At 74.5% G+C, this 57,671-nt stretch carries 47 protein-coding genes (2 of these 47 only partly in view); 26 read left to right on the plus strand and 21 right to left on the minus strand.

Translation table 11 applies throughout. The features are described from left to right. A protein-coding gene (locus ACIRQ9_RS16905; RefSeq protein ID WP_404173036.1) for a SpoIIE family protein phosphatase crosses the window boundary here: on the minus strand, positions 1-26 show its 5' end (the start). The gene continues 2,056 nt to the left of window position 1, outside the view; 26 of the gene's 2,082 nt are visible here — the first part of the coding sequence; the start codon lies at positions 24-26; its stop codon lies beyond the left edge, outside the window. 268 nt (positions 27-294) lie between these two features. Between ACIRQ9_RS16905 and ACIRQ9_RS16910 the strand changes: the two genes are divergently transcribed. From ACIRQ9_RS16910 to ACIRQ9_RS16925, 4 genes are all read left to right on the plus strand, one after another. Then, complete coding sequence (locus ACIRQ9_RS16910; protein WP_404173039.1) at positions 295-1,164, plus strand: hypothetical protein; 870 nt, start codon at positions 295-297, stop codon at positions 1,162-1,164. A gap of 157 nt (positions 1,165-1,321) precedes the next feature. Next, entirely contained in the window at positions 1,322-1,702 is a 381-nt protein-coding gene (locus ACIRQ9_RS16915) for a hypothetical protein (protein WP_404173042.1), read from the plus strand. Positions 1,703-1,795: 93 nt separating this feature from the next. Beyond that, positions 1,796-3,811: an FAD-dependent oxidoreductase gene (locus ACIRQ9_RS16920; protein WP_404173045.1), complete on the plus strand. Its 2,016-nt coding sequence runs from the start codon at positions 1,796-1,798 to the stop codon at positions 3,809-3,811. Positions 3,812-3,832: 21 nt separating this feature from the next. Further along, positions 3,833-4,375 (plus strand): PadR family transcriptional regulator, encoded by a 543-nt coding sequence (locus ACIRQ9_RS16925; protein ID WP_404173048.1) that lies wholly within the window; start codon positions 3,833-3,835, stop codon positions 4,373-4,375. A 7-nt stretch (positions 4,376-4,382) separates the two neighbouring features. Here the strand turns inward: ACIRQ9_RS16925 and ACIRQ9_RS16930 are convergent, their stop codons facing one another. Together ACIRQ9_RS16930 and ACIRQ9_RS16935 are read right to left on the minus strand one after the other, a co-directional pair. Next, a complete protein-coding gene (locus ACIRQ9_RS16930) occupies positions 4,383-4,937 on the minus strand; it encodes a hypothetical protein (protein WP_404173051.1) in 555 nt (184 codons plus the stop codon). Between the two features lie 169 nt (positions 4,938-5,106). Further along, a complete protein-coding gene (locus tag ACIRQ9_RS16935) occupies positions 5,107-6,069 on the minus strand; it encodes a fibronectin type III domain-containing protein (protein ID WP_404173054.1) in 963 nt (320 codons plus the stop codon). A gap of 382 nt (positions 6,070-6,451) precedes the next feature. Between ACIRQ9_RS16935 and ACIRQ9_RS16940 the strand changes: the two genes are divergently transcribed. Then, positions 6,452-7,138: a glycoside hydrolase family 75 protein gene (locus ACIRQ9_RS16940; RefSeq protein WP_404173057.1), complete on the plus strand. Its 687-nt coding sequence runs from the start codon at positions 6,452-6,454 to the stop codon at positions 7,136-7,138. Between the two features lie 445 nt (positions 7,139-7,583). Here the strand turns inward: ACIRQ9_RS16940 and ACIRQ9_RS16945 are convergent, their stop codons facing one another. From ACIRQ9_RS16945 to ACIRQ9_RS16965, 5 genes are all read right to left on the minus strand, one after another. Further along, entirely contained in the window at positions 7,584-7,994 is a 411-nt protein-coding gene (locus ACIRQ9_RS16945; RefSeq protein ID WP_404173060.1) for a PTS-dependent dihydroxyacetone kinase phosphotransferase subunit DhaM, read from the minus strand. Further along, positions 7,987-8,586, minus strand: a complete 600-nt coding sequence (dhaL, locus tag ACIRQ9_RS16950; protein WP_404173063.1) for a dihydroxyacetone kinase subunit DhaL — start codon at positions 8,584-8,586, stop codon at positions 7,987-7,989. Before dhaL ends, ACIRQ9_RS16945 begins: the two co-directional genes overlap by 8 nt. Before the next feature lie 49 nt (positions 8,587-8,635). Then, positions 8,636-9,628, minus strand: coding sequence for a dihydroxyacetone kinase subunit DhaK (dhaK, locus tag ACIRQ9_RS16955; RefSeq protein ID WP_404173066.1), 993 nt, complete (start codon positions 9,626-9,628; stop codon positions 8,636-8,638). Between the two features lie 408 nt (positions 9,629-10,036). Beyond that, entirely contained in the window at positions 10,037-10,210 is a 174-nt protein-coding gene (locus ACIRQ9_RS16960) for a hypothetical protein (RefSeq protein WP_404173069.1), read from the minus strand. A 56-nt stretch (positions 10,211-10,266) separates the two neighbouring features. Further along, entirely contained in the window at positions 10,267-10,521 is a 255-nt protein-coding gene (locus ACIRQ9_RS16965) for a response regulator transcription factor (RefSeq protein WP_404173072.1), read from the minus strand. 376 nt (positions 10,522-10,897) lie between these two features. Between ACIRQ9_RS16965 and ACIRQ9_RS16970 the strand changes: the two genes are divergently transcribed. After that, positions 10,898-11,695 (plus strand): alpha/beta fold hydrolase, encoded by a 798-nt coding sequence (locus tag ACIRQ9_RS16970; RefSeq protein WP_404173075.1) that lies wholly within the window; start codon positions 10,898-10,900, stop codon positions 11,693-11,695. A gap of 15 nt (positions 11,696-11,710) precedes the next feature. On the opposite strand, the gene ACIRQ9_RS16975 is transcribed toward ACIRQ9_RS16970, so the two are convergent. From ACIRQ9_RS16975 to ACIRQ9_RS16985, 3 genes are read right to left on the minus strand one after another with little or no spacing between them, the layout of a single operon-like run. After that, positions 11,711-12,124 carry a phosphopantetheine-binding protein gene (locus ACIRQ9_RS16975; protein ID WP_404173077.1) on the minus strand — a complete coding sequence of 138 codons (414 nt, stop codon included), beginning with the start codon at positions 12,122-12,124 and terminating at the stop codon, positions 11,711-11,713. Between the two features lie 46 nt (positions 12,125-12,170). Beyond that, complete coding sequence (locus ACIRQ9_RS16980; RefSeq protein ID WP_404173080.1) at positions 12,171-13,160, minus strand: phosphotransferase; 990 nt, start codon at positions 13,158-13,160, stop codon at positions 12,171-12,173. After that, positions 13,157-14,560, minus strand: coding sequence for an MFS transporter (locus ACIRQ9_RS16985; protein WP_404173083.1), 1,404 nt, complete (start codon positions 14,558-14,560; stop codon positions 13,157-13,159). The genes ACIRQ9_RS16980 and ACIRQ9_RS16985 overlap by 4 nt, the downstream gene beginning before the upstream one ends. A 393-nt stretch (positions 14,561-14,953) precedes the next feature. Here ACIRQ9_RS16985 and vioD point away from each other — a divergent pair, with 393 nt between their 5' ends. Genes vioD through ACIRQ9_RS17020 form a run of 7 tightly spaced genes read left to right on the plus strand, consistent with a single transcriptional unit; the run spans position 14,954 to position 22,701 of the window. After that, positions 14,954-16,066, plus strand: coding sequence for a capreomycidine synthase (vioD, locus tag ACIRQ9_RS16990; RefSeq protein ID WP_404173086.1), 1,113 nt, complete (start codon positions 14,954-14,956; stop codon positions 16,064-16,066). Beyond that, positions 16,066-18,180: an amino acid adenylation domain-containing protein gene (locus ACIRQ9_RS16995; RefSeq protein WP_404173089.1), complete on the plus strand. Its 2,115-nt coding sequence runs from the start codon at positions 16,066-16,068 to the stop codon at positions 18,178-18,180. Before vioD ends, ACIRQ9_RS16995 begins: the two co-directional genes overlap by 1 nt. A 6-nt stretch (positions 18,181-18,186) precedes the next feature. Further along, positions 18,187-19,215, plus strand: a complete 1,029-nt coding sequence (vioC, locus tag ACIRQ9_RS17000; RefSeq protein ID WP_404173092.1) for an arginine beta-hydroxylase, Fe(II)/alpha-ketoglutarate-dependent — start codon at positions 18,187-18,189, stop codon at positions 19,213-19,215. Between the two features lie 7 nt (positions 19,216-19,222). Further along, complete coding sequence (locus ACIRQ9_RS17005; RefSeq protein ID WP_404173095.1) at positions 19,223-19,969, plus strand: GNAT family N-acetyltransferase; 747 nt, start codon at positions 19,223-19,225, stop codon at positions 19,967-19,969. Between the two features lie 40 nt (positions 19,970-20,009). Continuing rightward, a complete protein-coding gene (locus ACIRQ9_RS17010; protein WP_404173098.1) occupies positions 20,010-21,068 on the plus strand; it encodes a Gfo/Idh/MocA family protein in 1,059 nt (352 codons plus the stop codon). Beyond that, positions 21,065-22,039: an NAD-dependent epimerase/dehydratase family protein gene (locus ACIRQ9_RS17015; protein ID WP_404173101.1), complete on the plus strand. Its 975-nt coding sequence runs from the start codon at positions 21,065-21,067 to the stop codon at positions 22,037-22,039. Before ACIRQ9_RS17010 ends, ACIRQ9_RS17015 begins: the two co-directional genes overlap by 4 nt. Beyond that, positions 22,036-22,701, plus strand: a complete 666-nt coding sequence (locus tag ACIRQ9_RS17020) for a PIG-L deacetylase family protein (protein ID WP_404173104.1) — start codon at positions 22,036-22,038, stop codon at positions 22,699-22,701. Before ACIRQ9_RS17015 ends, ACIRQ9_RS17020 begins: the two co-directional genes overlap by 4 nt. A 55-nt stretch (positions 22,702-22,756) precedes the next feature. Here ACIRQ9_RS17020 and ACIRQ9_RS17025 read toward each other — a convergent pair whose 3' ends face one another. Further along, positions 22,757-24,133: a condensation domain-containing protein gene (locus ACIRQ9_RS17025; protein WP_404173107.1), complete on the minus strand. Its 1,377-nt coding sequence runs from the start codon at positions 24,131-24,133 to the stop codon at positions 22,757-22,759. A gap of 172 nt (positions 24,134-24,305) precedes the next feature. Between ACIRQ9_RS17025 and ACIRQ9_RS17030 the strand changes: the two genes are divergently transcribed. From ACIRQ9_RS17030 to ACIRQ9_RS17045, 4 genes are read left to right on the plus strand one after another with little or no spacing between them, the layout of a single operon-like run. Beyond that, complete coding sequence (locus ACIRQ9_RS17030) at positions 24,306-24,983, plus strand: class I SAM-dependent DNA methyltransferase (protein ID WP_404173110.1); 678 nt, start codon at positions 24,306-24,308, stop codon at positions 24,981-24,983. Next, positions 24,980-26,230 carry an ATP-grasp domain-containing protein gene (locus ACIRQ9_RS17035; protein ID WP_404173113.1) on the plus strand — a complete coding sequence of 417 codons (1,251 nt, stop codon included), beginning with the start codon at positions 24,980-24,982 and terminating at the stop codon, positions 26,228-26,230. Before ACIRQ9_RS17030 ends, ACIRQ9_RS17035 begins: the two co-directional genes overlap by 4 nt. A 31-nt stretch (positions 26,231-26,261) precedes the next feature. Then, positions 26,262-27,026, plus strand: coding sequence for a class I SAM-dependent DNA methyltransferase (locus ACIRQ9_RS17040; RefSeq protein WP_404173116.1), 765 nt, complete (start codon positions 26,262-26,264; stop codon positions 27,024-27,026). Then, positions 27,023-28,093 carry a glycosyltransferase gene (locus ACIRQ9_RS17045; protein ID WP_404173119.1) on the plus strand — a complete coding sequence of 357 codons (1,071 nt, stop codon included), beginning with the start codon at positions 27,023-27,025 and terminating at the stop codon, positions 28,091-28,093. The genes ACIRQ9_RS17040 and ACIRQ9_RS17045 overlap by 4 nt, the downstream gene beginning before the upstream one ends. On the opposite strand, the gene ACIRQ9_RS17050 is transcribed toward ACIRQ9_RS17045, so the two are convergent. Together ACIRQ9_RS17050 and ACIRQ9_RS17055 are read right to left on the minus strand one after the other, a co-directional pair. Then, positions 28,078-29,784 carry a CocE/NonD family hydrolase gene (locus ACIRQ9_RS17050; RefSeq protein WP_404173122.1) on the minus strand — a complete coding sequence of 569 codons (1,707 nt, stop codon included), beginning with the start codon at positions 29,782-29,784 and terminating at the stop codon, positions 28,078-28,080. The genes ACIRQ9_RS17045 and ACIRQ9_RS17050 overlap by 16 nt on opposite strands. A 12-nt stretch (positions 29,785-29,796) precedes the next feature. Next, positions 29,797-30,672: a GNAT family N-acetyltransferase gene (locus ACIRQ9_RS17055; RefSeq protein WP_404173125.1), complete on the minus strand. Its 876-nt coding sequence runs from the start codon at positions 30,670-30,672 to the stop codon at positions 29,797-29,799. 267 nt (positions 30,673-30,939) lie between these two features. Between ACIRQ9_RS17055 and ACIRQ9_RS17060 the strand changes: the two genes are divergently transcribed. The 5 genes from ACIRQ9_RS17060 (at position 30,940) to ACIRQ9_RS17080 (ending at position 43,652) form a co-directional block, all read left to right on the plus strand. Further along, positions 30,940-32,649 carry a carbamoyltransferase gene (locus ACIRQ9_RS17060; RefSeq protein ID WP_404173128.1) on the plus strand — a complete coding sequence of 570 codons (1,710 nt, stop codon included), beginning with the start codon at positions 30,940-30,942 and terminating at the stop codon, positions 32,647-32,649. Between the two features lie 82 nt (positions 32,650-32,731). Beyond that, positions 32,732-33,997: an MFS transporter gene (locus tag ACIRQ9_RS17065; protein WP_404173131.1), complete on the plus strand. Its 1,266-nt coding sequence runs from the start codon at positions 32,732-32,734 to the stop codon at positions 33,995-33,997. A gap of 13 nt (positions 33,998-34,010) precedes the next feature. Further along, positions 34,011-37,250: an AMP-binding protein gene (locus tag ACIRQ9_RS17070; protein ID WP_404173134.1), complete on the plus strand. Its 3,240-nt coding sequence runs from the start codon at positions 34,011-34,013 to the stop codon at positions 37,248-37,250. Next, positions 37,247-40,486: an amino acid adenylation domain-containing protein gene (locus ACIRQ9_RS17075; protein WP_404173137.1), complete on the plus strand. Its 3,240-nt coding sequence runs from the start codon at positions 37,247-37,249 to the stop codon at positions 40,484-40,486. The genes ACIRQ9_RS17070 and ACIRQ9_RS17075 overlap by 4 nt, the downstream gene beginning before the upstream one ends. Before the next feature lie 127 nt (positions 40,487-40,613). Then, on the plus strand, positions 40,614-43,652 hold the full coding sequence (locus tag ACIRQ9_RS17080; protein WP_404173140.1) for a lantibiotic dehydratase: 3,039 nt from the start codon (positions 40,614-40,616) through the stop codon (positions 43,650-43,652). Here the strand turns inward: ACIRQ9_RS17080 and ACIRQ9_RS17085 are convergent. The 3 genes from ACIRQ9_RS17085 to ACIRQ9_RS17095 form a co-directional block, all read right to left on the minus strand. Next, positions 43,574-44,095 carry a hypothetical protein gene (locus ACIRQ9_RS17085; protein ID WP_404173143.1) on the minus strand — a complete coding sequence of 174 codons (522 nt, stop codon included), beginning with the start codon at positions 44,093-44,095 and terminating at the stop codon, positions 43,574-43,576. The genes ACIRQ9_RS17080 and ACIRQ9_RS17085 overlap by 79 nt on opposite strands. Before the next feature lie 376 nt (positions 44,096-44,471). Continuing rightward, the gene (locus tag ACIRQ9_RS17090) at positions 44,472-45,503 is read right to left on the minus strand and encodes a LuxR C-terminal-related transcriptional regulator (RefSeq protein WP_404173146.1); all 1,032 of its coding nucleotides are present in this window, start codon (positions 45,501-45,503) and stop codon (positions 44,472-44,474) included. Between the two features lie 1,289 nt (positions 45,504-46,792). Further along, complete coding sequence (locus ACIRQ9_RS17095; RefSeq protein ID WP_404173150.1) at positions 46,793-47,239, minus strand: nuclear transport factor 2 family protein; 447 nt, start codon at positions 47,237-47,239, stop codon at positions 46,793-46,795. A gap of 355 nt (positions 47,240-47,594) precedes the next feature. Here ACIRQ9_RS17095 and ACIRQ9_RS17100 point away from each other — a divergent pair, with 355 nt between their 5' ends. The 4 genes from ACIRQ9_RS17100 (at position 47,595) to ACIRQ9_RS17115 (ending at position 54,673) form a co-directional block, all read left to right on the plus strand. Further along, entirely contained in the window at positions 47,595-50,663 is a 3,069-nt protein-coding gene (locus ACIRQ9_RS17100) for a BTAD domain-containing putative transcriptional regulator (RefSeq protein WP_404173153.1), read from the plus strand. A gap of 62 nt (positions 50,664-50,725) precedes the next feature. After that, positions 50,726-52,846, plus strand: a complete 2,121-nt coding sequence (locus ACIRQ9_RS17105) for an AAA family ATPase (RefSeq protein ID WP_404173156.1) — start codon at positions 50,726-50,728, stop codon at positions 52,844-52,846. 135 nt (positions 52,847-52,981) lie between these two features. Next, a complete protein-coding gene (locus ACIRQ9_RS17110; RefSeq protein WP_404173159.1) occupies positions 52,982-53,158 on the plus strand; it encodes a hypothetical protein in 177 nt (58 codons plus the stop codon). 207 nt (positions 53,159-53,365) lie between these two features. After that, positions 53,366-54,673: a helix-turn-helix domain-containing protein gene (locus ACIRQ9_RS17115; protein WP_404173162.1), complete on the plus strand. Its 1,308-nt coding sequence runs from the start codon at positions 53,366-53,368 to the stop codon at positions 54,671-54,673. A 73-nt stretch (positions 54,674-54,746) separates the two neighbouring features. On the opposite strand, the gene ACIRQ9_RS17120 is transcribed toward ACIRQ9_RS17115, so the two are convergent. The 4 genes from ACIRQ9_RS17120 to argH all read right to left on the minus strand — a co-directional run. Further along, positions 54,747-55,496 (minus strand): class I SAM-dependent methyltransferase, encoded by a 750-nt coding sequence (locus ACIRQ9_RS17120; protein WP_404173165.1) that lies wholly within the window; start codon positions 55,494-55,496, stop codon positions 54,747-54,749. Positions 55,497-55,593: 97 nt separating this feature from the next. Next, positions 55,594-55,791, minus strand: coding sequence for an MbtH family protein (locus tag ACIRQ9_RS17125; protein ID WP_404173168.1), 198 nt, complete (start codon positions 55,789-55,791; stop codon positions 55,594-55,596). Positions 55,792-55,945: 154 nt separating this feature from the next. Continuing rightward, on the minus strand, positions 55,946-57,028 hold the full coding sequence (locus ACIRQ9_RS17130) for a GntG family PLP-dependent aldolase (protein ID WP_404173171.1): 1,083 nt from the start codon (positions 57,026-57,028) through the stop codon (positions 55,946-55,948). After that, positions 57,015-57,671: the final stretch of an argininosuccinate lyase gene (argH, locus tag ACIRQ9_RS17135; protein WP_404173174.1), read on the minus strand. It continues 867 nt past the right edge of the window; only the last 657 of its 1,524 coding nucleotides appear in the window; its start codon lies beyond the right edge, outside the window; it ends in the stop codon at positions 57,015-57,017. Before argH ends, ACIRQ9_RS17130 begins: the two co-directional genes overlap by 14 nt.

Raw genomic sequence — 57,671 nt, forward strand, 5'->3', positions numbered from 1 at the left:
GCCTCCGACGTCTCGGGTGGACTCATCCCACGCACCGCCTCCGAACCCGCGCACGGTACGCCGGCCCCTGTGCCGACTCCCCTTGCTCTTTCGCGCTCACACCCGACTCTCCGACGCCGCCGACCTCTCCACCATCTCGCACCGCGGCGGTATCCGTACGGCGAGGGGTCCGCCGGAGCGGAGGGGCGTGAGTTCACCTTCGCGTTCCGTCGCCGGTCTGTACAGGCCTGTCAGGTGCACGCCAGACTGGCCGCCGCAGCAGCCACCCACCCCCCCGACCGAGGAGTAGGCCCCATGCCCGCGTCCCCCCGGCAACGTTGTCACGCAGGCCTGACCGTCCTGACCGCCCTCGCCGCGGCCCTCGCCCTCTCGGCAGGCCCGGCGGCCGCCGCCGACACCTGGACCGAGACCGGCTCCGACCGCGCCGACCCGCTCACCGAGAGCCAGGGCCTGACCTCCGTCGAGGTGCCCGCGGGCAGCGCCAACCGCTACACCGGCATCGGCACCATCCCCCTGGGCGTCTCCAGCCGTGGCTGGAACCACGTCGGCGACCCCGACGAGTCTTACGACGGCTACTACGTCGAGCCGTACCAGGCCGACTCCGGCACCACCAAGATGTACCGCGTGCAGGCCCCCGGCGGTGCCTGGTCCGAGTACGTGCACACGCTCGCCGCGGGCGAGGCCCTCAACAACTCCTGGGACGCGATCTCGCCCGACGGCCAGTACATGCTCTCGGGCGAGTACGGCACGATGACCCGGTTCCTGGTTCTCCCCACGCCGGGCGTCAACAAGTCCACCTCGCCGTCCGCGAACCTCCCGCTGGCCTCCGTCGTCACCCTCGATCACGCCGTGCGCGACGTCCAGGGCTGCGACTTCTCCGGCCCGACCACGCTCCTGTGCTCCTCGGACGACCCGGACGGCAGCCTCTTCGGCCTCACCAAGCCGCTCCTGCAGGTCGACCTGTCCGCGCGGCCCGGCACGGCCGACGTCAGCGGTCACGTCACCGCGCTGCGCCAGCTGCCGCTGCGCAGCTCCTGCTCGGGCACCTTCGAGGCCGAGGGCATCGACTACGACCGGCGCACCGGCACCCTGCGCGTCATCGTGATGTCGCCCGGCTTCTGCGTCCTCACGGACAGCAAGACGTACAAGTTCACGCGCGGCTGACGCCCGGGACCACGCGCGGCCGACGCTCCGGCCACCCGGCGCACCGGCGGTGCGCCGGGTGATGCACCACCCGGAAATCGGTGCTTTTCTGTTGGCATGGCGCGGTTCGCGGGGGAACCCGGGTGATCGCGCCGTCACCATGAGAGGAGCGATCGCCATGGGCCCTGAGCGACTGCACGAGGAACCCGTCTCGCTCGAGATCAGCGGATGCAGCAAGGAAGACGCCCGGATCGTGTTCGACGCGCTGTCCCAGTGCTTCGAGTCCGACCGCGAGGCCGAGGACGTGCCCCAGCAGCTCCACGAGAGCCGCCCCATGGTGTGGCTGGGCACGTTCGAGGTCACCGACGCCCGCGAGTGCACGCCGCCGCCGCGGCTCACGGCCTCCGTCGAGGCCGACGCGCAGGGCGGCTACTGGGCCATCGACCGGCTCCGTACGACCCTCGACTCCCTGTTCGCGGTGCGCAACCTCTCCTCCGCCTCCGGCGACCAGGAGAAGGAACTGCACGTCCTGCTCGAAAGCCGGGGACCGGTGATCTGAGACACGTTCCCCCGGAGCCTTTGTGCAACTAGTTGCACAATCCGTGCGCGGTCCTCTAGAACTGCTCTGAAGACACCGCGCACGGAGGTTCCGATGAGCCGTTACCCGCATCTGCTGAAACCCCTCGACCTGGGCTTCACCACCCTTCCCAACCGCGTGCTCATGGGCTCCATGCACGTGGGCCTGGAGGAGGTCGAGCGCGGCTTCGAGCGGATGGCGGAGTTCTACGCGGCCCGGGCCCGCGGCGGGGTCGGCCTCATCGTCACCGGCGGCATCGCACCCAACGAGGAGGGCCGGCCCTACGAGGGCGGCGCCAAGCTCACCACGGAGGACGAGGCCGCCCAGCACCGCACCGTCACCGACGCCGTGCACCGCGAGGGAGGCCGGATCGCGCTGCAGATCCTGCACTTCGGCCGCTACGCCTACCACCAGGACCTCGTCGCCCCCAGCCCGCTCCAGGCCCCGATCAGCCCCTACGCGCCCCGGGAACTCTCCGACCAGGACGTCGAGCGGACCATCGACGACTACGTCCGCACCGCCCGCCTGGCCCACCGGGCCGGCTACGACGGCGTCGAGATCATGGGCTCCGAGGGCTACCTCGTCAACGAGTTCGTCGCGGCCCGGACCAACCACCGCACCGACCGCTGGGGCGGGACGTACGAGAACCGCATGCGGTTCCCCGTCGAGATCGTCCGGCGGGTGCGTGAGACCGTCGGCACGGACTTCATCATCGTCTACCGGCTCTCCATGCTGGACCTGGTCCCCGGCGGTTCCTCCCTGGACGAGGTGATCACCCTCGCCAAGGCCGTCGAGGCCGCCGGTGCGACCCTCATCAACACCGGCATCGGCTGGCACGAGGCCCGCATCCCCACCATCGCCACCTCGGTCCCGCGCGGCGCCTACACCTGGGTCACCAAGCGGCTGATGGGCGAGGTCTCCGTCCCGCTGGTCACCACCAACCGCATCAACACCCCGGAACTGGCCGAGGAACTGCTCGCCGACGGCACCGCCGACATGGTCTCCGTGGCCCGCCCGATGCTCGCCGACCCCGACTTCGTCGCGAAGGCCGCGGCCGGCACACCGGAGGCCATCAACACCTGCATCGGCTGCAACCAGGCCTGCCTCGACCACACCTTCAGCGGCAGGATCACCTCCTGCCTGGTCAACCCGCGCGCCTGCCACGAGACCGAACTGGTCCTCACCCCGACCCGGCTGCGCAAGCGCGTCGCGGTCGTCGGCGCGGGACCGGCCGGCCTCGCCTGCGCCGTCTCCGCCGCCGAACGCGGCCACCAGGTCACCCTGTTCGACGCCGCGGCCGAGATCGGCGGCCAGCTCAACGTGGCCCGCAAGATCCCCGGCAAGCAGGAGTTCGACGAGACCCTGCGCTACTTCCGCCACCAGCTCGACGCCCACGGCGTGGACGTACGCCTGAACACGACCGTCGGGGCCGACGACGTCACCGACTACGACGAGGTCGTGGTCGCCACCGGCGTCACCCCGCGCACCCCCGACATCCCCGGCGTCGACCACCCGCGCGTCCTCGGCTACCTCGACGTGCTGCGCGACGAGGCCCCCGTCGGCGACCGCGTCGCCATCCTCGGTGCCGGAGGCATCGGCTTCGACGTCGCCGAGTTCCTCACCGACGGCGGCGACAAGGCGAGCGAGGACCCGGCGACGTACTTCAGGCACTGGGGCGTCGACACGGACTACCGGACCCCCGGCGGCCTCGCCGCCCCCGAGCGCCCCGCGCCCCCGCGCACCGTCCACCTGCTCCAGCGCCGGACCGGCAAGGTCGGCGCGGGTCTCGGCAAGACGACCGGCTGGATCCACCGCGCCGAACTCAAGCACCGGGGCGTCACCATGGTCCCGGGCGTGCGCTACGACCTGATCGACGACGCCGGGCTGCACGTCACGGTCGACGGGGAGAGCACCGTCCTGGAGGTCGACACCGTGGTGCTGTGCACCGGACAGGAGCCGCGCCGGGGCCTGTACGAGGAGCTGGTCGCCGCCGGCCGCAGCGCGCACGTGATCGGGGGCGCCGACGTCGCCGCCGAACTGGACGCCAAGCGGGCCGTCAAGCAGGGCACCGAGCTGGCGGCCGCCCTGTAGGACCGTCCCTAGGATGAGCGCATGTCACTCCCGCACGCGATCCTCACCGCCCTGCTGGAAAAGCCGTCGTCGGGGCTGGAGCTGACCCGCAGGTTCGACCGGTCGATCGGCTACTTCTGGTCGGCCACGCACCAGCAGATCTACCGCGAACTGGGCAGGCTGGAGGCGGAGGGCCACATCCGCGCCCTGCCGGCCGAGCAGCCGGCCCGCGGGCAGCGCAAGAGCTACGAGGTGCTGCCCGCGGGCCGCGCCGAACTGGCCCGCTGGACGGCCGCCGCACAGGACCCCAAGCCGCAGCGGGACACGCTGCTGCTGCGGCTGCGGGCGGCCGCGGTGGTCGGCACCGCGGGACTCGAAGCCGATCTGCGCCGCCATCTGGAGCTGCACCGACGGCAGTTGGCCGAGTACGAGGAGATCGAGCGGCGCGACTTCCCGCCCGGCAAGGACGCCCCCGAGGACCGGCTGCGGCACCTGGTGCTGCGGGCCGGCATCGACCTGGAGTCCTTCTGGACGCGATGGCTCGACCAGGCCGTGCGGGAGTTCGGCGAACTGCCCGAGCGCTGAACGGCGTTCAGAACCGGTACGGCTTGGACCGCTTGCGCAGGTACCAGCCGGTGGCGATGACGCCCGCGCCGACCAGGGCCGCGCCGACGCCCAGCGTGAGCGGGCCGTAGTCGCGGGCTGCACCGCCCAGGCCGCCCGCCACGCCCCGCGCGGGCGCCGCCGTCCTGGTCGTGGTCGAGGTGGTCGGCGGCGCGGGGACGGACGGGGCCGACGAGACGATCACCGACTGGGTTCCCGCCGTACCGCCGTTGGAGCAGACGACGACCACCGTGTAGGTGCCCGGCGACACGCCCGACCAGGCGGCGGACTGGCTCACCGTGGTGCCCGCGAGAGCCGCCTGCCGCCCCTGCGCGAAGGCGGTCTGGCCGCTGTTGAGCAGCGAGGCGTTGCCCCAGCTGCCGCCGCTCTGCGTGCAGGCGCTGGTGACCACCGAGACCGTGGTGCCGGTGGTGCTCACCGAGATGCCCGTGACCGCAGCGGACGGGCCGGCGAGCCAGGTCGGGAGCGCGGCGGCGGCCGCCAGGGTCAGGCCGGAGCGGAGGAGAAGTCGTGAGTTGCGCATGTGGCTGCCCTCCGGCGGCACGGTAGGCGGAACGTCCCTTGCGCCGCCGAGGATCGGGAGACTCCCGTGCTGCCTCGGAGTTCAGCCAATGCGGCGGCGGGCCGCGCCGCACCCGGGGGCGGCTGTCCAGGTGACGCAATCCCGCTTCCGGCCCAGCCCGGGATGCGGCTCACTCACCCGTCGTGACCGCCCGCTCGACCGACCAGCCGCCCCACGTCCCGTCCGGCAGCCGCGCCCGCAGCCGCACCTGGTGCCTCACACCGGGGTCCCGCCCCACGTAGAAGCTGTAGGTCGAGTGACCGGTCGGCGGGGTGCCGCCCCAGACCAGCGAGGTCGTCGTACCGCCGTCGAGCCGGATCCGGTACTCCGTGATCACCCCGTCCGTGCGCGGCGGATCCCAGGCCAGGTCGAGGTAGTACGCCCCGCCCTCCTCGTGCCACCCGGCCGTGAACCCGGTCGGCGCGGTGTCGTGCCCGTCGTCGCTGCCCGGCGTGGTCAGGCGTACCGGCGCGGCGGCCGGCGAGAGGTTGTCGGCCGCGTCCCGGGCGCGGACGGTGAACACGTAGCGCGTGCCGGGCCGCAGCCCCGTGACGACGGTCGCGGTCTGGTCGCCGCCCACGCTGTGGATCTTCGCGCCGCCCTGGAAGATGTCGTACGACACCACCGCCCGGTCGTCCTTCGCCGCGTCCCAGGACAGCCGCACCGCACGGCTGCCCACCACCCGGCCGTTCGGACGCGCCGGCCGGGTCGGGGCCGAGCGGTCCGCCGCGACCATCGCCGGAGTGGTCGCCCGCACCGCCCGGCTGGGCGGGCCGAGGCTGCCGTCGTCGCCCCGCGCCCGGACGGTGAACGCGTACGCGGTGGACGGCCTGAGCCTGGTGACGTCCACCATGTGCTGCGAATCCGGCACGTCACCCACCTTCGTGGTGCCGCGATACACCTCGTACCCGCGGATCCCGGAGCCGGCGGGCAACGCGTTCCACATGACGTGCACGCTCGTCGCGCTCCCCGCCGCCGCGGTGACCCCGGTCGGGGCGCCGGGCAGCCGGCCGCTGTCGCCGTCGGCGGCCTCGCCCCAGCCGCAGGACGTCAGGAGCAGCAGTGCGCAGACCAGGACGACGACTCGGCGCACGGTTCCGCCTCCCGGTGACGGCAGCACGAGAAAGGTCCGGACCAATATGACCCGCCGGGATGCCGACATCAAGGGGGCCGTATTGCGGACAGCGGGGGAGAGTTACGTATGCTGAGGGCTCTACGGCCGAACTGCCCGCGTCACAGGGGCAGTTCGCGCCCGTGGCGCGGAACGCTGTCGTCGCTGATCCCGCGCCGACGCGGGTGGCCGGGGCGACCGGGCCGGCACCGGCCGGGCGCCCCGGCCCCTGACGGAATCTCACGGAGTGTCAGTTCGTTGCTCCGATCGGCCCTGTAGGGCCCCCTCTTCCTGGCCCGGCCGCCCCGCCCCCACCACATTGGACCGGTTGACTCCATGTCCCCCACGGAGAGGGTCCTTCATCGTGCGTCTCCAGACGCTGACGCTGGCCACCGCCGGCGCCGCCCTGCTCGCCCCGACCACCCTGCCCACCTCCGCCGCCTCGCTCACCGCCCCCGGAGCACGGCACCGGATCGCCGCCCCCGACCTGCTGGCCCGGGTTCGGGACTGCACCGAGATCTCCAAGGGCCGCTACCGCACCGACGCCGGAACCGCCGCCACCGTCCCCGTGTGCGGCACCGACCAGGCCGTCTTCTGGGAGGCCGACCTGGACATCGACTGCGACGGCCAGGTCACCGCCCACTGCAACCGCGCCGCCGACCCGGCGTTCTCCGCCGCCACCGCCTTCCAGCAGTCCGACGGCCGCCATCTCAACGCCGAGAAGCTGCCCTACGTCGTCGTGCCGGGGCCCAGCAGCCGCTGGGACTACCGGGCGTCCGGCATCCGGGGCGGCGCGGTCGCCGCGGTGATCTACAAGGACCGGGTGCAGTACGCCGTCGTCGGCGACACCGGACCCAGCGACATCATCGGCGAGGCCTCGTACGCCACGGCGAAGGGGCTGGGCGTGAACCCCGACCCGCGCGCCGGCGGGGTCCCGTCCGGCGTCACCTACATCGTCTTCAAGGACACCGTTGTCAAGCCCATCGAGGACCAGGACGCGGCGGAGTCGGAAGGGGAGCGGCTGGCCGCGCTGTTCACCGCGGGCGGCTGACCGGCCGCGCCGGGGCCGCAGGGCCGCCCAGCCGTCGTCCACCGGCAGGGCCGTGCCGTTGCGGCCGCGGGCCGGGTCCGAGGCCCGGAGGACGATCGCGGCCGCCTGGCCCTGGGGTCCCAGGACCTGGCCGACGTCGCCGAAGTACGGGCCGAGCACGCCCGGCCCGTACGCATGGTCGGACGGGTCGACCCGGATCCCGGCCGTGGTACCGCCCGGCCCGCCGGTCGCCGTACACGACGGACCTGGCCACGGCGCGGCCGAACTCGCCACGGCCCTGCACGCGTCCCTCACGCTCGTGGCGGACGGCCTCTCCCAGGGCGTGTCCGGCCCAGGCCGGCGGGCCGGACTCCCGCGCGCCGCGGGGAGTCAGGCCCGGCCCGTGGCCGGGCCGGGCGGTGCGGCCGGGAGTCGGCCGCGCCGCCCGGACCGCGCCGGGAACCTTCTAGACCTTCCGGTAGGAGTACGCGTCCGCGGCGGCCGCCGCCACGGCGTCCAGGTCCGCTCCGGTGGACGCCGTCACGACCGCGGCGACCGCGCCCTCGACGAACGGGGCGTCCACCAGGCGCGTACCGGCCGGGAGTTCATCGCCCTCGGCGAGCAGCGCCTTCACCGTGAGCACCGCGCTGCCGAGGTCGGTGAGGACGGCGACGCCCGCGCCCCGGTCCACCGACGCGGCGGCACCCGCGATCAGTTCGGCGCTGGTGCCGAGCCCACCGCCCTCGGTGCCGCCGGCGGCGGCGAGCGGTACCGCGGTGCCGCCGCCCGCGAGGCCCCTGGCCAGTTCCGCGACGGAGGCGGCGACCTCCGCGCTGTGCGACACCAGCACGATTCCGACCAGCTTGTCGTCACTCATCGGCCGCCTCCTCCAGTGCCGCGACGAGCAGCGCCGACGAGGTGGCGCCGGGGTCCTGGTGACCGATGCTGCGCTCCCCGAGGTAGCTGGCCCGGCCCTTGCGGGCCTGCAGCGGGGTGGTCGCCAGGGCGCCCTCCTCGGCGGCGGCCCGCGCGGCGGTGAAACCGTCGCCGAGCGCGTCCACCGCGGGCACCAGGGCGTCGATCATCGTCTTGTCGCCGGGCGCGGCTCCGCCGAGCGCCATGACCTTGTCCACGCCTGCCCGCAGCGCCTGGGCGAACTCGGCCTCGCTGACCTCGGCCGCGTCGCCGAGCGCCTTGCCGGTGCTGCGCAGCAGCGTGCCGTACAGCGGCCCCGACGCGCCGCCGACCGTGGATATCAGCCGGCTCCCGGCGAGGGTCAGCACGGCACCCGGGGTGTCGGGCGGGTCCTTCTCCAGCGCGGCCACCACCGCCTTGAACCCGCGTTGGAGGTTGCTGCCGTGGTCGGCGTCCCCGATGGGGGAGTCGAGGGCGGTGAGCCGCTCCGCCTCGCGGTCCACGGAGGAAGCGGTCGCCGCCATCCAGCGGCGGAAGAAGTCGGCGTCTAGCACGGGATCTCCTTGCTGTGCGGTACGGGCGGGGGTGCCTGCGGTCTCTCGCTCACATGCCCCAGCGCAGGGCCGGCGTCTTGACCGGGGCGTCCCACAGCCGCAGCAGTTCCTCGTCGACCTGGCAGAGGGTGATGGAGGCGCCGGCCATGTCCAGGGAGGTGACGTAGTTGCCGACCAGGGTGCGGGCGACGGTGACGCCGCGCTCGGCGAGCACGCGCTGGACCTCGGCGTTGAAGCCGTACAGCTCCAGGAGCGGGGTCGCGCCCATGCCGTTGACCAGGACGAGCACCGGGTTGCGCGGCGGCATGTCCTCCAGGACGGCGTCGACCGCGAACTCCGCGATCTCGCCGGAGGTCATCATGGGCCGGCGTTCCCGGCCCGGCTCGCCGTGGATGCCGATGCCCAACTCCAGTTCGCCCGCCGGAAGATCGAAGGTCGGGGTGCCCTTGGCCGGGGTGGTGCAGGCGCTGAGCGCCACACCGAAGCTGCGGGAGTTCTCGTTCACCTGGCGGCCGATGGCCTCCACCCGCTCCAGCGGCCGGCCCTCCGCCGCGGCCGCACCGGCGATCTTCTCCACGAACAGGGTGGCGCCGGTGCCGCGCCGGCCGGCGGTGTACAGGCTGTCGGTGACGGCCACGTCGTCGTTGACGAGCACCTTGGCGACCTGGACGCCCTCGTCCTCGGCGAGTTCGGCGGCCATGTCGAAGTTGAGCACGTCGCCCGTGTAGTTCTTCACGATGAACAGGACACCGGCCCCGCTGTCCACGGCCGCCGCGGCGCGGGCCATCTGGTCCGGGACGGGAGAGGTGAACACCTCACCGGGGCACGCCGCCGACAGCATGCCGGGGCCGACGAATCCGCCGTGCAGCGGCTCGTGCCCGGAACCGCCGCCCGAGACGAGTCCGACCTGCCCGGCGACGGGAGCGTCCCGCCGTACGATCAGCCGGTTCTCCACATCGACGGCGAGGTCCGGATGGGCGGCCGCCATACCCCGCAGCGCATCCGCCACCACGGTTTCCGGGACGTTGATCAACATCTTCACGGCTCTCTCCCTCACAGGCTAGCAGTTAGGTCCCTGACTGGCATTTTTCCTGCTCAGACTGGATAGGGCAGGTTTTCGATCTTGGCGGTCGCAGGCGCTGGAAGGCGGGCTCCGGCGGTGCTGATGCCGACCCATTGCCGACCTGGTTGACGATCCATCAGTGGGCGTGAGGTCTCTCTGACGTAGGGGCGGGCGTCCTGTCCCTCAGTATCGACCTTGGGGCACTGAAGGTCATGTGCGCTGCGGGGTCGGCTTGCGTCAGCCCGTGAGGGGCGGCCCGGACGTCGGGAGTGTCCGCAGGCCCCTGCTCCGTCCGGTCCGATCCGGTGCGGGAACGGCGAAGGCCCGGTCGCGCCGCGGCGGGGGAGTCCGCGGCGTGACCGGGCCGGTGGGCCGTGGTGGCGGGGCTCAGCCGCCCCAGGACGTGTCGTCGCAGCGGAACTGCGGCACGCAGTCGGCCGTCGTCACGGACGACGCCCGCGCGGGCCCCGTGTACTGGGCGACCCCCATGAACCCGAAGGCCGCAAGGGCGGTGACCGCCGCACAGAACCGGACACGCCGTGCGCAGATCAGACGCTTCATCACCGAATCTCCTGTAATCGTGCTTCGTTGCCCGTACGTCGTGCTTCGTGCGCTGTTCAGTCGCGGTGGGCCGGCTCGGTTTCCGCAGTGAGCGAGCCTGTCATCAGGGGCAGGGCACACAGCAGCAACTGCATGCGGTTGCGCGCGCCGGTCTTCGCCCGGATGCGGCGGATGTAGGTGTCCACGGTGTGGCGGCTGAGTGCCATGCGCTGGGCTATCGCGTCGTACGTCAGCCCGTCCGCCATGTGCACCAGCACCTGTCGCTCCCGTCGGCTCAGTGGCGCGGCCGGGGCGGTGACAGCGTGGTCCATTCGCTTGCAGCCCTCCTGGTCGTGAGGCGGGTAGCCGACTCCGATATCGCCGGATCGCGCGGTGGTGGTGCGCGGTCCGGTGCGGGGCGGGTCGGGAGAGGGGATCCCGAGCGATGCCCGGAGAGCCGTACCCGCCGGGCCAGGCCCTCCGGGAGGAAATCCTTGCTCGGGAGCGGGGGCCGGCGGGGTGCGAAGCCGGGTCATCAAGCTGTCGTGCAAGAAGAGGAGGACTGAGCAGACCGGGACAAACGTGCCAAGCGGTGACCCATGCGGACCACACCACCCGACCGCTGACCTGCGCCGCCCTAGCATGGCGGCCGTGCGGCGGCCGGAGTGCTCCTGCCGTCCGCGCCGGGACCGACTGCGAGGAGGGCATGTGCGCACAGTGCGGGTGGCGGGCGCCGAGTTCGACGTACGGGACGAGGGCGAGGGGGACCCCGTGCTGCTCGTGGCGGGCGGCGGGGCCTCCGGGCGGGTCTGGGACCTGCACCAGGTGCCCGCGCTGCGCGCGGCCGGTTTCCGGGTGCTCACCTTCGACCGGAGGCCGCTCGGGAATCCGCCGACGGCGCCGGACCCGCACGCGGCCGCCGTCGAACTGCTCGATGTCCTGGCGGAGTTGGACCTCCCTCGATGCCGGGCCGTCGGCGTCTCCTCCGGGGCCGAGGTGGTGCAGGAACTGCTGCTCGCCCGGCCCGGCCTGGTGACCGGGGCGGTGCTGATGGCCGCGCGGGGCCGCGGGGACCTGTCCGGCAGGGCGATGGCCGACGCCGAACGGGAGCTGGCCGCCGCCGGGACGCGGCTGCCGCCGCGCTACGCGGCGTGGCAGCGCGCCGTGCTCAACCTGTCACCCGCCACCTGGCGGCGCGAGGACGAACTGCTCGACTGGCTCGACCTGTTCGAGGCGGCCGAGCGCGCCGGGACGGCCCCGGTGCCGGTCCCGGCCGACGGCGAGCCTGCGGACCGGCTCGCCGCGCTCGGCCGGGTGGCCGTCCCGGTCCTCGTGCTCGGCTTCGAGCACGATCTGATCGTGCCCCCGTGGCTGTGCCGCGAGGTCGCCGCGGCCCTGCCCGCGGCGCGCTACGCCGAGATCGCGGACTGCGGGCACTACGGGTACCTGGAGCGGCCCGCCGAGGTGAACGGCGCGCTGCTGGATTTCCTCACCGGCGCGCCCTGACCGGGGCCGTACCGGTCAGCGCGGTTCGCCGGACTCGCGCAGCACGTCCCCGAGCAGCCGGTGGGCCAGGGCCAGCCGCTCGCTCGAGGACAGCCGCGCCAGCGCCGGCCACAGCACGTCCGCGCCGCCCGTGGACGGGGCGCCGGCCGCCGCGGCGACCGGCGACGGCGAAGGGGCGTCCGCCGCGTCGGGAGCCTCGGGGGCGTCGGCCGCGGCCGGGGCGGCGAGCAGGCCGGCGACCGACGGGGCGGTCAGCAGGTCCTGGAGGGCGATCTCCCAGCCGTGGTCGTGCTCCAGGGAGCTGACCAGGCGGGCCGCGTCCAGTGAGGATCCGCCCAGCTCGAACCAGCCGCCGTCCAGGTCCTCCTGGCCAAGGTAGGTGCGGGCCAGCTTCAGGGCCTGGGCGTGCACGTCGTCCGTCGGGGTCATCGCTTCGTTCTCCTTCTCGGTCGGGTGGAACCGGGGTACGGGGCGCTCAGGGCAGGGCGGGGGTGTCCGGGGCGGGGTGGATCGCCGGGTCCGGCGGGGTGCCGGACTCCGGGGGCGGGGCGGCGAGCCGTTCCCGGGCCACGGTAGTGAACGCGGGACGGCCGGTCCGCACGCCCAGCAGCCCCACGTGGGCCCAGCGGAACGACGCCCGCAGAAACACACGTTCGCGCAGGCCCGGCTGGACGGTGCCGCCGCCGCGCCGGTACGCCGACAGCAGCCGGTCGAGCAACGGGCGGCCGCCCGCCAGGTACGGGTCGACGAAGTCCGCCGCCGGATCGTCGAAGGCGGCGTTCGTCCAGTCCAGGACCCCGGTCACCGCGTCCGAGCCGGGGCCGACGAGGGTGTGCCCCGGATGCATGTCGCCGTGCGTGAGCCGCGCCTGGTGGGTCCAGTGCCGGTCGTCGTCCAGCCAGGACCGCCAGTGCGCGTACCAGCGTTCGGGAAGCGGCACCGCGGTCCGGGCGTCCGTGAGCGTCCGGGCCAGATCCTCCCGCGCCAGGTGCGGTTCGCGCGGCGGGACGCCCGCGTCCACGGCCTCCTCCACCGGCACCCGGTGCAGGGCGGCGAGGGTCGCCGCGAGCGAGGTCACGTACCCGGTGCCGGGCCGCCCGCCGCCCGCCGCGGGGTGCCACTCGTAGCGCAGGCCGGCCGGGTCCTCGTACCCGGCGGGGGCGCCCCCGAGGCGGCGGTACGCGATGAACGCGCGGTCGGCGTGCTCCCAGCGCGGCACGGCCACCGGCAGCGCGGGCCCGACCGCCGCGAGGACGGCCGCCTCCACGGCGATCCGGTCGGCGCTGCGGCTGCGGCGGGGCAGCCGCAGGATCCAGTCCGCGCCCTCGGTGTCCTCGACCTCGACCACCCGGAAGTCCCAGCCCGCGTCGTTGAGGACCGCCGTCCCCGGACGCAGGGACAGTCCGCGGGAGGCGGCCGACTCCAGGGCGGCGGCGAGCACCTCGCGCGCCTCGGCGGCCGTCACGCGGAGGCCGTCCGGTCGTCGCCCGCACCACCGGTTCCCGGGACGGACGCGCTCCCGCCGGGGTCACCGGCTCCCGGGACGGACACGCTGTCGCTCTCGCCGGGGCCGTCCGCGTCCCGCCGCGCGGTGCCGGTCAGCGAGCCGCCCAGGACGTAGTCCTCGGGGATGTCGCGCAGGGTGCGCAGCGGCGAGCAGTAGATCCACAGGAACGACAGGGTCGTCGCGAGGCCCGCGATCCACAAGGTGGTCCGGGCGCCCAGGAGTTGGCCGAGGAGTCCGCCGAGGACCGCGCCCAGCGGCAGGGTGCTCCACACCAGCAGCCGGTTGAAGGCGCTGACCCGGCCGAGCAGCCGGTCCGGGGTGATGGACTGGCGGAAGGTGACGACGATGACGTTGTAGACGACCATGCCCGCCGAGGAGACGAACAGGCCCACGCTGACCAGGGAGAGCCGCCACCCGGTGTCCACCAGCGGCACCATGGTGAAGCCCGCGCCCGCCACCAGGGTGGCCGTCCAGATCGCCGGCCCGTGTCCCAGCCGGCGCGCGGCCCTGGCCGCGAGCACCCCGCCGAGGAGGCCGCCGATGCCCTCGAAGGTCAGCAGCAGACCGATGACGCCCGCGCTCAGGCCCAGGTCACGGGCGAGCAGGACGGGGATCATCGGAGTGCCCACGGCCCAGAAGAGGTTGAAGCAGGCGGTGCTGAGGGAGGTGCGCCGCAACAGGACGTCGTCCAGGACCGCGCGCAGTCCCTCGGCGGCGTCCTTCCGCCACGAGACGGGCTTCCCGTCGGCGTGGCCGGGCAGCGGCTCGCGCCCCCGCACCAGCAGCACGCAGACCGCCGACCACAGATAGCCGCCGACGGACACCAGGACGGCCACCGGCGCCGCCAGCGCCTGCACCAGGGCGCCGCCGAGCCCCGGCCCCGCGGCCTGGGCCACCGACTGGACCACCTGGAGCCGCGTGTTCGCGTCGATCAGCCGCTCCCGGGGCACCAGCGAGGGCACGTAACTCGCGTACCCCACCTCGAAGAAGACGGTGAGCAGGCCGAACGCGAAGGCCACGGCGATGAGCTGGGCGGCCGTGAGCAGGCCGGTCCACCAGGCGATCGGGATCCACAGCAGCAGTGCGGCGCGGGCGACGTCCGTGGCCAGCAGCAGCGGGCGCTTGCGCACCCGGTCCGCCCACACGCCGGCCGGGACGCTCGCCAGCAGGTAGGGCAGCGACTCGGCGGCCGACAGGGCCCCCACCTCCAGCGGGGAGGCGTCCAGACTGACCACCGCCACCAGCGGCAGGGCCAGCGTCAGGATCTGCGTGCCGAATTGACTGATGCTGTCCGCGAGAAAGATCTGACGGAAATCGCCCAGCCGCAGAATGCTGTCGGCCGGAATTTTTGGGCGCATGGCGGTAATAGTGCCATGGGAAACTCGACAGGTCACTAGTGCCTCGGCGCGGGGAGCACGAAAGCGGCCGCCGTCGGGTGGCCCGGCCGGCCTCCGGCGGTCCCGGCAGCCCACCGGCCGACCGAGGGCACCCCAACCACGTGCAGAAATTCGTGACTTGGTCGGCGAGCGCCGGTGGCCGGAGGCGGCGGCACTCCTGTCACGTACTCGCGTTACTTGTGACTGCCACGTACTTGTTGATGTAATTGGCGCAGTCGTCACCGATTTCCTCCCCGCCGATCCGAGGCGCATTGTCGGTGCCCGGACTCGCCGTTCACCGATTTCCACGAGCCCTTATCCCATGAGGTTTTCTTCGTGTCACGGACTCGAATTGAATTCAACGCATCGCGCCAGGTGGAGCCTCCGGTACTGGAGGAGTGGTACCGGCGCAGGCTCGACCGGGCCGAGCGGGACATCAGCTCCAGCGGAGTGCACCCCTACACCTACGCCGAGCTGCGTCGGCTGACCGGACTCCAGGCGACCGACCTCGACGGCATCCTCGTCGACGACAGCACCTCGCAGGGCTCGCCCGACCTGCGCCGGGCCATCGCCGACCGCTACCTCCCCGGCGGAGCCGACCGGGTCATGGTCACCCACGGCTCCAGCGAGGCGATCGCCCTGACCCTGGAGACGCTGCTCGGGCCCGGCGACCGGGTGGTACTGCCCGACATGCTCTACCACTCGCTCGCCCACTACCCGCGGGCGGCCGGCTGCGTCCTGCACCCCGTGCCGCTGGACGTGTTCACCGCCGCCGACACCGATCCGCGGGCCCTGGAGCGGGCGCTCCCCGTGGACACCCGGGCGGTGATCGTCAATTTCCCGCACAACCCCACGGGCGTCACCCTCACCGACACCGCCTACCGCAGGCTGCTCGACCGGGTCGAGGAGATCGGCGCGGTCCTGGTCTGGGACGCGGCGACGGCCGAGATGAGCTGGGACGGGCCGCCGCTGCCCGACCCCGGCACCCGGCATCCGCTGACGGTCAGCTACGGCACCTTCTCCAAGGCGTTCGGCCTGCCCGGCCTGCGCGTCGGGTGGTGCGCGGCGCCCGAGGAACTGATCGAACGCAGTTTCACCGTGCGCGACCGCACCACTCTCTTCCTCTCGCCGCTGGTGGAGGCGGTGGCCACCGCCGCGATGCGCTCCGCGGACGCGCTGATCGCCCCCCGCCGGGCCGAGGCCCGCGCCAATCTGACCGTGCTGGGGAAGTGGGTCGCCGACCACCGGGGCCTGGTCGACTGGACGCCGCCGAGCGGCGGGGTCTGCTGCCTGCTGGAGCTGCCCGGCGTCACCGACTCCGAGCGGTTCTGCGGCGAACTCCTGGAGGAGTACGGCACCTTGCTGGTCCCGGGCACCGCCTTCGGCCGCGAGGGCGCGGTACGGCTGGGATTCGGCGGTGACCAGGGCGAGTTCACCGACGGCCTGGACACGCTCTCCGCCTTCCTGCACGCCCGGGGCGGCCGGTGATGGCGGCGTCCGGCACGGCGGGCGGGCCCGATGCCCTGTCCCGGCTCTGGCGCGAGGTGCGGGCCGCGCACGGCGGCCGCCCGGCGCTCACCGACGGGCACCGCACCATGACGTACCGTCAGCTCGACGCGGCCGCGCGGGCCGTGGCCGGCCGGCTGACCGCCGCCGGGGCGGGTCCTGGCCGGTACGTGATGCTCCACGGGCTCGCCCCGATGGACGCCGTCGTGGCCATGCTGGGGACGCTGGCCGCGGGCGCCGCCTTCGCCGTCCTGGAGGAGGGCCTTCCCGACGCGGCCCGCGCCGCCCGCTGCGCCCGCGTCGACGCCGTCCTCCTCGCCGGCCGCGGCTCCGCGCCCCACGGGACCGTCACCCCGCCCTGGTGCGATCTCGGCTCTCAACTGGACGCCTCGGCACACGAGTCGGCGTCGGCGCCCGACGACGACAGCGCCCCGACCGCCGGCCTGCCCTCCGCGGCCCACGACGGCGGGGCGGCCTGCGACCGGCCCGCCTACGCCATGTTCACCTCCGGGTCCACCGGTGAGCCGAAGGCCGTCGGCATCGGGCGGGAGGCGCTGCACGGCTTCGCGCTGGCGGCCGCCGGCCGGCTGGGCCTCGGCCCAGAGGACCGGTGGCTCCAACTGGCCTCCCTCGGCTTCGACGTGGTCGTGGAGGAGGTGTTCCCCGTCCTCGCCCGCGGCGGGACCGTCGTCTGCCGTCCCGGCACCGGCGTACCGGACCCGGAGGACCTGCACGGCATCCTCGGCGCCCTCGGCGTGACCACCGTGGAGCTCTCCACCCAGTACTGGCGCGAGTACGCGCACTGGCTCGACGTCCGGGGCGGAACCACCCCCGCCTCGCTGCGCCGGGTGCTGGTCGGCGGCGAACGCATGGACCCCGACGACTGGCGGCGCTGGGAGCGCGCCGGGCGCGCCGCGCTCGTGCACGTCTACGGGCTGACCGAGTGCACGGTCACCTCCACCATGTACGAGGGGCCGCTGCCGGACGACGCCCCCGAGGTGCCGATCGGCACCCCCCTCGCCAACGCCGAGGTCAGCGTGCGCGACTCCGCCCGGCGACCGGTAACGCCCGGCACCGTCGGGGAGATCCACATCGGCGGGCCCTCACTGGCCCCCGGCTACCTCGGCGATCCGGAGCAGACCGCACGGCGGTTCGTCACCGGCCCGGAGCCGGGCGGCGGGCGGCTGTACGCCACCGGCGACCTCGGGCGGATCCTGCCTGACGGCGCCGTGGAGTTCCACGGCCGGGCGGACGACCAGATCAAGATCCGTGGTCACCGGCTCGAACCGGCCTCGGTGGAACGGCTGCTGACCGCCGACCCCGCGGTCGCCCAGGCCGTCGTCCTGCTGGACGCCCGGACCCGTGGTTCCCTGCTGGCCTGCCTGGTCCCGGCGGGCCCGGCCGCGCCCGCGGACGGCGTGCTGCCGGTCACCGCGGGGCAGCGCGCCCGGCTGCTCGCCAGGGTCACCGCCGAACTGCCCGGCTGGGCCGCGCCCCAGCAGTTGTTCTGGACCGGGGCCCTGCCGAAGAACGACCACGGCAAGGTGGACCGCCGCGCACTCGCCGCGACCCTCCTGACCGCACAGGCCACGATCGCCGCGCAGGCGACGAACGCCGGGCAGGCGACGAACGCCGGGCAGGCGACGAACGCCGGGCAGGCGACGAACGCCGGGCAGGCGACGAACGCCGGGCAGGCGACGAACGCCGCGCAGGGGACCGCCGCGGCCGGGGCGGCCGCGCCCGCGGACCCGGACCCGGACCTCACGACCGGCCTGCCGGACGGCGGCGCCGGCGCCCCCGGCCCGGACCCGGGCGGGCCGGACACGCTCGACGCCGTGCTGCGGCACTTCCGGGTGCTGCTGGCCGACCCCGCGCTGGAGCCCGACGCCGACTTCTTCGCCAGCGGCGGCCAGTCGATCCTCGCCATGCGCCTGGTCACCGAACTCCGCGCCGCCTTCCCCGGGACCGCCGGGCTGCGGGCCACGACCGTCTTCGACCATCCGACACCGCGCCGGCTCGCCGAGTGGCTCTCCTCGGCACGGACCCGCTCCCGCGCGGTGCCGGCACCGTTTCCACCGGCCGTACGTAAGGACTGAACTGTCATGGACACACCTCCCGTGGATCACGTCCTGCCGCTGACCCCGGACGAGGCCCGGCGGACGGCCGAGCTCACGATCCGCGTCGCGGAGCGCTACACCGGCGACGACGACCCGGCCCTTTTGCTCGACCTGCCCCGGATCGCCGCGGACCTCCCGGTGCGCACCCAGCGCTTCCTGCGCACCTTCGCCATCGACGAGCCCACCGGCTACTGCGTGGTCAGCGGGCACCTCTTCGACCAGGACCGCATCGGCCCCACCCCGGAACACTGGCGGGGCCGCCCCCGCCCCAACCGGGAGTTCCCCGAAGAGGTGCTCGTCCTGCTGTACGCGGCGCTGCTCGGCGAGCCGTTCGGCTGGACCACCCAGCAGGACGGCCGACTGGTGCACGACATCTTCCCCGTCCGCAGCCACGAGAACGACCAGCTCGGCCTCGGCAGCAAGGAGCTGCTGACCTGGCACACCGAGGACGCCTTCCACCCGCACCGCGGCGACTATCTGGTGCTGGCCTCCCTGCGCAACCCCGACCAGGTCGCCACCACCGTGGGCTCCTACGCCGGCGGAGTGCTGTCCGACGACGACGTGGAGGTGCTGTTCGAGGAACGCTTCCACATCGCCCCCGACGAGTCGCACCTGCCCAAGAACAACTCCGCCTCCTCCGGCGGCGACGTCGAGCGGTTCGCCACCATCGAGCGGCTGATCCACGAACGCCGCCCGGTGGCCGCCCTGTTCGGCCCGCGCCAGGAGCCGTACCTGCGGCTGGACCCGTACTTCATGGAGGTCCCCGAGGACGACCCGGAGGCCCGCCGCGCCCTCGACAACCTGATCGCGGTCGTCGACTCCGGGCTGCGCGAGGTCGCTCTGGAGCAGGGCGACTGCCTGGTCGTCAACAACCACCGCGTGGTCCACGGACGGGTGCCCTTCACCGCTCGCTACGACGGCACCGACCGCTGGCTCAAGCGCATCAACGTCACCCATGACCTGCGCCGCTCCCGCACCATGCGGGCGAGCGCCGGCAACCGCCTGATCGGCTGAGGCGGCCGTGGCGGACCTGCCGGCCCTCACGGTCACCAGCCTGGAGGGGGCACCGGAGCTGGAGCCGGACGTCGACCGGCTGATCACCGGCAACATGCCCGCGTTCATGAGCTGGGAGTCGCCCGGCAACTGGCGCTGGCACCGGCTCTACGACACCTACCCCGCCCATCAGCTCTGCGTCCTGGACGAGGACGGCCGGCTGGTGGCCGCCGCCAACGGCCTGCCGGTCCCCTGGGACGGCACGGTCGACGGGCTCCCGGGGGGCTCCGACGACGTCCTGGTCTCCGCGTTCGACGGACCCGCCGCCCGCCCGGACGCGCTGTGCATGCTCTCGGTGAGCGTCTGCGCCCGGCTGCGCGGCAGCGGCCTCGCCGAGCGGCTGCTGACCCGGGCCCGGGACGAGGCACGGGCCGCGGGCCTGCGCGGCGTCGTCATCCCGGTCCGCCCCACCCGCAAAGCCCGCTACCCGCTCGTCCCGATGGCCGACTACGCCCGCTGGCGGCGGCCGGACGGCACACCGTTCGATCCCTGGCTGGCCACCCACGCCGCGCTCGGCGCCGAACTGCTCGCCCCCTGCGACCGCTCGCTGGTGATCAGCCAGCCCGCCGCCCGCTGGGAGGAGATCGCCGGACACCCGCTGCCCGGCCCCGCCCGCCACGTCGTACCGGGCGCCCTCGCCCCGCTGGAGGTCTCCGCCGACGGCGAGGGCGTCTACGCGGAGCCCAACTTCTGGGTGTTCCACCCGGCCACCTGACCCGCCCCACCACCCACGACCACACCCGAGGAGTCCGCCCATGCCACCGCTGCGACTGGCCGTCGTCGGCTGCGGAGCCGCCGCCCGGTCCTGTCACCTGACCGCGCTGCCGCACGTCCCGCAGATCCGGCTCACCGCCCTGATCGACCCGGACCTGGAGCAGGCCCGTGCCGCCCTCACGTGGTACGCGGACCAGGGCGGCACCGCCGAGGACGTGCTGATCGCCCGCACGGTGGAGGAGGCCGCCGACGCCTTCGACGCCGCCGTCGTCGCCGTACCGCACACCGCGCACGCCGCCGTCGCCGGCGACCTGCTCGCCCGGGGCAGGCACGTGCTGCTGGAGAAGCCGATGGCGACCTCCGCCGCGGACGCCGAGGCCCTCGCCGCCGCCGCGGCCGCCACCCCGGACACCCGCCTGCTGATGGCCCACCCCCGGCGGCTGTTCCCCGCCAACGCCTGGGTGCGCGACCTCATCCGCAACGGCGACCTGGGCACCGTCACCCGGGTCCACTGGACCGAGGGCCACCCCTACAGCTGGGAGCCGGTCTCCTGGTCGATGTTCGACCGCGCTCTCGCCGGCGGCGGCGTCCTCACCGACACGGCCTCCCACGTCTTCGACGTCCTGCTGTGGTGGCTCGGCCCGGACGTCGAGGTGGTCGACTACGTCGACGACAGCCTCGGCGGGGTCGAGGCCGACGCCGTCGCCACCCTGCGCATCGGGGGAGTGGAGGCCGTGCTGGAGTTCAGCCGGGTCCGCGCCCTCGGCATCAGCTGCGTCGTCACCGGTACCGCCGCCGAGGTGAGCGTCGGCACCGACTTCCCGGCCGGCGAGTGCACCCTGATCACCGCCTCCGGCGAGGAACTGCACCGCGGCGACGTGAGCGCCGTGCCGCCTGCCCAGGACGAGTGGGACGACCTCTTCGTCGAGCAGCTCCGCAACTTCGCCGAGGTCTGCTCCGGCGCGGACGTGGCGCCGCACGCCACCGCCGAGGACGGCCTGCGGGTCGCCCGGCTGATCGAGCAGTGCTACACGGGGCCGGCGCGACGCCCGCTGGCCCAGCCCTGGCTGACCGGGACGACGTCGAGGAGCATGGCATGAACGACTTCGCGGGCAGGCGCGTCGCGGTGACCGGCGCCAGCGGGTTCGTCGGCGGACGGGTGGTGGAGCGGCTGGTGCTCGGCACCGGGGCCGAGGTCCGTGCCCTGGTGCGCGGCTACGGCCGGGCCGCCCGGCTCTCCGTGCTGCCGCAGGAGCGGCTCACCTTCCAGGCCGTCGACCTGGACGCCCCGCAGAGCCTGCGCAAGGCCCTGGACGGCTGCGATCTCGTCGTGCACTGCGCGTTCGGGTCGCAGGGCGAGGTCGAGGACCGCTGGCGCACCACCGTCGACGGGACCGCGAACCTGCTCGACGCGGCCAAACTCGCCGGTGTCGAGCGGCTGGTGCACCTCAGCACCGTCGACGTGTACGACACCTCCGGCCGGACGCGCTTCGACGAGACCGCCCCGGCGCTCGGCGAGGACGCCGGTGACCGCGAGTACGAGCAGCAGAAGGCCGCCGCCGAGCGGCTGGTGCTCGCCGCGCACGGCGACGGCCCCGAGACCGTCGTGCTCCAGCCCGGCGTGGTCTACGGCCCCTGGGGCGGACAGTGGACCGTCGCCCAGCTGACCCGTCCGGCCGAGGAGTTCGAGGAACTGCCGGTGACCGGTGCGGGCGGCGCCTGCAACGCGGTGTACGTGGACGACGTCGTGGACGCCGTGCTGGCGGCGCTCGCCGAACCCGCCGCCGTGGGGCGGAAGTTCCTCGTGGGCGGCCCCGACGAGCCCGGCTGGGGCGAGTTCTTCGACCGGCTGCGCGGCATCCGCGGCCTGCCCGCCCCGGCCGGCACTCCGGCCGGCGGGGCCGTGCCCGACTGGGAGCAGGCGCTCTACGCCAGCCCCGCCCGCGTGGACGCCGCGCTCGCCGCCCGCCTCCTGGCCGCGCCCCGGACCACCCTGGACGAGGGCATGACGCGCACGGCGGAATGGGCGCGCTGGGCCGGCTACGGGGCACCGGGCGGAGCCGGCCGGTGACCCGGGTCCTGGTGATCGCCCCGCACCCCGACGACGAGGTCATCGGCTGCGGCGGCTCCATCGCCAAGCTGGCCCAGTCCGGCGCCGAGGTCACCGTGATCATCGTCATCCGCCGCGAACGCGGGCTCGCCGACCGGGACGTCGGGGACGAGGAGTTCGCGGCGGAGACCACCGACGCCTGCCGGGTGCTCGGCGTCAAGCGGTGCATCACGCTGGACGAGCCGTCCCGTGACTTCGCCGCCGACCGGCGGCTGCACCTCGCCGTCGTCAAGGTGCTGCGCGAGGTCCGCCCGGACCGGGTGTACCTGCCGCACCGTGACGACGGGGACGTGGAGCACCGGGCCGTGCACCGGCTCGGCCTGGAGTCGCTGTGGATGGCGGAGTCCGACTTCTTCGAGGAGGCCGGGCCGCCCGCGCCGCCGCCGTCCCTGGTGCTCGGCTACGAGGTGTGGGCCCCGCTCGGCGAGGCCCAGTACACCGAGGACGTCACCGACCAGATCGAGCTGAAGGTCGAGGCCATGCGCTGCTACCGCTCCCAGCTGCGGCACGCGGCCTGGGACGAGGCGGTGCGCGGGCTGGCGTCCTACCGGGCCGTCACCAGCGCGGGCCACGGCCACAGCGAGGCCTTCGAGGTGATCCGCATGGCCGGTGCCCGGCCCTGAACGAGCGGGACCGGGGGCCGGCCGTGCGGCCCCCGGTCCCCTCCCGCCAGGCGGCTCAGTCCGCCCGCAGCACGTCCCCGATCGCCGTGTCCGGAGCAGTCAGGAACCTGTGCACCAAGGAGGTGAACTCATGAGCGAGCTCCCGAACGCTCTCCTCGCCGAAGACGTCCGCCGGGAAGAGCACCGTGAAGTCGACTCCGCTGTCGTCGACCGAGGCGAACACCTCCAGGCTCTCGATCTGGTGCTGGTCGCCGGGCACCTCGGTCGGCTCCACCGACAGCCCTGCGGCCTCGCGGTCGCCGCCGCTCCAGCCGCCGGGCGCCACGTCGAAGAAGGTGCACGGCCGCTCCAGCAGCCGGCCCAGGTGGTTCGGGGCGAGGGAGGAGGTCACCTCGGGCGCCGGCACCTGGCCCAGCCGCTGCGTCTCCAGCACCGCCGAACGGACCGTGCGGCTCAGCTCCTTGAAGGTCAGGGACGGGTTGATCCGGACCCGCACCGTCGCGTAGGTGGACAGGAAGGCCACCAGGTCCAGCAGGTGCTCCTCGGTGCGCCGGGTCACCGGGATCAGCGCCGCGAGGTCGCTGCGCCCGCTGCGGGCGTGCAGCGCGCAGAGGTAGGCGGTGAACAGCACCACGAACGGGGTGGTGCGGGCCGACCGGCAGTACTCCGTGAGCAGCGCGCAGGTCTCCGGCGTCAGCGAGCCGTCGAACGTGCCGACCGCGTAACGGTCGTTGGTCTCGCGCAGCATGCCGGGCAGGTACACCGGCGCGTTGGTGCCGATGCCGTCCAGCAGCTCCGCGAAGCGGGCGATCATCTGCCGGGGGCTCGGGTCGCGGCCCAGCCACTCCGCCTCCCAGCGGACGAAGTCCGCGTACGTGAAGCGCTGTTCGGGCAGCTTGGCCTCGCGGCCCTCGACGGCCGCGGCGTACAGCTCCCACAGTTCGTTCACCAGGATCTCGAACGACTGTCCGTCCACCACCAGATGGTCGACGGCGAGGCCCAGCAGGTGGTCCTGCTCGCCCAGGCGGTAGACGACGCCGCTCATGAGCAGCCCGCCGTCCAGGTCCAGGTTCCGGCTCAGGAAGGCGCCGGCCAGGCGCAGCGCCTCGTCCGCCCGCTCGTCCTCGGGCAGCGCGGTCAGGTCCACGCGCTCGGGCGTGAAGGGGCGGGCCTGGCGGATCTCCTGCCGTCCGGCCCTGCCCCGGTCGGGGAAGGCCGCGCGCAGCGCCTCGTGGCGGGCGACGAGCGCCGTCAGCGCCGCGTCCAGGGCGTCCGTGTCGAGGGGGCCGGTCAGCCGGAAGCCCCGGCCGAACATGCGGACCTCCACCCCGAGGTCATGCTTCTCGACCCACTCCTGGATCGCCAGGCGGTCTATCTGGTCGGACAGCAGCGGAAGCCCTTCGGGACGGCTTCCCTCGTTCGCGGTGCGCATGCGAATTCTCCCTCCGGAAACGAAAAGGAAATGGCGGGCCTGGAAGCGCCCGGCACGGAAATCGAGACTACTGAATGGGGCGGTCGTGACGCAATATGAATCACGCGGAGATTTCTTCGGCGAGTATGCCGATGTTTATGCCGGGGCACCCTACAGTGATTTCACGGAGGAAGTGTCGAAAAAACTCCCCGACCTGATTTCCCATTACCGGGCGGGCGGCGGATCACTGCTCGACCTGGGCTGCGGCACCGGCACGCTGCTGATCGCGCTGGCCGGCTCCTTCGGCCCGCTCACCGGCGTCGACCAGTCGCCCGACATGCTGCGGCACGCAGGCGAGGCCGCCCGCCGGGCCGGGGTGGACGTCGACCTGGTCCGCGGCGACCTGCGCGACCACCGCGGCGAGCGGCGCCACTCCGTGGTCACCTGCACCTACAACACCCTCAACTACCTGGTCGGCGAGGGCGACCTGGAGCGGGCCGCCCGCACCCTGCGGGCCGCCACCGAGGACGGCGGCCTCGCCGTGCTCGACGCGCACCCCGTCTGGTTCGTCGAACAGGCCTGGGCAGGACAGGTGTTCGTGGAGCAGAACACCGAGGACGTCCTGGAGGTCTGGGAGAACCCCTACGACGCCGCGACCGGCCGGGTGGACACCACGGTCACCGTCGTGCGCCGGACCCCCGAGGGCGGCTGGCACCGCGTCCACGAGACCCATCCGCAGCGCGGTCACGACCCGGCCGCGGTGACCGGCGCCCTGCTCGCGGCCGGCTTCACCAGCGTGGACACGTACGCCGGGCTCGACCGCGAGCCGGTGCGCGAGGACACCCGGCGCGTCTGGTACGTGGCCAGGTGACCGACACCCTCCTGATATGCGGGATCGGCTCCGGAATGGACAGGTCGCTGGCCCGTGTGAAAGAAATGGGAGTGCGCGTCCTGGTCGTCACGGACCGCATCACCGAACGCGTCGGGAAAAGCGCGGACATATACCTGGAGGCGGACCCCGACGATTTCACCGCTGTTCTGTCGGTAATTCGCGCGGAACGGCCGGGAAGAATATCCGGCGTCATGACCCTCGGATACGACAATCCACCGGTCGTGGCCCGGCTCGCCGCCGAGCTGGGCTGCCCCGGGGTGCCCGTCGAGGTGGCCGACCTGTGCACCCTGAAGGACCGCCGGATCGCCGCCCTGGACCGGGCCGGTCTGCCCGTGCCCCGGTTCGCCGTCGCCACCACCGCGGACGCGGCCCTCGCCGCGCTGGACCGGATCGGGCTGCCCGCCGTCGTCAAGCCCAGTGACCGCACCGGCTCCCTGGGCGTCGCCAAGCTGACCGCTCTCGGCACCGCGCGGGAACCCGTCGAGCGGGCCCTCGCCCTGAGCCCGACCGGACAGATCGTCGTCGAGGAGTACCTGACCGGCACCGAGCACACCGTGGCCGGGTTCGCCGTCGACGGCAGGCTCAGCGTCACAGGGTTCGCCGACCGCGAGTACGGCGAGAAGGAGCGCTTCTTCCCGCACTTCTTCGAGGGCGGCGACACCCTGCCCTCCGTCCTGGACGAGGCACAGCGCGCCGAGGTGGTGCGCACCGTCCAGCGGGGCGTCGACGCGCTCGGACTGACCACCGCCGTCGTCAACACCGACATCCTGCGCACCCCCGACGGGCGGGTGTACCTGCTGGAGATCACCTGCCGGCTGACCGGCGCCCGCATCGCCACCGAGATCATGCCGCTGGCCACCGGGGTCGACCCGCTGCCCAACGCCGTCCGTCTCGCCCTGGGCCGCCCGCTCGCCGAGGAGGAACTGCGCCCCACCCGCGACCGCGCGGTCGTCCAGCGCTACCTGCCCGCGGACGGCGGCACCGTCGAACGGGTCGGCGACCTGGCCGAACTCGCCCGCACCCCCGGCGTCCACGACGTCTTCTGGGGCCTGGACCTCGCCCCCGGCACCGTCCTGCCGCCCTACCGCGGCGGCGACGAGGTGCTGGCCGGTGTGATCACCAGCGGCCCGGACACCGCCGCCGCCGAAGCCCTCGCCGCCCAGGTGCTGTCCCGCCTCCCGCTGCGCCTCACCGACCGTCCCGCCGCCCCCGCCCGCACACCCTGACCGCGCTCAACCCTCCGACAAGGGAACGCCGATGACCACCACCGCGTACGACCACTGGTCCGACACCTACGAACTGTTCGAGGGCGCCATGGCCGAGGACACCTGGCGCCTGGGCATCGGGGCCGAACTGGCCAAGCTGGCCGCCCCCGGCCCCGTCCGCATCCTCGACCTCGGCGCCGGCACCGGCATGGGCAGCCGGGTGCTGGCCGACCTGGTCCCGCAGGGCGAGGTCACCTCGCTGGACTGCTCGGCGGCCATGCTGGAGCACGGCGGCATACCGCCCGAGCTGCGCATCGTCGGCGACATGGCACGCTTCACCGCCGAGCCCGACAGCTACGACTTCGTGGTCTCCGGCTTCGACGCCCTCAACTACCTGACCGCCGCCGACCTCGGCGAGTGCCTGGGCAACGCGGCCGCGGCCCTGCGCCCCGGCGGCCACCTCGTCTTCGACTACTCCTCCCGCAAGGTCCTCCAGGAGGACTGGCGGAACCTGGAGCACGAGGAGACCCGCGACGGCGTCCGGCTGCACCGCACCCACCGCTGGGACCCCGTGCTGGCCCGCAGCCGGTCGGTGCTCTCCCTGTACGGGGCGGACGGCCTGCTCTGGCGCGAGACCCATGTGCAGTACGTCGTCGACCCGTTCACCATGGAGGAACTCGGCCGGACGGCCGGCCTGCGCACGGTCCGGGTCCGCGACATCGACGGCGACGGCTTCACCCCCGGCCACACCACGCACGTCTACGTGCTGCGCAAGGACGAGCAGGGCGCCGCCCCGAACACCGGGGAGCAGGCGTGACCGCCGCCGAGGCCGCCCCGGAGGAGGAGCGCACCGAACGGGTGCTGGCGAGCACCAGCGTGGTCATCGCGCTCCGCGACGACCTGCGCATCCTGGACTGCATCGACTCGGTCGACGAGGACGTGGAGATCGTGCTGGCGCTGAACGGCGCCACCGACGAGATCCGCCGGGTGCTGCGCGAGCACCCGAGGCCGCTGACCGTCACCGAGATACCCGACGCCGGCAACCTCGGCGCCGCCTACAACGCGGGCGCCGAGGCGGCGAGCGGGCGCTATCTGCTGCTGATGGACTCCGACTGCACCTTCGCCCCCGGCGTGGTCCGCATGATGGCCGCGGCCGTCGCCACCGACCCGGTGGTCAAGGGCCAGGTGGTGTACGGCGAGTCCGGCAGCCTGATGAGCCGGCTCACCGCCCGGGTGCGCGAGTACGACGAGGGCGAGTACGTCAGCGCCCTGTCCCCGCCGCTCATCTACGACCGGGCGATCGTCGAGCACATCGGCGGCTACCACTTCGACGGCCTGATCCACTGGTGCGAGGACCGGGAGTTCGACTTCCGTCTCCAGCTGGCCGGCATCCCCGTCCGGCACGTCCCCGAGGCCCGCATCTTCCACGACGCCCAGGTCGGCCTCCAGAACATGCGCAGCTACTTCCGCTACGGCGTCGGCGAGGGCATCGCCCAGGAGACCGGTGTCTTCACCACCCCCGCCGTGCCCGTGCTGTGGCGGCTGTACGAGGCGTCCCGGACGCTCGCCGGGTGCGCCCGCCACAAGGGGATCGGGGCCGCCGCCTACTACGCCCTCCTGAAGGCGGCCTTCCACACCGGCACCCTCTACCACCTGGTTCGCGACCCCTACGGCGTGCGGCCCCGCTACCCGGCGGCCGCCGCTCGCGCCAGGATGCTGCGCGCGATCCCGCAGCACTGCACCGAGCTGACGCCCGCCCAGCGCGAGCGGCTGCGCCGGGCGCATCTGCGGGCCGGCCGGCGGATCGTCCCGCTCGCCGACCTCACCGTGCTTCGGCGCGACGGCGATCCCAGGCCCGAGCCGTCGCCTCAGGCCGCGTCGTGAGCGTCCGGCGGACCGGGACGGACCGGGAGCAGCAGCCGCGACGGCCGGCCCGGCCCGTGGTGGACCCGGTTGACGGCCGTGGCCACCGGGGCGTCCGCCAGCGTCAGCGGGGTGCCTCCGGTGTTCGGATTGGGGTCGAAGCGCGGGAAGTTGCTGCTGGAGACCTCCAGCCGGACCCGGTGGCCGGGCCGGAAGACGTGCACGACGGTCCCCGCCGCCACCGGCAGCGCGTGGACCGTGTCCGGGACCGGCGGACGCACCCCGTCCAGCCGGGCCCGGTGCCCGGTCCGGACGACGCCGTCGCAGAGGATCTCCGCGCGGCCGTCCGGATGCACGTCGACCAGCTTGGCGGTGAAGTCGGTGTCCGGCGCGGACGAGGAGACGTACAGCTCGGCGACCACCTGCCCGGACACCGTCAGCGGCGCGTCCAGCCGGGGGCCGGTGTAGCAGAGCACGTCCGGGCGGTCCTCCACCGCGCGCTGGTCCAGGGGGCCGCAGTCGGCGCCGACGAGCATGCCGGTCATGCAGGTGGCTCCGCCGGCGGTCGGGACGGGGTCGCGGGGGTCGTAGCGGTAGACGTCCGCGACCTCGCGGCGGGGCGGGGCGTGGTGCAGCACGCCCGAGCCGTGCCGGGTACGGGCGTCGCCGTCGCTGTCCAGGTGCAGCGCGAGCGGGACGCTGTCCGCGCCGGGCGGCCCGGTGAGGGTGGCCCAGCGGTCCGCCCCGCTCGCGAACACCTCCACCGGCGGCCCCGCTTGCTCCGCCCCGCCCTTCAGATGCCGGTCGAAGAAGGCGAGATGAGTCGCCGTCATGTCGAACTCGGCCTCGTCGGCGGCCAGTCCGTAGCGCCGCTCGGGGAAGACGCCGCCGGTCACGCAGTGCGACCAGGGGCCGATCAGCAGCCGGTCGTCCGGCCGGGGCGACGGTGTCCGCAGGGTGCCCGGCAGGAAGATGTCGTACCAGCCGCCGACCACCAGCGCCGGGGGCCGTCGCCCGTCCGGGGCGGCGGCCAGCCCGCGCCAGTGCGCGTCGGGCCCGGGGTGCTCCAGCCACTCGCGGTAGTAGGGGGCGAGCCGGTCCAGCAGGGGCAGCGCCCGCCAGGGCGCCCGGTAGAGCGCGTCGATGCCGTCCAGCGCCTCGGCCACGGCACGGACGTCGGCGGCGGTGCCGCCGGCCCGCTCCACCTGCCCGTGCAGCAGGTCGCCGAGCACCCAGTGCAGACAGAACCCGAGCTGGAAGGCGCCGCCCAGGTACGTCCAGCCCTCGTAGGGGTCGGCGGCGGCGACGTGCGGGGCGAGGGCCCGCAGCGCGGGCGGCGCGGCGGCCGCCGCGTGCCACTGCGCGGCGCCCTCGTAGGACCGCCCGATCATGCCGACGGTCCCGTCGCACCAGTCCTGGCCCGCGGCCCAGCCCACGGTGTCCCGGCCGTCCGCGGCGTCGTCGGCGAACGGCCGGAAGACACCGCCGGACGCGTACCGGCCGCGCACGTCCTGCACCACGAGGCAGTACCCGGCCTCCACCAGCCGCATCCAGTCCAGGGAACGGCCCCCCGCCGAGGACCCCTTGCCGTAGGGGGTCCGCTGGAGGAGGGCCGGCAGCGGGCGGGTGGTGTCCGGGCGGTACACGTCCGCCCGCAGCACCACGCCGTCGCTCATGGGCACGGGCACGTCCCGGTCGATCACGAGTCGCACGGGCGTCTCCTCTCAGTCCGCAAACCGGGCGTAGGTGGGGTAGTGCAGGACCTCGCCGCCGAACCCGAGCTTGAACCGGTTGATCCCGGCCGTCTTCCCGTCCACCTCACCGGTGGATATGCCGCTCAGGTCGAAATGCTCAAGACCCTCGGCCGCCGCCCGCCTGATGGTCTCGAAATGCACGAAGTTCATCGAGCCGTCGACGCGGTGCTCCGGATGTGTGGCCACAAAACGTGCCTCCAGCGAATTCCGGTTCCGGAAGCATATGGAACCGGCCGCCACCCGGCCCTCGTGCAGTGCGGTGAAAAGGTGGACCGACGGATGCTCCAGCAGATCGTGCAGCAGATCGAGGGGAGCGAGGTCGGGTGAGTCCGCGCGGATCATCGCCGCCGCGTAGAAGTCGTAGAACTCGTCTGTTCGGCCGGGGTCGTCGGCGAATTCCAGACCGCTGCGCAGGGCCCGGCGCACCCGGCTGCGGGTGCTCGGGCGCATCCGGGCGAGGATCGCCTCGTCCCCGCCGCCGGTGGGCACGAGACCGGTGGCGTAGCGCGGGGCGGGCCGGTACCCGGCCGCCGCCAGCACCTCGGGGAAGTCCCACTCCGGAAGCAGCACCAAGGTGGCGGGGCCCAGTTCGGAGACCCCCGTGAGCAGGGCGGACAGCAGTTCTGGGTCCGGGTGTCCGGCGGGTCCCTTCCACATGAACCAGCCGTCCTGACCGCCGTCCTCCAGCAGCGCCGCGGCCCACCGGCCGCCGGTACGGCCCGCGCGCAGCAGGCGGACGGGATCGCCGCGCCCCGACAGCAGCCGGAACCGGCCGGCGCTCTGGTGGAAGTCCTCGGCCGGGACGTCCGCCTCGTCGGGAATGTCGGCGGTGCTTTCCGGATGCATGATCAGACGAAGCACGGCGTGCCCTTTCTTCTGGTTTCTCGCGCGTGGAAATCGGAAAGTGTCCAGCGGTTTTCGAGGCATGCAGAAAAACGGGAGACGGTGATGAGTCGACCGGGCTGACCGGCGGTTTTACGCCCGGTGCGGTCTCGGCGAAGGAAAGAGTCCGGCGCCTATTTCTTCGGCGCGGTATCGCTGCTAATTTCTAGCGCACCGGTCGTCGTCCGTCAATTACCGGGCCCACGGCCCGTTCGAAGGGAATGACTTGCCATGCGAATTCTCGGTGTGAATGGCTGGCCGGGCGCGAGCCACGACGGGTCCGCCTGCCTCCTGGTCGACGGGAAGGTGGTGGCGTTCGCCGAGGAGGAACGCTTCACCCGGCACAAGCACGGCTACGGCGAGGCCCCGCTGCACGCCGCCGCCTTCTGCCTCCAGGAGGGCGGCCTCGCCCTGGAGGACATCGACGTCGTCGCCCACGGCTGGGACATGCCCTCGCTGCTCACCCGGCGCGGCCTGGACTGGTTCCCGGACAGCGCGCGGGCCCTGGACTTCCTGTTCCCGCGCGAGTACTTCCCCCGCGGCCGCGACCCCGAGCTGGTCTTCGTCCCGCACCACACCGCCCACGCGGCCAGCGCCTACTACTTCTCAGGCCGCGACCAGGGCGCCGTCCTGGTCCTGGACGGCCAGGGCGAGTGCGAGAGCGCCACGCTCGCCTCGGCCGTCGGCGGCGAGCTGAAGGTCCTCGAGTCCGTCCCGCCCGGCTGGTCCCTCGGCTACTTCTACGCCGCCGTCTGCGCGTACGCGGGTCTCGGCGCCGACGCCGCGGGCAAGGCCATGGGCCTCGCCCCCTACGGCACCCCCGGCGACCTGACCTTCGGGGGCGGCCTCAGCTTCCTCGACGACGGCTACGCCGTCGGGCCGGTGCCGCGCACCCTGCTGTCCACCGGCAGCACCGACGAGGAGACGGACACCCTGCGGCTGTGGCTCGCCCACCTGGAGAAGACCAGCGCGCTGCCGCCCAACCGCACCGGCCGCCACTACCACCGGGAACGCGGCCGCTACGTCCGGCGCACCGAACGCGACCCCTACGACTACCGGGACCTCGCGGCCACCGCCCAGGAGGCCCTGGAACGCTCGGTCCTCGCCATGGCCCGCCGGCTGCTGCGCGAGACCGGCCAGGACACCCTGCTGGTGGCCGGCGGTGTCGGCTTCAACGCCACCCTCAACGGCAAGCTCGCCCGGCTGCCCGAGGTGCGCGACCTGTTCGTGCAGCCGCTCGCCGGTGACCAGGGCGTCAGCCTCGGCGCGGCCGGCTGGGTGGCCGCCCAGCACGGCGAGACCATGACACCGATGACCGGCACCCTCGCCTGGGGCGAGCAGTGGGACGCCGACGCCGTCCGCCGCGTGCTGCACAGGCAGGGCGTGCGCCACACCGAGCACGAGGACATAGCCGACGCGGTGGCGGGGCTGCTGGGCCGCGGCCAGATCGTCGGCTGGCACCAGGGACGCGGCGAGGGCGGTCCCCGGGCCCTGGGCCACCGCTCCATCGTGACCGCGCCGTTCCCGGTGGCCAAACGCGACCGCATCAACCTCACGGTCAAGGACCGCGAGTGGTGGCGGCCGTTCGCCCCCAGCATGCGGCTGGAGGAGGCCCCCACGCTGCTCGGCGACGGCACACCGCTGCCCTACATGATCGTCACCACCCCCGTGCCCGACGCCGGACGGGCCGCGATGCCCGCCGTGATCCACGTCGACGGCACCACCCGCCCGCAGACCGTCACCGCCGAGGACGACCCGCTCTACCACCGGCTGCTGGGCCGGGTCGCCGAGCACACCGGACACGCCGTCGTGCTCAACACCTCGTTCAACGGCCGCGACGAGCCGGTCGTGTGGACCCCCTCCGACGCCCTCGCCACCTTCGCCCGCAGCCCGCTGGACGCGCTGGCCCTCGGCCCGTTCCTGATCCGCCGCACCGACTGAACCCCCGGCGCCGCGCACGCCCGACCGCCCTGTCCGCCGGACGCCTCCGTGCTAGCGTCCTTCCATGCCTTATTAGGTCCGCATGCCCCAGCCGCCGTCCTCCGGCCCCTTCCGCGTCGGCCTGGTGTACCTGTACACCGGCCTGACCGAACTCCTCCCGCTGCACGCCGTCTACGCCCTGCTGATGACCTCCTACGGGGTCTCCACGGGAGAACTGTCGGTTCTCTTCGCGGTGTGGACGGTGACCACCTTCGTCTGCGAGGTGCCCTCCGGGGCCCTGGCCGACCGCTTCCCCCGCCACCGCGTGCTGGCCGCCGCGGCGCTCGCGCAGTGCACCGGGTTCGCCCTGTGGACCGCGCTGCCCTCCTTCGGCTCGTTCGCGGCCGGCTTCGTCCTGTGGGGTGCGGGCACCGCCCTCACCTCCGGGACGCTCCAGTCCCTGCTCTACGACGGCCTCGCCGCCGAGGGCAGGGCCGGGCAGTACGCCCGGGTCAGCAGCCGGGTGGCCGCCGTCCAGGCGTGCTCGGTGGCGGCCAGCTCCCTGGCCGCCACCCCGCTGGTCCTGTTCGGCGGCTACCCCGCCACCGGCTGGGTGTCCGTCCTGCTCACCCTGCTCGCCGTGCCCACCGCCCTGAGCCTGGGCCGCCGGGCACCCGGCCCGGTACCGGCGCCCTTGCCGGCACCGGCACCGGCACCGCACAGCTATCCGGCCGTGCTGCGCGCCGGGCTCGCCGAGGCCCGCGGCACCCCGCGGGTGCGGTCCGCCGTCCTGCTGGCCGCGGCCCTCACCGGCCTCGGCGTGGTGGACGAGTACCTGCCGGTGCTCGCCCGCGAGGCCGGCACGCCCGCCGCGGCCGTACCGCTGCTCCTGCTGCTGCCCTGGGCGGCGATGGCGGCGGGCGGCTTCGCCGGCGGACGCATGGCCGGCACCGGCGACCGCCTGCTGGCGGTGCTGCTCGGCGCGGGCGGCGCGGCCCTCGCCGCCGGGGCGCTCACCGGCCGCCCGGCCGGATTCCTCGGCATCGCCGCGTTCTACTGGGTGCTGCGGCTGGCCCAGATCGTCGCCGACGCCCGGCTCCAGCACGCCATCTCCGGACCCGCGCGGGCCACGGTCACCTCGGTCGCCGGACTCGGCGCCCAGGCCGTCGCCCTCGCCGTCTTCCTGACCCTCGGCCTCGCGGCCCGCTGGGCCTCCGCGGCCGTGCTGGTCGCCCTCACCGCCGTACCGGTGCTGCTGCTGGCCGTCCGGCTGGCCCTGCGACCGGACCCCGCGCACCACGTCCCACCACCGCAGCCCGACGAGCCCCCGCCTCCGGCACGGACCGGCGCCGTCGAACGACACTCATGAAGGAGAGCGACGCATGACAACGAACACGGCCGACGCCGTCGTGGAGATCCTGGCCGACGACGTACGGCAGGCCCTCGGCCTCGCCCCCGGGGAACCGCTCGACACCTCGTTCGCGGCCATGGGCGGCAGCTCCCTGGACGCCGCCCAGCTCACCGTGCGGATGCGCCGCGCCCACGGACTGGACGTCGGGGCCCATGAACTGCTCAACGCCTCCAGCGTGCGGCACCTCCTGGACGACCTCGCCGACCGCCCCCGCACCGACCCGGCCGCGGGCCCCGCCGAGGCCGCGCTCGCCGACCGGGCACCGCTCACCTGGCAGCAGCGGGTGATCTGGTACCAGTCGCTGCTCGACCCGGACTCCTCCCGCTACGTCTTCCACGCCCTGTTCCACTGCACCGAGACGCCCCGCCCCGCCGCCCTGCGGGGGCTGCTGCGCGGCCTGCTGCGCCGCCACCCGGTGCTGCGCACCCGGCTGGTCTTCGACGACGGCGAACCCTGGCAGGTGGTGCCCGCCGCCGACGTCACCGACGCCGAGACCGACCTGACCGTCGTGGACCTCCCGAACGCGAACGTCTCCCCGGAGGAACTCGTCCGCCTCAGCGGCGCCGACCGCCCCTTCGACCTGCGGACCGGCCCGCTGCTGCGCTGGGTGCTGGCCCGTTTCCCCGACGGCCGCGCGGTGCTGGTGCACACCGAGCACCACCTGATCCACGACGGCAAGTCCTTCGTCGCCCTGCTCGGCAGCCTCCACGAGGACACCGGGACGCCCGACACCCGCTATTTCGGCTACGCCGCGGCCCAGACCCCCGCCGACCCCGCCGAGGTCCGCCAGGTCGCCGAGCGCGCCGCGAAGGCCGCCGGCCGCATCCTGGACGGCGGCCTCCCCACCACCGGCCGGGACACCTTCCTGCGGCTGCCGGTGCCGCCCGCCCTGCTGCGCGCGGTCAGGGAGGGGGCCCGCACGGCCTCGGTCTCCCTGTTCACCGCCCTGTTCACGGCGTTCTCCCAGGCACTCACCCAGTACGAGGGGGTCGGCGCCGCCGTCCTCGGCAGCGCCGTCGAGAACCGCCCGCCCGGCCACGAGGACACCGTCGGCATGTTCGTGTCCACGGTCCCCGTGGTCGTCGAACGGCGCCCCGGCGAGCTGCCCGAGGCCACCCTGCGCCGCACCCGCGGCGCCCTGCGCGAGGCGATGGACCGCTCCGCCGTGCCCCTCGCCGACGTCGTCCAGGCCGTCGGCGGCACCGACGGACGCGGCGACGGTGCCGTGGTGCGGGCCGCGTTCAGCATGCATCAGCAGGTCGAGCGCGAGATCGAACTGGCCGGCGTCACCGCCCGCGTCCAGCTCGGTGTCTTCAACGGAGCCGCCAAGTTCCCCGTCAACGTGGTGGCCGTGACCTCCGGCACCGGCGACGACACCCGCGTCGAACTGCTGATGGAGGCCCAGGACGGTGCGGTCGGCCGCGACGACCTGTGGGCGCTGTGGACCGGCACCCTGCACTGGCTGCGCACCTGGGTGCAGCTGCTGCCCGAGCGGCGGACCGAGCCCGCCGAAGCGCTCGTCGCCCGGGTGGCCGGGCGCGCCGCCGCCGAGCCGGACGCGGTCGCCCTCGACGACGGCGAACGCCGGATCACCTACGGCCGGCTCGCGGCCTGGGGCGAGGCCGCCCGGCGGCTTCTGGACCGGCCCGGTGAGGTCGTCGGCCTGCTCGGGACGGCCTCTCCCGACTTCTTCGCCTGCGCCTACGCCGTCCTGCACGCCGGCGGCACCTACGTCCCCCTGGAGGCGGGACAGCCCGACGAACGCCTCGCCTCCATGGTCGCCCAGGCCCGCTGCACCACCGTCGTCCGGCTGCCCGGCGTCCCCGCCGAACGGGCCGCCGTCCTCGACGGGCCCGACACCGCGCCCCGCCTGGTGGACTGGGCCGCCCTGGTCGACGAGTGGCCCGCGGCGCCCGCCGGACCGGACACCCCGCAGGACACCGACAGCGCGGCCCCCGCCTACATCATGTTCACCTCCGGGAGCACCGGCGAGCCCAAGGGCGTGACGGTGCCCCGGCCCGCCCTCGACCGGCTCGCCGACTGGGCCGTGCGCGAACTGCGGCTCGGCCCCGACACCGTCGTCGGCCAGCTCGCCAACGCCGCCTTCGACGCCTCCGCGTTCGAGGTGTGGTCCGGGCTGTACGCCGGCGCGCGCATCCGGCTCGCGCCCGCCGGGATCCGCGCCGACCCCCAGCGCCTCGCGGGCTGGTTCGCCGAGACCGGCGTCGAGTACGCCTTCGTCTCCACCCCCATCGCCGAACTCCTCGCCCGGGTGCCACAGCCCGCCGGCAGCAGGCTCGACCGCATCTCCACCGGCGGTGACCGGCTGCACGCCCTCCCCGAGGACGTGCCGTTCGAGGTCCTCAACATGTACGGTCCGACCGAGACGACCGTGGTGGCCACGGCCGGCTGGGTCGACCCCGGCGGCACCGGACTGCCCCCGATCGGCTGCGCCCTGCCGTACGGCTACACCCGGGTGGTCACCCCCGACGGGGCCCTCGCCGCACCGGGCGAGCAGGGCGAACTGTGGGTCGGCGGGGACGGTGTGGCCACCGGCTACGCGCACGCGCCCCGGCAGACCGCCGCCCGCTTCGTCGCCGACCCGCACGCCGAGGACGGCGCGGTCGTCTACCGCACCGGGGACGTCGTCCACCTCGACAGCGCCGGCCGGCTGCACTACTCGGGGCGCAGGGACCGCCAGTTCAAGCTGGCCGGGGTGCGCTTCGAACTCGGCGAGGCCGAGGCGATCGCCCTGCGCAGGCCCGGCGTCGAGCAGGCGGTGGCGCTCACGGCCGGCTCGGCCGCCGGGCCCCGGCTGCACCTGTTCGTCACCCTCGCCCCGGGCACGGCCCCGGACGCCACCGACGAGGCGATCCGCGCGGCCCTGCCCGCACAGCTGCGGCACCTGACGATCCACCACCCGGACGCCCTCCCGTACAACACCGGCGGCAAGGTCGACCAGCGCCGCCTGACGGAACTGGCCGAGCGGGGACGGGGCACGGCGCCCGCGCCGGGGCCCACCGCGTCCGCGGACCCGGCCGCCGCGCCCGCCTCCACCGAGCCCCTCGCCGACGGCCCCGGCCCCAGCGACGCCCTGGACCTGCTGTGGCCCGCGCTCGCGCCGCTGTCCCGTGCGGAGCGGCTGGACCTGGCCCACCGACTGATCGGCTCCGTGCTCGGCGGCACGGCGACCGGCGAGGAGACCCGATGAACTCCGCCCCGCGGCCGGCACCCACCCTGGAGGCGACCCCGCACCAGGCGGCCCAGCTGATCGCCTCGCTGCTCTCCGACCGGCACCGCGTCGGCACCCTGCCCGTCCGCATCCCGCTGGAGGGCGAGGAGACCGGCGGGGCGGCGGCCGTGGCCGGCCTCGCCGAGGTCCAGCGGGCCTGGACCGCCCTGCTGCGCTCGGCCGCGGCCCTGCGCGTCCGCTTCCACGACACCCCCGACCGGCTGGTGCAGGAGCTGCGCGGCTACGACGACCTGCCCGAGGAGACCGTCCGGGTCACCCTAGGCGACGGCGACCCGGACGCCGACGGCCTCGAACCGTTCGGGCCGGTCCTGCTGACGGCCCGTCTGGACCTGCGGGGCAGCGGCCCGGTGCTGGCCCTGCGCGTTCACCACGCCCTCGTCGACGAGCACTCCGTACTGCTCGTGGGCCGGGCGCTGCGGCACTTCCTCGCCCACCCCGACGCCGTCCCCGAGGACGACGCGGACCACTACCGGCGCGCCCAGGAGGCGCTGCTGGACGCGTCCCGCAGGGAACTGCCGCCCCTTTCGCGCGCCCCGGCGCCACCCCGGCCGGCCGGGCCCGGCGCGGCGGACGCGCCCCTGTTGAGCCGTCCCGGCGGGGACCCTCGGGAGCGCGCGCACCACGCGGTGCGGCTGGCACCCGGGACGGTCGCCGCGCTGCGGCGGACCGCCCGGCGGGCCCGCGCCTCCGCGGTCTCCGTGGCGCACGCGGCCGTCCTGGCCGCGCTGCACCGGCTGGCGCCGGACCGCACCCCCGTCGTCGGCGTGCCGATGACCCTGCGCGACCTGCGGGCGGTCGGCTTCGACGCCGTCGGCCTCTACCTCAACGTCGTGCCCACCACGGTCCCCTGCTCCGCCGCCGACACCTTCGGCGAACTCGTCGAACGGGTCCGTGCCGAGTCGCTGGCCCTGCACGGCCGCAAGTTCGCGTCCGTCGGCGACCTCGCCGCGGCGGACGGAGTCGCCCGCCCCGGACGGCCCGGCCACCGTGCCTACGCCGACCTGGTGCTCGCCTTCCGGGACGGTTCGCTGCCGCCCGGCACCGACGAGCGGGCGACGGCCGCCCGGCGGTCCGCGGAGCCCGGCGCCCCGCTCAACGTCGAAGTGGTGCTCGGCCCCGAGGAAGGACTGATCCTCTTCGACTGGCGCAGCGGCCTCGTCCCCTGGCCGCCCGCCCCGCAGCTCGCCTCGGCCGTCGTGCGGGCCCTGACCGAGCTGCCCGCGCGGCCCGAGCTGCGGGTGGGGGACTTCGCGCTGCTGGACACAGCGAGCACCGCCGAGGTGCGGCGGCGCCTCGGCGGCCACCCGCCGACGGCCGGCGCCCCGGCACCCTCCGTCGTCGAACTCGTCGAGCGCGCCGCCGCCCTCGCGCCCGGCGCCCCGGCCGTCAGTGATGGCGAACACGCCTGGAGCTACGGTGAGTTGACGGACGCCGTGGTCCGGATGCGGGCGGCGCTGCGGTCCCGGGACCTGCCCGCGGGCGCCCGGGTCGCCGCCGCCTGCGGCCACGACGTCTGGCAGGTGGCGACCGCGCTGGCGGTCTGGCAGGAAGGCATGTGCTACGTGCCGGTGGACCCCCGCGGCCCCGCCGGACGCAACCGCTTCGTGCTCGCCGACTCGGAATCCGCGCTGGTGGTGTGCCGCCCCGGTACGGCCGCCGCCCCCTTCCTGGCCGGGACGCCCGAGCGGGGCGTCCTCACCACCGACGCGCTGCCCCCGCGACCGGACGGCGGCACCGCCCCGACCGGCGGCCGTCCCGGACCGGACGAGCCCGCCTGTCTGATGTACACCTCGGGCACCTCGGGCCGCCCCAAGGGCGTGACCGTCACCCACCACAACCTGGCCGGGTTCCTGCGGGCGATGACACTGGCCCTGCCCGGCGCGGCGCAGGGGGACTGGCTGGCCGAGACCTCGCCGTCGTTCGACATCTCCTACGTCGAGATGTTCTGGCCGCTGACCCACGGCCGGCACGTCCAGCTCCGCTCGCCCGACGCCCGCGAGAACCCCGCCGACCGGCGCCCGTTCGAGCACCGTCAGTGCACGCCCGCCCGCGCCGGCCAACTGCTGAGCGCGCGGGAACTGGGCCACTCGCTCGGCCGCTGGGACGTCGCGCCGCGTTACTGGCTGCTCGGCGGCGAACGGCTGCCCGGCACGCTCCTGCGACGGCTGCGCGCGGCCTACCCGGACACTGTCTTCGTCAACATGTACGGCCCCACCGAGGCCACCGTGTGGGCGACCTACCACGTGGTCCGCGGCGACGAGGGCGCGGACGTGCCCCTGGGGCGGCCGCTGCCCAACAGCGGGGTGCTGGTGACCGATCCGCACGGGAACGACGTGCCCGAGGGCGTCGTCGGCGAACTGCTCGTCATCGGCGACTCGGTGGCGGCCGGCTACCTGAACCGGCCCGAGGCGACCCGGCGGCGGTTCGTCTCGCCGGCCACGGCCGGCGGGGCGCGCGCCTACCGCACCGGTGACCTGGTGTGCTCGGGCCCGGACGGGCGCCTGTACTTCCGGGGACGCGACGACGACCAGGTGAAGATCCGCGGCCACCGCGTGGAACCCGGCGAGCTGGAGCAGCGGCTGCTGGCCCTGCCCGGCGTGCGCGAGGCCGTCGCGGTGGTGCTGGACGCCGACGATCCGGAGCGGGTACGGCTGGCCGCCGCCGTCACGGTGGCCGGGTCCGCCTCCTTCGACCCGGCGGACGCCCGGCGCCGGCTGGCGGCCGAGGTCCCGGAGGCGATGCTGCCCGCCGAACTCGTCGTCCTGGACGCCCTGCCTCGGCTGACCAACGGCAAGACCGACCGGCTCGCCGTGCGGACCGCCTGCGAGGCGGCCGCCGCCGGGACGCACGGGCCGGCCGGCGGGCCGGTGCCCGACGGCGTTCCGCGCGCCGCCTCCGCCGACGGTCCCGGCACGGCGGACGTGCCCGGTGCGGGTGCGGGTGCGGGTGCCTCGGGCGGGGCGCCGGACCCGGCGCTGGGCGCGGTGCTCGCCGCGGCCGAGAAGATCTTCCACCGGGCGGTCGGCGGCGAGGAGAACTTCTTCGACCTGGGCGGCAACTCCCTCACCGCGCTCCGACTGACCGCACTCGTGCGGGCCGAGGGCTTCCATCTCGAGGTGGAGGACGTCTTCGACCTGCCCGACATGCGGGCCCTCGCCGACCAGGCCACCCCCGCCCCGGGCGGCCGGGGCTGACCGGTCCCGGGCGGCGCCCGCACCGCGCCGCCCGGACCCCGGCTCGATCAACTCCCCGCTGCTTCCCCCGTCCTGCCCCGTCCTGCCCCGTCCCGCCCCGCTTCCCGCTCTTCCGAGAGGAGCCCCCGTGTCCGGCGACGTCACCGTGGTCCACGTAGGCGAGCCCTGGCCCGAGCACTGGTCCGTGTCCCTCTACCTGTGCGGCCCCACGCCCCGGGACCCCGCCCTGGAGTCCTGGCGGCCGCGCGCCGAACGCCTGCTGCGCGAGCGCTGGACCGGCGACGGCCGGCTCGCCGTCTTCCTGCCCGAGGCTCCCGAGGGCGGGTCCGAACCGCCGTACCCGCAGCAGGTCGCCTGGGAGGAGGCGGCGATGCACGCGGCCGACGCCACCCTCTTCTACGTCCCCCGCGACCTGGCCACCCTGCCCGGCCTGGTCACCAACGTGAAGTGGGGCGCCTGGCACGACCGCGGGCGGGCGGTGCTCGGCTCGCCGCCCGACGCCCAGCGCAACGAGTACCTGCTGCACTTCGCGGAGATGCTCTCCGTGCCGGTAGCCCACGACCTGCCCGGCGCGGTCGAGGCGGCCCTGGACCTGGCCGGTCCCGGCGACCGCCGCGAGGGCGCCGACCGGCACGTCCCGCTCGCCCTGTGGCGGTCCCCGGAGTTCCGCGCCTGGCACGCCGGACTGGCGGGGCGCGGCGACGCGTTGGCCGGCGGGCGGCTGCTGTGGAGCCGCGGGAACCCCGTCACGGACTGGGTGTTCGAGGCCCGGCTGCGGTCCGCCGCCACCGGGCGGGAGCGCACCGAGCTGGCCTCCCGGGCCGGGGAACCCCCGCCCGCGCTCCCCGGGCACCTCGCCCCGCTGGGTTCGACCGGCTGGTCCGTGTGGCGCGACGTGATGCTCCGCGGCGCCGGGTTCCCCGCTCGCGACCTCACGGCCCTCGCCAGTCCCTCCCTCGCCGCCGCGGCCGATCTCGCGGCCGGCGGCGACCCCACGGCCGCGGCCGACTACCGGCACGCCTACGAGCGGGCGGTCGACGACCTGCGCGCCGGGGTGGCCCACACGGCCGGGTCGCCCGCCTTCCGCGAGGCCGTGCTCTGGCAGAACCAGGCCGTGGTCCACCACCATCTGGACAAGGCGGCGGCGGGCGGCCCGCGCAACGCGCAGGGCCGCCGCAACGAACGCGTGGTCGCCTCCTATCTCCAGCGCTACACGTTGAAGAACGACACCATCGGCTGGTTCGGGCCCGTCGGATGGGCCCGCTGCACCGAGGACGGCGACCCGCTGACGGTTCGTCCGGGCCCGGCGCTCACCTCCGAGCGGCACACCTTCTTCGAGAACTGGGCCGTGGACGCCCTGGCCGCCGCCGTGGCTCGGACGCCCGGCGTGCTGCCCTGGCTGGTACCGCGCCCGGTCACCTCGCACGCCCGGCGCGGACGCACCCTGCTGCGTCCGCGCCGGGCGCCGCGCGAACTCACCGACGCCGAACTGGCCCTGCTGGACCTGTGCGACGGCCGGCGCACCGCCGCCGAGGTGTCCGCCGCCGCCCCCGGCGGCCCCCGGGCGGCCCTGACGGTCCTGGTACGACTGCACGACGAGGGCGTCCTCCGCCTCGACCTCACCGGCCCCGTCGAGGCCCGCCCGGAGCGCACCCTGCGCCGCACGCTGGCCCGGATCGGCGACCCGGAGGTGCGGGCCCGCGTCCTCGCCCCGGTGGACCGGCTGGAGCGGCTTCGAAAGGACGTCGCCGCGGCGGCCGGCGACCCTGACCGGCTGGATCCGGCGCTGACCGCGCTGCGCGGCGCGTTCGAGGAGATCACCGCCCGGGACGCGACCCGCCGCGCGGGCGCCGACTACGCCGGGCGCGCCCTGGTCTACGAGGACACCGCCCGGGACGTCCAGGTCGGCCTGGGCCCCTCGCTGCTGTCGGAACTGGCCGCACCTCTCGGCCTGCTCCTGGACAGCGCCGACTGGCTCGTACGACGGGTCGCCGACGGCTACCGACCGCTGTTCGACGCCCTGTACGACCGCGAGAGCCGGCGCACCGGCCGCGCGGAGGTCCCGCTGGCCTGGCTGGTGGCGCTGGCGGCCGACCGGCTGTCCACCGGTCACCGCAGCGTGCCCCCGCCGGTCGGGCGGGCCGTCGCGGAGTTCCAGGAGCGGTGGCGGCGGGTGCTGCCGCTGCCCGACGCGCCCCGCTGCACGGTGGACGCCGCCTCGCTCGCCGCGGCCGTGGCGCGGGAGTTCCCGGCCGGACCGCTGCCCTGGGCGGCCGCGACGCACCACTGCCCCGACCTGATGATCGCGGCGACGGGACCGGAGGCGGTCGCGGCCGGCGACTGGGAGGGGGTCCTCGGCGAACTGCACGTGGCCACCAACACCGTGGAAGGCCGCGCCTTCGTCGACCGGCACCCCGCACCGGAACGGCTGCTGCGGGCGGCGGAGGCCGACCACGCGGGCCGCCGGGTGTACGCCGTGCCGCCGAAGGACTCGCTGTTCGTCAGCTCCCGGCTGGCGCCGCCCTCCGCGCTGCTGTCGCCGGAGTACCGCTACTGGTCGTGGGCGGAGGGGCAGGACTCGGCAGAGGTGCCGGGGACACCGCTGCCCGCGGGCGGGCTGCTGGTGCGCCGGGAGGGCGAAGGGCTGGTGGTGCGCGCAGGCGACGGCACGCGCATCACGCTGCTGGAGGCGCTCGGCGAGTTCCTGAGCGCGGCGGTGGCCGGCGCGTTCAGCCCGTTCGCGGCGGCGCCGCACCGGCCGCGGGTGACCGTCGGCCGGCTGGTGGTGGCCCGGGAGTCCTGGTCGGTGCCCACCGCCGGGCTGACCTGGATCCACGAGACCGACGAGGCGACCCGGTTCGCCGCCGCCCGTCGGTGGCGGGCCGGACTGGGCCTGCCGGAGCGGGTGTTCTACCGGGTGCCGCAGGAACTCAAGCCGATGGCGGCGGACTTCGGCAGCCTCGCCCTGGTCGACCTGATGGCCAGGACGCTCCGCGCGGTACCGGAGGGACCGGAGGCCGCCGTCACCCTGACGGAGATGCACCCGGGACCGGACCGGCTGTGGCTGCCGGACGCCTCCGGCGCCCGCTACACCAGTGAACTGCGGTTCGTCGCCACCCGCTCCGGTTCCCGCGGCGCGAGGGTCAGCTCCAGCACGAGCGCCTGACTCCGCGCGGACAGCGCCCGGTTGAACCCGGCCGGGAGATAGAGGACCTCACCCGCCCGGAGCCGGTGCCGCAGCGGGCCGACTCCGGCGGGCCAGTCCGTCCCGAGCGGGGTGAGGCGCGCCTCGACGGCCCCGCGCAGCTGAAGCAGGAACGTGTCGGCCGCGACGGGGCCCTCCTCGACGCCGTCCCCGGCCGGGACCGTGCGGTAGGCGGCGCGGGTCCCGCGGCCGACGAGCGCGCCGAGGCGTTCGGCGAAGTCCAGCGCCGGTTGCCGCCCGGCCGCGCCGGACCGCCCGTGGGCCGCGGCCAGGGCGAGGACGACGGTGGCCTCGCCGCGCGGCCAGACCACCGCCGCGCTGCGGCCGCCGTGGGCGGTGAACGTCCACGCCATGTCGGTGACGAAGGTCTCCAGATCGGCCCGGAAGACCGCTGCTGCGTCCATGCACATCTCCTGATCCGGGGCGCGCGGAGGCACTGCGGGGGATCCCCCGGCGGGGGGCAGCGCTCCGCCGACGTGGTGGGGGCCGGATCCGGTGAGCGCTCGTGATCCGTGGTGTGCCCGCGGCCGTGACGCGGAGGTACTACGGGACCGCACCGCCCGGGTCGCCGCCGCCGGGGACGCGCGGGCGACGACTGCGTGGACGGGAGACCGACGCTCGGGCCCGGCGACTCCTGGGCACGAGCGGTGGGGGGGCGCGGACGGACCGGCGGCACGCGACGCGGGATCCGGCGGGAACCGTCCTGCAGGTGCCGTCGAGTCGGTGCCGACACCCGCGATGATCGTGACTATGGACTACCTGGCCGGGCCGCGCAAGTCACTATTCCCTGCCACTGCCTTCCTGTTGACGGTCCGTCAGTCCGGCGCGCGCGGCGAGCACTCCGGCCTGGAAGCGGCTGTCGGCACCGAGCGCCTCCATGATGTCGGCGATGTGCCGGCGGGCGGTGCGCAGCGACATCCCGAGGCGGCGGGCTATCGACTCGTCCTTCAGCCCCGCGGCGAGCAGGGCCACGATGGTCTGGTGGATCTCCTTGGCCACCTGTTCCAGGCCGTCCTGGGCGGCGTCGGAGAACGGGGTGGCCCGGATCCAGTACTGCTCGAAGATGTCGTGGAGATAGCCCACGATGGTGGGTTCGCGCACCGCCACCCCGCCCCAGCTCCCGGTCCGTTCGGGCAGGAAGGCGAGGCTCTTGTCGTAGATGATGACGCGCCCGAAGAGCTCGTGCGAGGTCCGGTATTCGGCGCCGAGCGCCGTCGCCGCCGCCACGTACGCCTGGCTGGGGCCGTTGAAGCGGGCCGTGTGGTGGTAGAGGGTGCGCATGCGCACGTTCCGGGAGAGCAGGGCGTGGTCGCGGCCCAGGGCCTCCTCCATCGCCTCCGGGACCCGCCCGCTGCCGCCGGGCTGACTGCTGACCACTTCCTCCTGGCACTCGGCCGACGCCCGGTTCAGGGCGGCCCTGACCTCCTCCATCGTGGGGATCACCTCGACGGTGAAGTCGCGGTTGCCGGTGCGGCCGGCGAAGAAGTGGTCCCGCAGGCGGTCTATCTTCCCGTGGACCAGGTCGAGTTGCTCCTCCTGCTGGCGGATGGCGGCCCGTAGTGGCGCGGTCAGGGTGGCGGCCACGGCGTCGGGGTCCACGACCCTGACCTCGTCCGGAGCGTCCCGCGCGGGTCGCGCGAGACCGAGGGAGGTCAGCCGCTTCAGCGCGGTGGCGGCTCTCTCCTGCGAGAGTCCGAGCTCCGAGGCCGCGTGGTCGGCCCGGCCGCTGCCCCCGTCGACAATCCATCCGTAGACGAGGATGTCGTCCTCGTCGATGAAAGGGGAGCCCGGTGACGGCTTCTGCTCGTTCATTCGTTCAGTATTTGCACAGTTGGTGAAGAATCCGGAGGAGATCGGGCATGGTTTTCTCCAACGTTGCGTGACCTTCCGCACACGACTCTATGCGCGTAGTGGCATCGTTGTCGCGTGAAGGTCTCCGGCGGCCGGACCCTCCCGGCGTGGATCATCCGGCCTGACGCGTCCCCCGGGCGGCCGGTCCGAGCGTTGCCGATCGCGAATCGGCCGAGGCTGAAGGAGGCCTGGAAACGGAGTGGTCGAATACGCCGTCGACGGCCGCCGGCGGTCGCCCCGTCCGGTGCCAACGTCTCTCGCCCGGCTTCCCGGAATGCCGCCGCCCGGCATGCGGCCAGAAGTCACCGCGCGCTTCGGGAGATACGTATCGGGCGCATGGGGCATGACATCGGAAGATCCATGTGAACTGGGCCGGGACCCGGGGAGGCGGCTGAAAAGGCGGCGGCACCGGCCGGCGCAATGAGTCCGAGGCGTGCTCCCGGTCGTGCGGAGCCGGTAATTCCCCGCTCCGCGCTTGCCGAGCCCCTCACCGGAGGAATTCATTTCCCCCGCGAAGGGCCCGGCGCCGGCCGTGCCGGGCACCGCCCCCGACCGGCATCGCTTTCGCCGGACGGAATTGCGCCGCACCGCGATTCGGCACAGCCCGCCAGCCGCCCCACTCCTCTCTTCGTTGCCGCTCCCACCTGCCCCTTCCCCCTCTCGCGGCGCGAGTGGTCCGGGCCCCGCGGCTCTCCCGCATTGACCGCGTGTAACGCGATCGCGTGACTGTCCTCTGGCCGGATTCGACCCCATACTGAGAAATGCAGAAGGCCGCGGGCGGCGAGCACCCGCGGCCACGGCGGAGAACGGGACCCACGGAGGGGCGCGGCATGGGGAGTCCTCCGCCGTACGGCGCGGACGGCGGACTCCCGCACCGCCCGGTCCCGGGTGCCGGTGGAACCCGTTGGCCGCGCCCCCGGGTTTCCGTACCGCAGGCATCCCCGTACGCTTCCGCGGCTCTCCGGCCGGCCGGGCGGGGGAGCCGTCGCACGCCGGACCATCGGTGTCGGGCGACGGTTTCGCAAAACAGCGGTGGAGTCCCCGGAAACGGCGCCGATTTCCTGCCCGAAGGGGAAAACCACTTCCTGTTCCCGGCCGCTCGGCGGGCGGACCCCACCCGGACACGGCACGGCTCCCGCCGTGACAGCTTCAGCAAACCGGTCCGCCCGGCCACCGCGCCCCGTACCCCTTCACGCCCGCGCGCGACGGCGGTCGCCCGGACCGCCGGCCGGCGAACGCCGGTCGGTGGATCACTGTGCCGCGGGGTCCTCGGGGTGCGCCGGCAGGACGCCCGGCGGGGGCGCGTAGTAGTAGCGCCTGCACTCCCGGACCAAGGTCTGCGCGGAGAGGGTGAACACGTCCGCGAAGTCCACTCCGTACGCCGCCCGCCGGGCCCCGCCCGGCGCCTGGTGCACCACCCGGCCGAGCACCACCACCCGGCCCTCGTCGGCCACGACGGTGTCCAGCTCGTGCCGCCGGAGCAGGGTCGCCTGCGCGGCGTGCGCGCTGAGCACTGCGTCCCGGCCCCGGTGCGGCGGCGCGCCGGGGTGGTCCAGCGTCACGTCCTGCTCCGTCAGGGAGGCGTACCCGTCGATGTCCCCGATGTCCAGGTAGTGGTAGGTGAGCATCACATGCTTCACCCCGGCTGCCGTCACCTTCGAACCGGCCGGGGGCACGGGGAAGTTGTCGCTGTTCATGACTGGATGACCGACCTCTCGCTCGGTGGAGGGGCGTGGCGGCGCCGACGGCTCCCACCGGGCGATCGTCCGGCCGTCCGCTGTCCTTCCGCTATCACCGCGGTTTCCCGCCCCGGCGGCCTGGTCACCCGCTGCTCGGATGCTGGTCACCACGGGCCACCCGGGGAAGCGGCGGACACCCCGGCGGCGGGCCGGGTGGCGGCGGGCCGGTCATGTCCCCGCCCTGACGAGGGCCCTGATCCACCCCTTGGTCAGCGCTGTTCAGCTACTGCTCAGGCCGCTGGGCAGCCGGGTCCGGGCCGTAGACTTTGCGGCCAGGCGCGCTGTGGCCTGCTGTGTGTGATGGGGAGGATTCATGGCCGGAGTGCACCTCGAGTCGCGTGACCGGGCAGTGGGATTCACCTTCCAAGTGCTGGGCGAGCTGAAGGTGTTCGACCGCGGCCAGGGCACGGTGCCGGTCACGGCGGGCAGGCAGCAGGTCGTCCTCGCCGCCCTGCTCCTGGAGAGCGGACGGCTCCAGAACTGCGACCACCTCATCCGGCTGCTCTGGGCCGAGGACCCCCCGGAGACCGCCCGCACCCAGGTGCAGATCTGCGTGTCCCGGATGCGCAAGACCCTGGCGGCCGCCGCCGTCGAGGCCGCCATCGAGACCCGGCCGCCCGGCTACGTCCTCCAGATCGACGACGAGGCCCTCGACCTCAATGTCTTCCGGCGCACCGTCGCCGAGGCCGCCACGCTCGGCGGCGAGGGCCGCACCGCCGAGGCCGCGGCCCTGCTGCGCGCGGCGGTCGGCCTGTGGCGCGGCCCCTGCCTGAACGGCATCCCCAGCGACGCGCTCGCCCGGGTGGCCGATCACATCGACGAGGAACGCCTCGCGGCCACCGAGTCGTTCATCGAGCTGGAGCTCTCGCTCGGCCGTCATCATCAGCTGACCGCCGAGATAGCCCGGCTGGTGGGGGACAACCCCTTACGGGAACGCTTCCGCGGGCAGTTGATGCTCGCCCTGTACCGCTCCGGCCGGCAGGCCGAGGCACTGGAGTCCTACCGGGAGGGCCGCGCCCTCCTCATGGACGAACTGGGTCTCCAGCCCGGCGAGGACCTGCGCCGGCTGGAGCAGGCCGTCCTGACCGAGGACCCCTCCCTGCGGCTGGAGCGCCCGGCCGCCACCGACCTGCGGGGCACCGGCCGGCCGCTCGGCGCGCCCGCGGCGGACCTCCCCGGGCCCGACGCGGTCGCCGACGAGGACGGCCACCCTCCGGCCCGCGCCGCCGTTCCCCGCCAACTCCCGGTCGACACCGCGGACTTCGTCGGTCACGGGCAGCTCGTCGCCGAGGCCGAGGGGGTCCTCACGAACACCTCGCCCGACCGGGCGCCGGGCATCGTCGTCGTCACAGGCCGCTCCGGCATCGGCAAGAGCACCTTCGCGGCCCGGGTCGCGCACCGGCTCGCCGAGTCCCACTTCCCCGACGGCCAGCTCTACTGCCAGCTGCGCGGCGGCCGGGCCGATCCCGTCGACCCCCGCGAGGTCCTCGGCCGGTTCCTGCGCGCCCTGGGCCTGCCCGGTCCCGCCATCCCCGACTCGCTGGAGGAGCGGGGCGAGATCTACCGCAGCATGCTCGCCGACCGCCGCATCCTGGTCGTCCTCGACGACGCCGTCGGCGAGGAGCAGATCTTCCCGCTGCTGCCCGGCGGCCGCTCCTGCGGGGTGCTCGTCACCAGCAGAGCCCGGCTCACCGCGCTCCCCGGAGCCCACCGGGTCACGCTGGACATCCTGGACGAACAGGGATCACTGGAGCTCATCGGGAACGTCGTCGGCACCGACCGTGTCGGCGGCGAACCCGAAGCTGCCAGGGCGCTGGCCGCCGCCGTCGGCGGACTGCCGCTCGCCCTGCGCATCATCGCCGCCCGGCTGGCCGCCCGCCCGCACTGGCCGCTCGCCTCGATGGTGCAGCGGCTCGCCGACGAACGGCGCCGCCTGGACGAACTGACCCACGGCGAGATGACCGTCCGCGCCAGCCTGTCCCTCACCTACGACGGACTGGCCGAGCGGGACCGCACCCTGCTGCGACTGCTCAGCCTCACCAAGGGGTCCACCTTCCCGAGCTGGATCGGCGGCCCCCTCCTGGACGCCCCGGACGCCTACCCGTACCCGTCCGACCTCATGGAACCCCTCGTCGACGTGCAGATGCTGGACGTCGCCGGAGTCGACGCCACCGGGGAGCTGCGCTACGGCTTCCACGACATCATCCGGCTGTTCGCCCGGGACCGGCTGGCCGCCGAGTCGGACGAGGGCGAACGGCGGGCCGCGATCCGCCGGGTGGGCGGGGCCTGGCTCGCGCTGGTCTGCGAGGCGCAGCTGCGGGTCCTCGGCACCCGCTACTTCGACGGGCCCGCCGCCCGCTGGAGCCCGCCCGCCGACCACGTCGGGACCGTCCTCGGCCGCCCCCTGGAATGGCTCGACACCGAACGCGAGAACCTCAGCCTCACCGTGGAGAGCCTCGCGCAGGAGGGCGAGGACGGCTACGCCTGGGAACTCGCGGTCAACCTCGCCCCGTTCTTCGAGACCCGCGGCTACCTCGACCACTGGGCCCGCACCCACCGCAAGGCGCTGACCGCGGTGCGCCGCAGCGGCAACCTGCTCGGCCAGGCCGCCCTGCTCGCCTCGCTGGGTTCGCTGCACCTCAACCGCCGCAACCTGCCCGAGGCCCGCCTGTCGCTGACCACCGCCGTCGGCCTCTTCGAGGAGCTCGGCCACTCCAAGGGGCTCGGGCTGTGCCGCCGCGATCTCGGTCTGCTGGAACGGCTGTCCGGCCACGACACCGCCGCGATGGACCTGTTCGAGCGGGCCGAGCGGCACTTCGGCGACGGCGACCCGTGGGCCCGCGCCTCCGTCCTCGTCCAGCGCGCGGTCATCCTGCTGCGGCGCGGTGACGTGGGCCGGGTGGAGGCCGAACTCGACGAGGCGCTGGAGATCTGGCGCGACCTCGGCTATCTCGGCGGACAGGCCCGGGTGCTCCAGCGCGCGGGCCAGCTGCACCTGTACCGCGGGCAGCCCGCCGACGCCCGCAAGGTGCTCACCGAGGGCCTCAGCATGGTCCGTGACGACGGTGACGTCATCGGCGAGGGGTATCTCCTGCACGACCTCGGCCGGGTCCACGCCCGCCTCGGCGAACTCACCCAGGCCGGCTCCTACTTCCACCGCGCGCTGGCCGTGCGCGAGGGCATCCTCGACCAGGCCGGCGCCGCCTCCGTCCGCGTCGACCTCGCCGACCTGAGCCTGCGCGGCGACGACACCGCGGAGGCCGGCGGGCTGCTCACCGACGCCCTGGAGGTCTTCGGCCGGCTCGGCATGGCCGAGGAGGAGGAGCGGGCCACCGGACTGCTCGCCCGGGTGGCCGCGGGTGGCGCCGTCGAGGGCCGGTGACGCCGACACCGCGATCGTGCACGTGCCGAGGAGCGCACCCGACCAGAGGTAGCAGTCGCCACATGAACCCGCACAGCGCTCCGGCGCCCCGGCGGCAGGCCCCCGACGCCCCCGCCCGGGACAGAGAAGAGACGTTTCTGCACCGCTTCGTCGGCCGGGAGAGCGAACTCGCCCGGTTCCGCGCCGCGCTGGACCGGCCGCCCGGTACCGTCCCCGTGCTGGCCCTGCACGGCCCCGGCGGCATCGGCAAGACCCAGCTGCTGCGCCGCTTCGCCGTCGAGGCCCGACGGCGGGGACGGCACGTCGTCGAGGTGGACGCGGCACGCACCGACCCCACCGAGGAGGCGTTCACCGCCGCGGCGGCCGTCCCGCGCACCGGACGGCCGGTGCTCCTGGTGGACGGCGCCGACCGGCTCGGCCCGCTGGAGGACTGGTTCCGGGACCGCTGCCTCACCGGCCTGCCGCCCGGCTCTGTGGTCGTGCTCGCCGGCCGCGAGCCGCCGGGACCGCGCTGGCGCACCGACCCGGCCTGGGCCGACACCCTGAGCGTCACACGCCTGGACCGCCTGTCCCGCGCCGAGTCGGCACGCCTGCTCCAGGACACCGTGCCCGGCCGCGTCACCGCCCGCCCCGCCCGGCTGGCCTTCGCCGCCGGCCACCCCCTCGCCCTGCGGCTCGCCGCCGGGGACCCGGACGCGCCGCACGGGGACGACTGGCAGCCCGCGCCCGAGATCGTCGCCGAACTGCTGGACCGGGTGGTCGGCCGCGTGCCCTCCGCCCCGCACCGCCAGGCCCTGGAGATCTGCGCGCACGTCCCCGACACCACCGAGGACCTGCTGCGGGCCTTCCTGCCGGAACAGGCCCACGAGGTCTTCGACTGGCTGCGCCGCCGGCCCTACGTCACCACCGGCCGCTCCGGAGTGCGGCTGCTTCCCGTGGTCGCCGAGGCCCTGGACCGCGACCTCGGCTGGCGCGCGCCCGACGCCTACCTCTCTCTGCACAAGGCGCTGCGCGCCCATCTCCAGGCGCTGATCCGCACCCGTCCCGAGCCCGTCTCGCTGTGCGGAGCGCGGGCCTTCAACCACATCCAGGCCCGCGGCCGGCACCTGTCCGGAACATCCGGGGCCGGCCGCGACGGGCAGACCGGGTCGGGTGCCGAGCCGGTGTACGAGACCACCTGCGACGCCGAGGACCTGCCCGCCGTCCGTGACCTCGCCCGCGAACGCCTCGGCACGGAGGGCGTGGCCGCCGTCGACTTCTGGCTGCACCGCAGACCACGGGGCTTCCGCCTCTACCGCAGCGCCCGCACCGGCGAACTCGTCGGCGTGCTGGGACTGCTGAACTTCGACCGGTGGGACGCGGTGGAGACCGCCATCGACCCGGTGGTCGCCGTCGTCCGCGAACATGTCGAGTCGCACCGGGACCTGCGCCCCGGGGAACGGGTCAACCTGGTGCGGTTCACCCTGCTGCGCCGCCGCCCGCACGACCTCGTGGCCGCCTCCGCCGGCATGCTCGCCCGTGTCACCCGCGAGCTGCACGTGCAGGACCGGCTGGCCTGGACCTTCCACGCGCGGGGCGGCGACGGCCCCGACCACCTGCTGGAGTACGCCGACTTCCGCCGTCTGCCGAGCGAACCGCAACTCGCCGCGCAGAGAGTCACGCTCTTCGGACACGACTGGGGGACCACTGGAATGAGCCAATGGTGCGATCTGCTCGACGACCGGGTGCTCTTCGGACTGCGCGCACCGGGCATCACCGGGCCGCCGCGCACGGCCGTCCTGTCCCGGGCGGCCTTCGACCGGGCCGTCCACGACCTGCTGCGCGACTGGCACCAGCGCGAGCGGCTGGCCGGCAACCCGCTCCTGCACGCCGCGTCCGTCGCCCGGCGCTCCGGCGACCCGGAGGAGAACCTGCGCCGACTCGTCGTACGGGCCATCGAGTCCATCGACCAGGACCCGCGGGCGAGAGGACAGCGCGCGGCGGTGTGGGCGACCTACGTCCAGGGCGGCAGCACCCAGCAGGCGGTGGCACGAGAACTCGCGCTGTCCTTCAGCACCTACCGGCGCTATCTCAAACGCGGTCTTGAACGCGTCTGCTGGCACCTGTGGGAGCAGGAGGTCACGTACGCCGCGCAGGCCGCCCTCCCCTCTTTCACCGCCTCGCCAGCAACCCCCGCCGGGTAGCCGGGCAGGGGAGAATCCGCAGGCCACGACGGCTATCCGAGAGGGATAGCGGCGTCAAAGTGACGTGATTGCAGCCACTCCTAGCTTTCTTTCCAGAGGTCCGGCAGAGGGCCCGGGGACAGGAAGGAAGCCACCATGAACAGCAACCTCGCAGTGGTCGTGAAGCCCGTGAGGGCCGCCGTCGTCGCCATCACCGCGGTCGCCGCCCTCCTGGGCGCGGTGGCGGCCGAGACCGCGGCGCACCCGCAGCGGACGGCGACCGTGCAGGCCGACGACGGCCCCTCCACGGACAACACCAACCCCTGGAGCTGACGACGCGCCGGCGGGGGCCGGGCACCGACGCGGCAGGGCCGGGAGGCCGCCGCGGGCGCCCGACCCCGCCGCGTCGGCGTTTCGGCGGGCACCCGGCAGCCACCGGCGACGTCCGCGACAGCACCGCGCAGCGGCAGCGGGCGGACCCATTCGGCGTCCCGCCCACCGGTTCCACCAGCACCTCGGAACGGCCCACCGGAGCACGTCATGAACGACATCCGAAACCGGCAGGATCTCGGCGTCCTGCTGAGAGACCACCGCCGGCGCGCCGGACTCACCCAGCGACACCTCGCGGACCTCACCACCGTGAGCGTGCGCGCCATACGCAACCTGGAACAGGGCAAGGTCCTGTCCCCCCGGCTGGACACGATCCGGCTGCTCGCGGACGGACTGCGGCTCGGCTCCGCCCAGCGCGAGACCCTGCTGGAGGCCGCCCGGCGCCCGCCCGGCACCGCGGACCGCTCCGGGGACGGCGGCTGCGGCCCCACCCCGTGGCTCGTCCGCACCCCGCTGATCGGCCGGGACACCGAACTCGCCGCCCTCACCGCCCTGTTGGCGCAGCCCGACGGGCGGCTCGTGTCGGTCGTCGGCATAGGAGGGGTCGGGAAGTCGCACCTGGCCGCCGAGGCCGTACGACGGGTCGCCGCCGACGGCACCCGGGTGCTGTGGCGAGCCCGTGGCGAGGAGATCCCCGACGGTGAACTCTCCGACCGCGCACCGGGGGAGACGACCGTCCTGGTGCTGGACGACGCCGAGACAGCGGACGGCGCCGGCCGGCTCGTCGAGCTGATGCGCGCCCATCCGCGGCTGCGCGTCCTGGTCACCGCCTGCGCGCCGTGCGGCGTGCCCGGCGAGCAGATCCTGCCCCTCGCCCCGCTGCCGGTGCCCGCCCCCGGCGCCGAGTCGGACCCGGAGCAGCTGGCCCGGGTGCCGTCCGTGCGGCTGCTGCGCGCCCACATCCGCGCCGCCAACCCGCTGTTCAGGCTGGACGACCCCGACACCGACGCCGCCGTCGTCGCCGAACTCTGCCGGCGCCTCGACGGACTGCCCCGGGCGCTGGAGTTCGCCGGCCGCTGGACGCTCGTCCGCGCCCTTCCGGAGCTGCTGGCCGAGGTGGAACGCAGCCCGTTCGGCCTGACCGCGCCGCCCATGACCGTCGACTCCTCACGGGATCTGATGGTCCGGCTGCGCCGCACCCTGGGCCGGCTCAGCCCGGCCGGGGTCTCCTTCATCGCCGCCGTCGCCCGCGACCACCGCAGCTGGTCGGTGGCCGAGGCGGCGGCGGCCGTCGGGACCACCCGCGCCGACGCCGCCGTCATCGTCTTCACCCTGGTGACCTACGGCCTGGTACGGCCGGAGGGCCCCGGCGGTGACGAACCGCGTTTCTCGGTGCTCAACCACGTCCGCCATCTGTACGCCGACGCGCGCCGCGAACCCCGGCGCTGGGGCACGACGGTGATGTACCGCAGCGGGCCCGAGGACCGCGTCCGCAAGGTGGCGGTGGGCGAGAGCTGACCTGCGGCCACGGACCGCGACCCGCCGGTGACACCCGGCGGGTCGTGGTCCGTGGCCGCAGGCCCGCACGGCGTCAGGCCAGTGTGAGGACGACACCGTAGTCCGGGCCGTGCCGTTCGGCCTCGGCCAGCTCCCAGCCGGTGCCCTCGGCCAGCTCTTCGAGCTCCGGCAGCGAGGCGAACAGGTAGTCGAACCAGTCCGTCACCAGCAGCCGGTGCCGCAGCCGCAGCCGCATCTGGCCGCTCATCCGGCCCTGGAGCCGGTTCGCCGCGAGGTACTGGGCGTGCTGCGCCCCGTCGAGCAGATAGGGGTCCATCCCGGTCCCGACGATCCGGGCCCCGGGCCGCGCCAGCCGGGCCAGCGTGCTGAGCAGCCGCGGGGCGCGCTCACGGCTCTCCAGCAGGCCGAGGTTGCGGCCCAGCAGCAGGAAGGTGTCGAAGCGTGCGCTCTCCGGCAGGTCGTCGACGGTGCCGAGGAACGTCTGCGCCAGCCCGCGGCGCCGGCACACGTCGAGCGCGTCGGCCGACACGTCGAGGCCCACGATCTCGCCGCCGCGGTCCTGGAAGGGGACCGCGAACCGGCCGGCCCCGACCCCGATGTCCAGGACCCGGCCGTGGAACCGGGAGAAGGCCCAGCGGTCCAGCGCGGGCCAGGCGTCGGGGCCCGTGAAGAAGCCCACGGCGTCGTAGCCGCTGATGTATCCGTCGTCGCGTTCACAGATCTCGAAATAGGCGTCCCGCGGCAGCCCCGCGGTGTGGCAGTCGAGCAAAAGCTGTCCCCACGCGTCGGCCGTGCGGGGCGTGAGCGGCTGTGCCGTGGTCATCCGCGAAGTCCTTTCCGGGCGTGTGCCCTGTCCTGGAGGCCGGGTACGGACGGAGGTGCCGGCGGACCGGGGTCCGCCGGCACCCCCGGTGCCGCGGTCAGGCGGCGGTGGCGGAGCGCAGGCTCAGCGGGCGCATGTCGGTCCAGGTGCGCTCGATGTGGTCCAGGCAGTCCTCCTTGGGACCGCTGACCCCGACCGCGCGCCAGCCCTGCGGGATGCTCCGGTCGGCGGCCCAGACCGAGTACTGCTCCTCGTCGTTGACGACGACGAGCCACTGCTGGGAGTTCTGCTGCATGACGGTTCTCCGATCGTGTGGTGGAGCTGTTTCGGGAAAGGGGTTCGAACGGGTGGAGCGGTGGTGCGTGTGGTAGGCGTGGTACGGATGAGGCGTGGACGTGGTCAGGGGTAAGAGGGCCGTCGCCGGACGGCGGCCGGTGCCGTCGCAGGGGTCAGACGGCGGCGGTCTGCTCCAGCAGGAGCTGCTGGAAGACCGCGAGGGCGCGGTCGACGTCGGCGTCGTCCACCCCCGCATGGGTGACGGCCCGGATCCGGCCGCGACCCAGCTCGGCGAGGCGCACGCCCTCCTCCCAGGCCCGCTCCATGAACCGGGCCTGGGTCAGACCGGGGGTGTCGACCCGGAAGAAGACCATGTTGGTCTCGACCGGCTCCACCACCACCCCGGGCAGCGTGGCCAGCCCCTCGGCCAGCCGGCGCGCCGTGGCGTGGTCGTCGCCGAGCCGCAGCGTCATCTCCCGCAGCGCGACCAGCCCGGCCGCGGCCAGCACTCCGGCCTGCCGCATGCCGCCGCCGAGCATCTTGCGGATGCGCCGCACCGACCGGACGAACTCGGCACTGCCCGCGACCATCGAGCCGACCGGCGCCGACAGCCCCTTCGACAGACAGAACTGCACCGAGTCCGCGTAACCGGCGATGACGCGCACCGGCACGCCGAGGACGAGCGCCGCGTTGAAGAGGCGGGCCCCGTCCAGGTGGACCGCCACCCCGCGGGAGCGGGCCAGGGCCCGGACCTCCGCCAGGTACTCCAGCGGCAGCACCCGCCCGCCGCAGCGGTTCTGCGGGTTCTCCACGCACAGCACGGCGGGCAGCGCGAACTGCGGGTCCTCGGGGTCCTCGGGGAAGGCGGCCTCCAGGTCGGCGAGCGCCATGGTGCCGTCGGCCCGGTTGGCCACCGGCTCGACGATCACCCCGCCGCAGTAGGAGGCGCCGCCGGCCTCGTAGACGTAGATGTCGGACTCGGCGCCCGCGAGGGCCTTGGTGCCGCGCGGGCAATGGGCCAGCAGGGCCGCCAGGTTGCCCATGGTGCCGCTCGGCATGAAACAGGCGTCCTCCATGCCCAGCAGCCCGGCGGCCAGCTCCTCCAGTTCACGGGCGGTGGGGTCCTCGCTGTAGACGTCGTCGCCGAGCGGCGCCCTGGTCATCTCCGCCAGCATGCGGGGCGTGGGCAGGGTGAAGGTGTCGCTGCGCAGTTCTACGACGCGCGCCGGGGCGGCGCCGGGGTCAGTGCTCGTCATGGGTGTCCTCCTCGGAATCGGGGCCGGCGGTCGCGGCGGTGTCCCGCGTCCTGCGGTGCACCAGGGCGACCGCGTCCCGCAGGCGCTCGTCGGCGTCGTGCCAGCGGGCGGTCTCCTTGGCCAACCGGGCGCGGTGGTCCTCCCAGCTCTGGCTGAGCGGTTCGTGGCAGCGGCGGAACGAGGCCGGACCGGGGCCGCCGCCGAACTCCGCCGCCCACCACACGCTCTCCGGCCGCAGGTCGGCGCGGTCGCCGGCCGGCAGATGGCCGTTCGCCTCCAGGGCCGCGCCGAGCGAGCCGGCCCGCCCCTCCACGACGGCGAGCGCGGCCTCCCCGACCTGGTGGTGGGCCCGCCGGAACGGCACCCCCTGGCGCACCAGCCACTCAGCGGTCGCGGTCGCATGGGTCAGGCCCGCCGTCGCCCGGTCGGCCATGGCCCGGGGCACCGGCCGGGCCCCGTCGTAGGCCATCCGCAGGATCTTCACCGCGTCGATCGTCGCGTCCAGCGCCGGCATCACATGGGTCATCGCCTCGGTGCCGACCGCGATGGAATTGGTGAACGGAGTGCCCCGCATCGCGCTCACCGCGGCCGTCAGCCCGCCGAGGGCGGCGGCCGACTTGCCCTGCACGTGCTCCAGGACGAA

This window comes from Streptomyces sp. NPDC101237 (assembly GCF_044767465.1).
GTDB classification, from domain to species: Bacteria; Actinomycetota; Actinomycetes; order Streptomycetales; family Streptomycetaceae; genus Streptomyces; species Streptomyces gramineus.

Excerpts from the sequence above, each read along its gene's own strand:
- ACIRQ9_RS17095 (WP_404173150.1), bottom strand. The coding sequence starts at position 47,239 with ATGAACAGCGACAACTTCCCCGTGCCCCCGGCCGGTTCGAAGGTGACG.
- ACIRQ9_RS17115 (WP_404173162.1), top strand. The coding sequence starts at position 53,366 with ATGAACGACATCCGAAACCGGCAGGATCTCGGCGTCCTGCTGAGAGAC.
- ACIRQ9_RS17105 (WP_404173156.1), top strand. The coding sequence starts at position 50,726 with ATGAACCCGCACAGCGCTCCGGCGCCCCGGCGGCAGGCCCCCGACGCC.
- ACIRQ9_RS17010 (WP_404173098.1), top strand. The coding sequence starts at position 20,010 with ATGCCACCGCTGCGACTGGCCGTCGTCGGCTGCGGAGCCGCCGCCCGG.
- ACIRQ9_RS16920 (WP_404173045.1), top strand. The coding sequence starts at position 1,796 with ATGAGCCGTTACCCGCATCTGCTGAAACCCCTCGACCTGGGCTTCACC.
- ACIRQ9_RS17015 (WP_404173101.1), top strand. The coding sequence starts at position 21,065 with ATGAACGACTTCGCGGGCAGGCGCGTCGCGGTGACCGGCGCCAGCGGG.
- vioC (WP_404173092.1), top strand. The coding sequence starts at position 18,187 with ATGGACACACCTCCCGTGGATCACGTCCTGCCGCTGACCCCGGACGAG.
- ACIRQ9_RS17025 (WP_404173107.1), bottom strand. The coding sequence starts at position 24,133 with ATGCGCACCGCGAACGAGGGAAGCCGTCCCGAAGGGCTTCCGCTGCTG.
- ACIRQ9_RS16995 (WP_404173089.1), top strand. The coding sequence starts at position 16,066 with ATGGCGGCGTCCGGCACGGCGGGCGGGCCCGATGCCCTGTCCCGGCTC.
- ACIRQ9_RS16910 (WP_404173039.1), top strand. The coding sequence starts at position 295 with ATGCCCGCGTCCCCCCGGCAACGTTGTCACGCAGGCCTGACCGTCCTG.
- ACIRQ9_RS17040 (WP_404173116.1), top strand. The coding sequence starts at position 26,262 with ATGACCACCACCGCGTACGACCACTGGTCCGACACCTACGAACTGTTC.
- ACIRQ9_RS17065 (WP_404173131.1), top strand. The coding sequence starts at position 32,732 with ATGCCCCAGCCGCCGTCCTCCGGCCCCTTCCGCGTCGGCCTGGTGTAC.
- ACIRQ9_RS17120 (WP_404173165.1), bottom strand. The coding sequence starts at position 55,496 with ATGACCACGGCACAGCCGCTCACGCCCCGCACGGCCGACGCGTGGGGA.
- ACIRQ9_RS17085 (WP_404173143.1), bottom strand. The coding sequence starts at position 44,095 with ATGGACGCAGCAGCGGTCTTCCGGGCCGATCTGGAGACCTTCGTCACC.
- ACIRQ9_RS17110 (WP_404173159.1), top strand. The coding sequence starts at position 52,982 with ATGAACAGCAACCTCGCAGTGGTCGTGAAGCCCGTGAGGGCCGCCGTC.
- ACIRQ9_RS17055 (WP_404173125.1), bottom strand. The coding sequence starts at position 30,672 with ATGCATCCGGAAAGCACCGCCGACATTCCCGACGAGGCGGACGTCCCG.
- ACIRQ9_RS16915 (WP_404173042.1), top strand. The coding sequence starts at position 1,322 with ATGGGCCCTGAGCGACTGCACGAGGAACCCGTCTCGCTCGAGATCAGC.
- ACIRQ9_RS17090 (WP_404173146.1), bottom strand. The coding sequence starts at position 45,503 with ATGAACGAGCAGAAGCCGTCACCGGGCTCCCCTTTCATCGACGAGGAC.
- ACIRQ9_RS17125 (WP_404173168.1), bottom strand. The coding sequence starts at position 55,791 with ATGCAGCAGAACTCCCAGCAGTGGCTCGTCGTCGTCAACGACGAGGAG.
- ACIRQ9_RS17130 (WP_404173171.1), bottom strand. The coding sequence starts at position 57,028 with ATGACGAGCACTGACCCCGGCGCCGCCCCGGCGCGCGTCGTAGAACTG.
- ACIRQ9_RS16925 (WP_404173048.1), top strand. The coding sequence starts at position 3,833 with ATGTCACTCCCGCACGCGATCCTCACCGCCCTGCTGGAAAAGCCGTCG.
- ACIRQ9_RS17100 (WP_404173153.1), top strand. The coding sequence starts at position 47,595 with ATGGCCGGAGTGCACCTCGAGTCGCGTGACCGGGCAGTGGGATTCACC.
- ACIRQ9_RS16975 (WP_404173077.1), bottom strand. The coding sequence starts at position 12,124 with ATGACCCCGACGGACGACGTGCACGCCCAGGCCCTGAAGCTGGCCCGC.
- ACIRQ9_RS16945 (WP_404173060.1), bottom strand. The coding sequence starts at position 7,994 with ATGAGTGACGACAAGCTGGTCGGAATCGTGCTGGTGTCGCACAGCGCG.
- ACIRQ9_RS16965 (WP_404173072.1), bottom strand. The coding sequence starts at position 10,521 with ATGGACCACGCTGTCACCGCCCCGGCCGCGCCACTGAGCCGACGGGAG.
- ACIRQ9_RS16930 (WP_404173051.1), bottom strand. The coding sequence starts at position 4,937 with ATGCGCAACTCACGACTTCTCCTCCGCTCCGGCCTGACCCTGGCGGCC.
- ACIRQ9_RS17075 (WP_404173137.1), top strand. The coding sequence starts at position 37,247 with ATGAACTCCGCCCCGCGGCCGGCACCCACCCTGGAGGCGACCCCGCAC.
- ACIRQ9_RS16985 (WP_404173083.1), bottom strand. The coding sequence starts at position 14,560 with ATGCGCCCAAAAATTCCGGCCGACAGCATTCTGCGGCTGGGCGATTTC.
- ACIRQ9_RS17070 (WP_404173134.1), top strand. The coding sequence starts at position 34,011 with ATGACAACGAACACGGCCGACGCCGTCGTGGAGATCCTGGCCGACGAC.
- ACIRQ9_RS16960 (WP_404173069.1), bottom strand. The coding sequence starts at position 10,210 with ATGAAGCGTCTGATCTGCGCACGGCGTGTCCGGTTCTGTGCGGCGGTC.
- ACIRQ9_RS17060 (WP_404173128.1), top strand. The coding sequence starts at position 30,940 with ATGCGAATTCTCGGTGTGAATGGCTGGCCGGGCGCGAGCCACGACGGG.